The sequence below is a fragment of the Rathayibacter sp. AY1C9 genome (genome assembly GCF_002932315.1).
Lineage (GTDB): Bacteria > Actinomycetota > Actinomycetes > Actinomycetales > Microbacteriaceae > Rathayibacter.
The window spans coordinates 1-57,671 of record NZ_PSVZ01000003.1 but is presented as its reverse complement, the minus strand read 5'-3'; the positions used below and the strand labels follow the sequence as shown (position 1 = coordinate 57,671).

Below are 57,671 nucleotides of genomic sequence, written 5' to 3'. Positions count from 1 at the left end.
TCGCGCTGATGCTCTCGCCGTCGCGGATGACGACCCGGTGGACGCCGCGCACCTCGCGGGACTTGGCCTGGACTCCCAGGCGTCCGGCGGCTCCGACGATCGCCATGGCCGCCTCGTTGCCGGGGCAGATGATCTCGAGCGCCGCGGAGCGGCCCGGGTCGGTCAGCGAGCCCTGGGCGAGGAAGGCGCCGCGCCACAGGGCGGCGAGCTCCTCGCGGGAGCCGGTCGTGAGGCGGTTGGGCAGGCCGCGGACGGGCCGGCCCCGCTGGTCGAGGAGGCCGGTCTGCCGGGCGAGGGTGTCCCCGCCCTCGACGACGCGCACCAGCCAGCTCGTGGTCCTCCGGGATCCGCCGGCCGAGACGATGCTGCCCTCGCTGCGGACGCCGTACAGCTCGGCGAGGTCGCGGCGCACGCGGGTCGCGAGCGGGGCGGAGTCGAGCTCGACCTCGACCGCGAGGCGGTTGGAGATGATGTGCAGTCCTCCGGAGAAGCGGAGGATGGTCGCCAGTTCGGCGGCACGGACGGTGTTCTTGCGCGAGACGATCGCGACCAGTTCGCCCTTGACGTCTGCGGTGAGGGCCACGGAGTCTTCCTTACGTCGGGTGCGCGGCTGAGCGCGCGGGGATCATTCTCGGCCGAGGTCGCGGTGCGCCACGTTGACGGCGACGCCCGGCAGCTCGGCCAGACGGGCCGCGACACGGCCCGCGACCGCGACGGAGCGGTGCTTGCCTCCCGTGCAGCCGATCGCGATGGTCGCGTGGCGCTTGTTCTCGCGCTGGTAGCCGTCGAGCACGGGGCGCAGGGCCCGGGAGTAGGAGTCGATGAACTCCTCGGCGCCCTGCTGGGCCAGCACGTAGTCTCTCACCTCTTCGTCGAGACCCGTGTGCGGACGCAGCTCCGGGATCCAGTACGGGTTCGGCAGGAACCGCGCGTCGGCCACCATGTCGGCGTCCGTCGGCAGCCCGTACTTGAAGCCGAAGCTCATCACCGTGACCTGGAGGCCCGCGCGGCCGGCCTCGGCGAAGCGCTCGGTGATGCTGGTGGCCAGCTGGTGGATGTTGAGGTCCGAGGTGTCGATGACGATGTCGGCCGACTCCCGCAGCTGAGCGAGGCGCGTCCGCTCGGCGGAGATGCCGTCGAGGAGGGTCCCCCGGCCCTGCAGCGGGTGCGGACGGCGCACCTGCTCGAAGCGGCGGACGAGCGCGGCGTCGGTGGCCTCGAGGAACACCACTCGGAGGTCGACCCCGGCGCGCAGCTCGCGGACGATGTCGCCGAGGTCCTCGAAGAAGTCGCGTCCGCGGACGTCGACGACCGCCGCGATCTTCGGCAGCGTGTCCCCTGCACGCTGCGCCAGGTCGACCAGCGGGCGCAGCATCTGCGGCGGCAGGTTGTCGACGACGTACCAGCCGAGGTCCTCCAGCGCGTTCGCGGCCGTGGACCGGCCCGCTCCGGACATCCCCGTGACGATCAGCACGTCCTGCTGCTCGCTCTCCGTGCTCATGCGCTCTCCGTGCTCGTGTCTGCTCGTGTCCTCGGTGCCGGGCACCGGCCGCTCTCCCCCGGAGCGCGGGCCTCCAGCCTAGGGCGTGCCCCCGACGGCGGACCCGTCCGGATGCAGGTGCGCGTGGATCGCGCCCGCCAGCGTCGGGCCGATGCCCTTGACCTCGGCGATCTCGGCCTCGCCCGCCTCGCGGAGCCGGGCGACGGATCCGAAGTGCTTCAGCAGGTCGCGAACTCGCGTGCCTCCGAGCCCGGGCACCTCGGCCAGCTGCGACGAGATGTCGCGCTTGCGACGCGTCCTCTGGTGGGTGATCGCGAAGCGGTGCGCCTCGTCGCGGATGCGCTGGAAGAGGAAGAGCGCATCGCTGTTGCGCGGCAGGATGACGGGGAAGTCGGAGTCCGGCAGCCAGATCTCCTCGAGGCGCTTGGCGATCCCGCAGAGGGTGATGCCGGTCACCCCGGACTCGTCGAGCGCGCGCTGCGCGGCTGCGACCTGCGGCTGGCCGCCGTCGACGATCAGCAGCTGCGGGGGGTACGAGAACTTGCGCCGCTTGGCCTCGCCGGTCTCGGGGTCGACCGCCGCGGGCTCGACCGGCTCGCGGAGGTACGCGAGGCGGCGGGTGAGCACCTGGTGCAGCGACTCGGTGTCGTCCGTCGACTCCGCGATGGAGAACCGCCGGTACTGGTCCTTCCGCGCGAGCCCGTCCTCGAAGACCACCATCGAGGCGACGATGTTGGTGCCGCTGAGGTGGGAGACGTCGTAGCACTCCATCCGGAGCGGCGCCTCGCTCATGCCGAGGGCGTCGCGGATGTCCTCCAGGGCCTGCGTCCGAGCGGTGAAGTCGGCGGAGCGGCGGGTCTTGTAGAGCATCAGCGAGTGCTTCGCGTTCTGCGTCGCCGTCTCGAGGAGGGCGGCCTTGTCTCCGCGCTGGGCCGCTCGGAGGCGCACGTTCGTGCCGCGCAGTCCGCTCAGCCACTCCTCGAGCGCCTCGGTGTCCTCGGGCAGCTCCGGCACGACGACCTCCCGGGGCGGGACGTCGCCGGTCTCGTAGGCGGCCTGGAGTGCCGTGTCGACGAGCTCCGCCGTGCTCATGTCGAGCTCCTTGTCGACGACCCAGCCCCGCTCGCCGCGGATGCGCCCGCCGCGGACCCGGAACTGCTGCACGGAGGCGGCGAGCTCGTCGTGGACGATCGCGTAGAGGTCGACGTCCACGTTGTCCTTGAGCACGACCGCGCTCTTGGCGAGGACCGCGTCGAGGGCGGCGGCCTGATCGCGCAGCTTCCCCGCGCGCTCGTACTCCATCGCCGCCGCGGCCTCGCGCATCTCCTTCTCGAGCTCGCCGATCATCCGGCGGTCGTGGCTGCCCATGAAGGCGACGAAGCGGTCGACCATCTCGCGGTGCTCGGCGAAGGTGACGCGGTGGGAGCAGGGCCCGCCGCAGCGGCCGATCTGCGACGCGAAGCAGGGCTTGCCGCTCTGCATGGCGCGCTTGTAATTGGAGTCGTTGCAGGTCCTGATCGGGAACGCCTTGATCATCAGGTCGATCGTCTCGTGGATCGCCCAGATCTTCGGGTAGGGCCCGAAGTAGCGGGCCTTCCTGATCTTGGCGTTCCGCGTGACCATCACCCGCGGGGCCTCGTCGCCGAGCGTCACCGCCATGTAGGGGTAGGACTTGTCGTCGCGGAACTTGACGTTGAAGGGTGGATCGAACTCGTTGATCCAGGTGAACTCGAGCTGCAGGGCCTCGACGTCGGTGCCGACGACGGTCCACTCGACGCCGGAGGCCGAGGTGACCATCCGCCGGGTGCGCTCGTGCAGGCTCGGCAGCGGGGCGAAGTAGTTGCTCAGCCGCGCGCGGAGGTTCTTGGCCTTGCCCACGTAGAGCACCCGCCCCCGGGCGTCCGTGAAGCGGTACACGCCCGGGAGGGTCGGGATCTCACCCGGCTTCGGCCGGAAGTCGACTGTCTGCGCCATGCCTCTCGCTCGCGTCAGCCGAGGATCTCGGCGAGGAACATGCCGGTGTGGCTGCCCTCGACCTTCGCCACGTGCTCGGGGGTGCCCACCGCGACCACCTGTCCGCCGCCGGCGCCGCCCTCGGGACCCATGTCGATCAGCCAGTCGGCCGACTTGATGACGTCGAGGTTGTGCTCGATGGTTATCACCGTGTTGCCCTTGTCGACCAGGCCGTTGAGGACGAGGAGGAGCTTGCGGACGTCCTCGAAGTGCAGGCCCGTCGTCGGCTCGTCGAGCACGTAGACGCTGCGGCCGTTGGAGCGGCGCTGGAGCTCGGTCGCCAGCTTGACGCGCTGCGCCTCGCCGCCGGAGAGCGTGGTCGCGCTCTGCCCGAGGCGGACGTAGCCGAGGCCCACCTCCACCAGCGTGCGGAGGAAGCGGTGGATCGCCGTGATCGGCTCGAAGAAGTCGGCCGCCTCGGCGATCGGCATGTCGAGCACCTCGGCGATGTTCTTGCCCTTGTACTGCACGGTCAGGGTGTCGCGGTTGTAGCGCGCTCCCCCGCAGACCTCACACGCGACGTAGACGTCGGGCAGGAAGTTCATCTCGATCTTGATGGTGCCGTCGCCCGAGCAGGCCTCGCAGCGGCCGCCCTTGACGTTGAAGCTGAAGCGGCCGGGCAGGTACCCCCGCGCCTTCGCCTCGGTGGTCTCGGCGAAGAGGTTGCGGATGCGGTCGAACACGCCCGTGTAGGTGGCGGGGTTCGAGCGCGGCGTGCGGCCGATCGGATTCTGGTCGACGTGCACGACCTTGTCGAGGTTCTCGAGGCCGGTGACGCGCGTGTGCTTGCCCGGCACCTTGCGGGCGCCGTTGAGCTGGTTGGCGAGCACGCGGTAGAGGATGTCGTTCACGAGGGTGCTCTTGCCGGAGCCGGAGACCCCGGTGACCGCGACGAACGTGCCGAGCGGGAACTCCGCGTCGACCTTGCGGAGGTTGTTGGCGTTCGCCCCGACGACCTTGATCATCCGCTTGCGGTCGATCTTCCGCCGCTTCTTCGGGACCTCGATCGCCTTGCGGCCCGAGACGTAGTCGCCGGTCAGCGAGTGGGTGTTCTCGAGCAGCGACTCGTAGGAGCCGGAGTGCACGACCTTGCCGCCGTTGACCCCGGCGCCCGGGCCGATGTCGACGATCCAGTCGGCGGTGCGGATGGTGTCCTCGTCGTGCTCGACCACGATCAGCGTGTTGCCCAGATCGCGCAGCTTGATGAGGGTGTCGATCAGGCGGCGGTTGTCGCGCTGGTGCAGGCCGATGCTCGGCTCGTCGAGCACGTAGAGCACGCCGGTCAGCCCGGAGCCGATCTGGGTCGCCAGGCGGATGCGCTGCGCCTCGCCGCCCGACAGGGAGGCGGCGGCGCGCGAGAGGTTGAGGTAGTTGAGCCCGACTTCGATGAGGAAGTCGATGCGCGCGCGGATCTCGCGTAGCACCTGCGCGGCGATGTGCGCCTCGCGGTCGGTCAGCTCGAGCCGGCTCATGAAGTCCTGGGCGTCGCCGAGGCTGAGGTCGGCCACGTCCGCGATGCTCGCCCCGTGCACGAGCACGGCGAGCACCTCGGGCTTGAGGCGGGAGCCCTTGCACACGGGGCAGGGCACCTCGCGGAGGAACTCGGACCAGCGGGTGCGCTGGACGTCGGTCTCGGCCTGGACGAACTGGCGCTCGATGTAGGGCACGACGCCCTCGAAGCCCGAGGTGTAGCTCATCTCGCGGCCGTAGCGGTTCTTCCACTTGACCTTGACCTCGAAGTTGTCGCCGTGGAGGACGGCCTGCTGCACCTCGGTGCTGAGGCGCTTCCACGGGGTGGTGAGCGTGAAGCCGAGGTCGCGGGAGAGGCCGTCGAGCAGCTTCTCGTAGTACTGGAACAAGCCCTTGCCCTGGGTGGTCCAGGGGATGATGACGCCCTCGGCGATGCTCAGGTCGGGGTCGCCGAGCAGCAGCTCGTCGTCGACCGACATGCGCGTGCCGAGGCCCGAGCACTCCGGGCAGGCGCCGAAGGGCGCGTTGAAGGAGAAGGTCCGCGGCTCGATCTCGGTCAGCGAGATCGGGTGGTTGTTGGGGCAGGACAGCTTCTCGGAGTAGGTGGTCCAGGCGCCGTCGCCCTCGCCGTCGACGTAGTTGATCTGCACGATGCCGTCGGTGAGCCGCAGGGCCGTCTCGAGCGAGTCGGTGAGGCGCCCGAGGATGTCGGGGCCGGCCACGAGCCGGTCGACCACGACGGAGATGTCGTGCTTGTACTGCTTCTTGAGCACCGGCGGCTCGCTCAGCTGGACGAGCTTCCCGTCCACCATGGCGCGGGAGTAGCCGCCCGCGGTCAGCTCCTTCAAGAGGTCGACGAACTCGCCCTTCTTCTGGGAGACGACGGGGCTGAGGATCTGGTAGCGGGTACCGGTCTCGAGCTCCATCAGCTGGTCGGCGATCTGCTGCACGGTCTGCGCGGAGATCCGCTCGCTGCAGATGGGGCAGTGCGGGACGCCGATGCGCGCCCACAACAGACGCATGTAGTCGAAGATCTCGGTGATCGTGCCGACGGTGGAGCGCGGGTTGCGGTTCGTCGACTTCTGGTCGATCGAGACCGCGGGGCTGAGGCCCTCGATGAAGTCGACGTCCGGCCGGTCCACCTGCCCGAGGAACTGGCGGGCGTACGCGGAGAGGGACTCGACGTAGCGCCGCTGGCCCTCCGCGAAGATCGTGTCGAAGGCCAGGGAGGACTTGCCCGAGCCCGAGAGACCGGTGAACACCACCATCGAGTCGCGCGGGATCTCGAGGTCGACGTTCTGCAGGTTGTGCACCCGCGCGCCGCTCACCACCAGCTTCGAGGACGACTCGTCGAGCGAGGAGACGAAGCGGTGGAAGGAGGGAGAGGGGGTGGAGGAGGGGTCCGTAACGGCGTTCAGGATCGACACTCCGAAAGTGTATGCGGAGCCACCGACATCGCCCGTGGCGTTCGCTGGGCGCTGATCCGCGGGCCCCTCCCCTTGCGGATCAGCGCCCCCGATCAGGACAGGTGCCCGGCCTTCTCCATCTGGCGGAGCTCGCGCTTGAGCTCCTGGACCTCGTCCCGCAGCCGGGCCGCGAGCTCGAACTTGAGCTCGCCCGCCGCCTGGAGCATCTGCCCGTTGAGGTCGGAGATGATCGCCTCGAGGTCGTTGCCGCCGTTCGCGGCGAGACCCTGACGGCGCAGGTTCGGCGTCGGGCTCTTCTTCTTGGCGTCGCGCCCGGCGAGCAGCTTGGCGGTGTCGGCCCCCTCGCGGGCGAGGGCGTCGGTGATGTCGGCGATCTTCTTCCGCAGCGGCGTCGGGTCGATGCCGTGGTCGAGGTTGTAGGCGACCTGCTTCTCGCGTCGGCGGTCGGTCTCGTCGATCGCGAGCCGCATCGAGTCCGTCACCTTGTCGGCGTACATGTGGACCTCGCCCGAGACGTTGCGCGCCGCACGGCCGATCGTCTGGATGAGCGACGTGGACGAGCGGAGGAAGCCCTCCTTGTCGGCGTCGAGGATCGCCACGAGCGAGACCTCGGGCAGGTCGAGCCCCTCGCGCAGCAGGTTGATGCCGACCAGGACGTCGTACACGCCCGCCCGCAGCTCCGAGAGGAGCTCGACGCGCCGCAGGGTGTCGACGTCGGAGTGCAGGTAGCGGACCCGGACGCCGGCCTCCGTGAGGAAGTCGGTGAGCTCCTCGGCCATGCGCTTCGTCAGCGTCGTGACGAGCACGCGCTCGTCGCGCTCGGTGCGGCGCTTGATCTCCTCGAGCAGGTCGTCGATCTGGCCCTTCGTCGGCTTGACGACGATCTCGGGGTCGATCAGGCCGGTCGGGCGGATGATCTGCTCGACGATGCCGTCGGCGATACCCATCTCGTAGCGGCCCGGGGTCGCCGAGAGGTAGACGGTCTGGCCGACGCGCGACTTGAACTCCTCCCACTTCAGGGGCCGGTTGTCCATCGCCGAGGGCAGGCGGAAGCCGTGCTCGACCAGCGTGCGCTTGCGGGACGCGTCGCCCTCGTACATCGCACCGATCTGCGGCACCGTCACGTGCGACTCGTCGATCACGACGAGGAAGTCGTCCGGGAAGTAGTCGAGCAGGCAGTGCGGGGCCTCGCCCGACTCGCGGCCGTCGATGTGGCGGGAGTAGTTCTCGATGCCGGAGCAGAATCCGATCTGCTGCATCATCTCGAGATCGAAGGTCGTGCGCATCCGCAGGCGCTGCGCCTCGAGGAGCTTGTTCTGCTTCTCGAGGTCGGCCAGGCGCACCTCGAGCTCCTGCTGGATGGTGTCGATCGCACGGTGCATGACGTCTTGGCTGGCGACGTAGTGCGAGCCGGGGAAGACCGACACGGAGTCGAGCTTCCGGACGATGTCGCCGGTGAGCGGGTGGAGCGTGTAGAGCGCCTCGATCTCGTCGCCGAACATCTCGATCCGGATCGCGAGCTCCTCGTACATCGGGATGATCTCGATCGTGTCGCCCCGCACCCGGAAGGTGCCGCGGGCGAAGTCGACGTCGTTGCGCGCGTACTGCATCGACACGAACTTGCGGATGAGGCGGTCCCGGTCGACCCGCTGGCCGACCTGGAGCGCCACCATCGCCTCGAGGTACTGCTCGGGCTGGCCGAGGCCGTAGATGCACGAGACGGTCGACACCACGATCACGTCGCGGCGGCTCAGGAGCGAGTTCGTGGTGGAGTGGCGCAGCCGCTCGACCTCGGCGTTGACCGAGCTGTCCTTCTCGATGAAGGTGTCGGTCTGCGGGACGTATGCCTCGGGCTGGTAGTAGTCGTAGTACGAGACGAAGTACTCGACGGCGTTGTTGGGGAACAGCTCGCGGAACTCGTTGGCGAGCTGCGCGGCGAGGGTCTTGTTGTGCGCGAGCACGAGCGTGGGGCGCTGCACGGCCTCGACGAGCCAGGCCGTGGTCGCGGACTTGCCGGTCCCGGTGGCGCCCAGCAGGACGACATCGGTCTCGCCGGCGTTGATGCGGGCGCTCAGATCGGCGATCGCGCCGGGCTGGTCACCGCTCGGCTTGTACTCGCTGATGACCTCGAACGGGTGCACGGCACGGGTTGGCTCCATGGTTCGAAGCGTAGCCGCGACCACCGACACCGGACGGCGCGTGCGCTGGCGGCGAACGGGGGTGCGCTCCCCGACCGGGCCGCTCGGGCACGAGGGCGGGTGTCCGGGAGGGACCGTCAGCGGGCGAGCCGCTCCCACAGCGCGTCGGTCCGAGCGAGCGTCTCCTCCAGCGTGCCGGAGGAGTCGATCACGACGTCGGCGAGGGCGAGGCGCTCCTCGTCGCTCGCCTGCGACGAGACCCGCGCACGAGCCTCCTCCTCGGTCAGTCCCCGGAGGGCGACGAGACGCTCGATGCGGAGGGGCTGCGGCGCGTGCACGACGACCACCTCGTCGAACTCCCCCGCTCCACGGCCCTCGGCCAGGAGGGGGACGTCGTAGACGACCACCGCGTCCGGGTCCGCCTCGGCGGCCTCCGCGAACAGCCGCTGCGAGCGGAGCGTCACCGCCGGATGGGTGATCGCATTGAGGTCGGCGCGGGCCGCCGCGTCCGAGAAGACGATCGCGCCGAGCGCCGGGCGGTCCAGCGCGCCGTCCGCGCGGATCACGGACGGGCCGAAGCGCTCGGCGATCGCCGCCAGCGCCGGCTCCCCCGGCTCGACGACCTCGCGCGCGAGGACGTCGGCGTCGACCACCACCGCTCCGTGCTCGGCGAGACGGCGGGCGACAGTGGACTTGCCCGAGGCGATGCCTCCGGTGAGGGCGACGAGATGCACCCGGCCACCCTACCCAGCGCCGTCGCCCGGAACGCCGAACGGCCGGCCCCCGAGGGGACCGGCCGTTCGATGCGATGTGCTCGCGATCAGTTGTTCGAGGACAGCTTCTCGCGGAGCGCGGCGAGCGACTCGTCGTCGGCGAGGGTGCCGCCGGTGGTCGACTCGCTGGTGAAGCCGGCGCCGACCGAGACGCCCTCGGAGACGGTGGCCGCCTCCTCCTGCGACTTGGCCACCTGGGCCTTGTGGGCCTCCCAGCGCGCCTGAGCAGCGGCGTACTCCTGCTCCCAGGCCTCGCGCTGCGATTCGAAGCCCTCGCGCCACTCGTTGGTCTCGGGGTCGAAGCCCTCGGGGTACTTGTAGTTCCCCTGGTCGTCGTACTCCGTGGCCATGCCGTAGAGCGCCGGGTCGAACTCGGTGCCCTCGGGGTCGACGTTCTCGTTCGCCTGCTTGAGCGAGAGGGAGATGCGGCGACGGTCGAGGTCGATGTCGATGACCTTGACGAACACCTCTTCGCCGACCGACACGACCTGCTCGGCGAGCTCGACGTGCTTGCCCGACAGCTCGGAGATGTGGACGAGGCCCTCGATGCCGTCCGCGACGCGGACGAAGGCACCGAACGGGACCAGCTTCGTGACCTTGCCCGGCGCGACCTGTCCGATCGCGTGGGTGCGGGCGAAGACCTGCCACGGGTCCTCCTGGGTCGCCTTGAGCGAGAGCGACACGCGCTCGCGGTCGAGGTCGACCTCGAGGATCTCGACGGTGACCTCCTGGCCCACCTCGACGACCTCGGAGGCGTGCTCGATGTGCTTCCAGGAGAGCTCGGAGACGTGGACGAGACCGTCGACGCCGCCGAGGTCGACGAACGCACCGAAGTTGACGATCGACGACACGACGCCCTTGCGGACCTGACCCTTGTGCAGGTTGTTCAGGAACGTGGTGCGGCTCTCGGACTGGGTCTGCTCGAGGAGCGCGCGACGCGACAGGACCACGTTGTTGCGGTTCTTGTCGAGCTCGAGGATCTTCGCCTCGATCTCCTGGCCGAGGTACGGCGTGAGATCGCGGACGCGGCGCAGCTCGATGAGCGAGGCCGGGAGGAAGCCGCGGAGGCCGATGTCGACGATGAGACCACCCTTGACGACCTCGATGACCGAGCCGGTGACGACGCCGTCCGACTCCTTGATCTTCTCGACGTCGCCCCACGCGCGCTCGTACTGCGCACGCTTCTTGGACAGGATCAGGCGACCCTCCTTGTCCTCCTTCTGGAGGACGAGGGCCTCGACGCTGTCGCCCACGTTGACGACCTCGGAGGGGTCGACGTCGTGCTTGATGGAGAGCTCGCGCGAGGGGATGACGCCCTCGGTCTTGTAGCCGACGTCGAGGAGGACCTCGTCGCGGTCGATCTTCACGACGGTGCCTTCGATGAGGTCTCCGTCGTTGAAGAACTTCAGAGTCTTTTCGACCGCGGCAAGAAAGTCTTCAGCAGACCCGATGTCGTTGATCGCGACCTGCTTGGTTGCCTTGTCGGTCGTTGCGGTTGTCATTAAGGGATGCTCCAGGATGGATGGGTCTCGGGCGGCGGCCGCCTGCGGGCCTCGCGGCTCGGCGGAGTGGTGACCACTGCGGTGGTGAGGGATGTGCCTCCGGCCCGGGAGCCGCGCTCGGCCGGCCGGAGGACCGGCCTTCCTCGCGCGCCGCGGGCACGGCGGCGCCACAGATGTGACACCCCAGCTTAGACGCCCCGGGAGGCGCACGGCAATCTCGCCGCGCCCGTCCAGGCGCGGGTTCCGGAGTCAGCCGGCGAGGGAGGAGCGGAGGGTGTCGAGACCGACGCCGCCGAGGTCGAGCGCCCTCCGGTGGAAGGCCGCGAGCGAGAACGCGGCGCCCTCGCGCGCCTCCGCCTCGTCGCGCAGCTGCTCCCAGATCCGCTGCCCGATCTTGTAGGACGGAGCCTGCCCCGGCCAGCCGAGGTACCGGTTCACCTCGAAGCGCACGAACGCGTCGTCCATGTTCACGTTGGCCCGCATGAAGTCGAGGGCCGACTCGGCGGTCCAGACGGTGCCGGAGCCCGGCATCGGCTTCTGGAGGTGCACGCCGATGTCCAGCACGACGCGCGCCGCGCGCATCCGCTGGCCGTCGAGCATGCCCAGGCGGTCGGCCGGGTCGTCGAGGTAGCCGAAGCGCTCCATCAGCCGCTCCGCGTAGAGCGCCCAGCCCTCGGCATGGCCGGAGGTCCCGGCGAGCTGACGGCGCCAGGTGTTGAGGCGGGCGCGGTTGTGGACGGCCTGGCCGATCTGCAGGTGATGGCCCGGGACGCCCTCGTGGTAGACCGTGGTCAGCTCCCGCCAGGTGGCGAACTCGGTGACTCCGGCCGGGACCGACCACCACATCCGCCCCGGGCGCGAGAAGTCGTCGCTCGGACCGGTGTAGTAGATGCCGCCCTCCTGGGTCGGCGCGATCCTGCACTCGAGGCGGCGCACCTCCTCCGGGATGTCGAAGGCGGTGCCGGCGAGCTCGCGGACGGAGCGGTCGCTGGTCTCCTGCATCCAGGCCTGCAGAGCGTCGACGCCGTGCAGAGTGCGGGCCGGGTCCGCCTCGAGGTGGGCGATCGCCTCGGCGACGGAGGCGCCGGGCAGGATCTCGCGCGCGATCGCCTCCTGCTCGGACGTCATGCGGGCCAGCTCCTCGATCCCCCACTCGTAGGTCTCGTCGAGGTCGACGACAGCGCCGAGGAAGCGGCGGGAGTGCAGCGCGTACAGCTCCCGGCCGACGGCGTCCTGCTCGGTCGCGGCGGGGGCGAGCTCGCCCCGGAGGAACTGCGCGAGCGACCCGTAGGCGGCCGAGGCACGGCGGGCGCCGTCCTCCAGTCGCTGAGCGAGCGACGCGGGCAGGGATCCGGCGGCGGGAGCGGCCTCCGCGGCCAGCTCGGCGAAGAACCCGCGGGGAGCGGCGATCTTCCGCGCCTGCTCGGCGACGAGCTCGACCTGGCGGCGGGCGGGGACCACGCCGGTGCGGATCCCCTCGCGCAGGGTCTCCGCGTAGCCCTCTAGGGCGGCCGGCACGGCCAGCAGCCGCTCGGCGACCGCCTCCCAGTCGGCGACCTCGTCCGTCGGCATCAGGTCGAAGACGTCGCGCAGCTCCTGCGCCGGGGACGCGATCACGTTGAGGTCCCGCAGCGGCAGACCGGCGTCGTGCCCCTCCAGGGAGAGCCGGAGCTCGGCGCCGAGGTCGGCGACCGTGACGCAGTCGACGTCGTCCACGGGGTCGGCGGCCTCGAGCTCGGCGAGGGCCGAGGCGGTCGCCGCCCGGGCCTGCTCGAGACCGGCCGGCGAGTAGTCGCCCAGACGGCCGTTCGCGCCGCTGCGTCCGATCGCGGTGCCGAGGGTGGGGTCGAGGTCGACGAGCGTGTCGACCCAGCGCTCGGCGACGGCGTCGACGGCGGTGGGCTCGCGGGGGGTGTCGGTGCTCATGCCTCCGAGCCTAGCCAGGCCCTGCGGCCGGCTCAGTGCGCGGCGACGTCCCAGTCGGACCCGTGGCCCACCTGCACCTCGAGCGGGACGCTCAGGTCGGCGGCACCCGCCATCCGGCCGCGGACGATCGCCTCGAGCGGCTCCTCCTCGCCGGGGGCGACGTCGAAGATCAGCTCGTCGTGCACCTGGAGGAGCATCCGAGAGCCGAGCCCCTGCTCGTCGAGGTCGGCCTGCACGCCGATCATCGCGCGCTTCATGATGTCGGCGGCCGAGCCCTGGATCGGCGAGTTGAGTGCCGCCCTCTCAGCGTTGTCGCGGAGGACGCGGTTCGCGCTCTGCAGGTCGGGGAACGGACGCCGGCGTCCGAAGATCGTCTCGGTGTAGCCGGTCTCGCGGGCCTGCTCGACGACGCTGCGGAGGTAGTCGCGCACCGCGCCGAAGCGGACGAAGTAGTCGGTCATCAGCTGCTTGGCCTCGGCGCTCGAGATGCGCAGCTGCTTCGACAGGCCGAAGGCGCTCAGGCCGTAGGCGAGGCCGTAGGACATCGCCTTGACCTTGTTGCGCATGGCCGAGGTGACGTCGCCCGGATCGACGCCGAAGATCCGCGATCCGACGAAGCGGTGCAGGTCCTCGCCGGAGTGGAAGGCCTCGATCAGCCCGGCGTCCCCGGAGAGGTGCGCCATGATCCGCATCTCGATCTGCGAGTAGTCGGCGGTGAGGAGGGTGCTCGCCTCCGCTCCGTGGACGAAGGCGGTGCGGATGCGGCGGCCCACCTCGCTGCGGACGGGGATGTTCTGCAGGTTCGGGTCGTTGGAGGAGATCCGGCCGGTGGCCGTGCCGGTCTGGTCGTAGCTGGTGTGGATCCGGCCGTCGGCGGTGACCGACTTCTCGAGCGTCTCGATGATCTGCTTGAGCTTGGTCGCGTCGCGGTGCTCGAGGAGCAGCCCGAGGAACGGGTGCGGGTGGGACTCCTGCAGGTCGGCGAGGGCGGAGGCGTCGGTGGTGTAGCCCGTCTTCGTGGCCCGGGTGCGCGGCATGTCGAGCTCCTCGAAGAGGACCTGCTGCAGCTGCTTGGGCGAGCCGAGGTTCATCTCGTGGCCGATCTCGGCGAACGCGCGGCTCGCGAGGTCGGCGGCCGAGACGGTCAGCTCGGCGCGGAGGCGCGCCAGCACGTCGGCGTCGATCGCGACGCCGGTGAGCTCCATCGTCGCGAGGACCTGGACGATCGGCAGCTCGATGTCGACGAGCACCGAGAGCATCCCCTCGCCCAGCCGCTCGCGCAGCGGAGCGACGAGCCGGTACGCGTACCAGGCCTCGGTGGCGGGCCCCATCGGCTCGACGGTGGGGACCAGCTGGTTCGGGTCGCCCTGCGCCATGGTCTCGTCGAGGTGCTGCGCGACCTGCGCCGCGAGCGTGGCCGGATGCCCGGTGGGCTGCACCAGCCAGGAGGCGACGCGGGTGTCGAACGCGAGCCCCGCGACGGGGAGTCCGGCCCTCCGCAGCGCCTTGATCTGGGGCTTCGCGTCGGCGAAGTACTTGGGGGCGGGCCCGGCCAGCCACTGCTCGAGCGCGGTGTAGTCGGGCCGCTCGGCGGCCCACGGGACGAACGCCGTCTCCTTCTCGACCGCGAGGCCCACACCCTCGAGCCCGCCGGCTCCGAGCAGGACGTGCACGGCGACCGGCGCGGTGCCCTTCGCCGACACGCGGTCGAGCCAGTGCGCGAGCTCCTCGTCGACCAGGGTGCGGACGGCGGGTGCGGAGGTCGTGACCACGTCGCCCGCCAGGGCCGCGGCAGCGCCGTCGACGCCCTCCTCCGCGGCGATCGTGAGGACCCGCTCCTGCAGGGTCTTGAACTCGAGGCGGCTGAAGATCTCGCGGACCGCGTCGGGATCGATCGGACGGCGCGTCAGATCGTGCGGCCCGAGGGGGAGCTCGACGTCCGTCACCAGCCGGTTGAGGCGGCGGTTGCGGAGCGCGTTCTCCTTCTGCTCGCGCAGCTTCTCGCCGACCACGCCCTTGATCTCGTCGGCGTGGGCGATGATGTCGGCGACCGTGCCGTACTGGTTGACCCACTTCGCGGCCGTCTTGGGGCCGACCTTGTCGACGCCGGGCAGGTTGTCGCTGGTCTCGCCGACGAGGGCGGCGATCTCGGGGTAATGGTGCGGCTCGACGCCGTACTTCTCGAACACCTTGTCGCGGTCGTAGCGGGTGAGCTGCGAGACGCCCTGGGTGGAGGGGTAGAGCAGGGTGACGTCCGGGGTCACCAGCTGGATGGTGTCGCGATCGCCCGAGACGACCAGCACGCGGAAGCCGGCCTCGGCCCCCTGGCGCGCGAGCGTCGCGAGGATGTCGTCGGCCTCGAAGTCCTCCTTCGAGACGGTCCGGATGTTCATGGCGTGCAGCGCCTCCTCGAGGAGGGGGACCTGGCCCTTGAACTCGGGCGGCGTCTCGCCGCGGGTGCCCTTGTACTCCGGGTACTCGCGGGTGCGGAACGAGTAGCGGGAGATGTCGAACGCGACGCCGAGGTGGGTCGGCTTCTCGTTCTTCAGCAGCAGGATCAGCATCGAGAGGAAGCCGTGGATGGCGTTCGTGTGCTGGCCCTCGCGGGTCTGGAAGCTGTCGACCGGGAGCGCGTAGAACGCCCGGAACGCCAGGGAATGGCCGTCGACGAGCAGGAGGGTAGGCTGTTCCGGATCTGACACAGGGCCAGACTACACAGCGCCTCCGACACCGGATCGGCCCGCTCGCGCCCGCCGGTCAGGGCCGCTCCGAGGCTCCAGCGCGAGGAGCGACGTGACCGAGCCGACCCCCACCACGACCGCCTGGATCCGCCCGCCCGCGCTCGACCTGGTCGCCGGGATCGGCCGCGGCATGGGCGAGCTCGCCGAGCGGATGGGGATCCTCTGGCACGAGCTCACCCCGCAGCACTCGGTGGCCTCGATGCCCGTCGAGGGCAACCGGCAGCCGGTCGGCATCCTGCACGGCGGCGCGCACGTCGTGCTCGCCGAGTCGATGGGCTCGATCGCGGCGAACGTGCACGCCGGCGCGGGCCGCCTGGCGATGGGCATCGAGCTGAACGCGAGCCACAGCCGGTCGGTCCACTCGGGCTTCGTGATCGCCACCTGCGACGCGATCCACCTGGGCTCCACCCTCACCACCCACGAGATCGTCGTGCGCGACCAGGAGGGGCGCCGCCTCTCCACCGTGCGGATCACCAACATCATCCGCGACGCCCGCTGACGGGAGCGGACGGGTCCCCCTCGCGGGAGCGGAGGGCGACGACCGCGCCCAGGACCGCGACCGCCGTCGGGACCGCCCGCGCCTGCGAGCGACGGGGGATCGACCGGTCGGCCGCGCCGCTCGGGGACCCGGCACCGCGGCGAGCGGCACTGTCAAGCGACGGCGCGCGACTGTGCCCGGTGGTGCCCGAAGGGCGACACTGAGCGGATGAGCCTTCGCCATCTCCTCAAGAGCCTCCCGTCCATGCCCTCCGAGCTGCCCTCGTTCGATGCGGAGGCGGCTCCGGCCGATCCTCTCGAGCTGTTCGCGCAGTGGCTCGAGGAGGCGAAGGACGTTGGCCAGCTCCTCCCCCACGGCGCCACGCTCTCCACCGCCTCCGACGACGGCACGGTCTCGGCGCGCGTGCTCGTGCTGCGCGAGATCGACGAGGCGGGCTGGGCGTTCTCCACCCATGCCACCAGCCCCAAGGGACGCGCCATGGAGGAGAACCCGCACGCCGCGCTGACCTTCTTCTGGCCGGTCCAGGGCCGTCAGGTCCGGGTCGAGGGCCGGGTCGAGCGCGCCTCCGCGCAGGAGTCGGCCGACGACTTCCGCCGCCGCTCCGAGGCCGCTCGCACCGCCCTGCTCGTCGGACGCCAGAGCGAGCCGATGCGCAGCGCGCAGGACTTCGGCCTCGTCACGCTCCAGACCAGCGTCGCCGTGGGCTGCTCGCCCGCGACGCTCGACCGGGAGTGGGCCGTCTACCGCGTCGTGCCCGAGCGCATCGAGTTCTGGCAGGGCTCGACCGCGCCGGAGCAGGATCACACCCGTCTCGAGTACCGCCCGGGAACGAAGGAGGCGGGCGGCTCCCCGTGGGAGCGCACCCGCCTCTGGCCCTGAGGCCGTGGGCCCTCGGGCCCGGCCTCGCGCTAGGCCTTCTTCGTGCTCAGCTGCTCGATGATCGCCTGCGCGACGTCGTGCATGGTGAGCCGGCGGTCCATGGAGGCCTTCTGGATCCAGCGGAACGCCTCGGGCTCGGTGAGCCCCATCTTCTCGTTGAGCAGGCCCTTGGCGCGGTCGACGAGCTTGCGGGTCTCGAAGCGCTCGACCATGTCGGCGACCTCGGCCTCGAGGGTGAGGATCTGGGCGTACCGCGAGAGGGCGATCTCGATCGCGGGCAGCAGGTCGTTGGGCGTGAAGGGCTTCACGACGTAGGCGAGCGCTCCGGCCTCGCTGGCGCGCTCGACGAGCTCCTTCTGGCTGAAGGCGGTGAGCAGGACGACGGGCGCGATGTGCGCCTTCGAGAGGCGCTCGGCCGCCGAGATGCCGTCGAGCTGGGGCATCTTGACGTCCATGATGACGAGATCGGGGCGCAGCTCGGTGGCGAGGGCCACAGCGGTCTCTCCGTCGCCGGCCTCGCCGACGACCTCGAAGCCGTTGTCGCGGAGGATCTCCACGATGTCGAGGCGGATGAGGGATTCGTCTTCGGCGACGACGACCCGACGGGGTGCGGTCGACGAGGGTTCCTGGTCAGTCACGCCGATGAGCCTACGGTATTCTCGACGGGCTGGTGATGAGCCGGTGTGGCGGAATGGCAGACGCGGGGCACTCAAAATGCTCTGTCCGAGAGGGCTTGTGGGTTCGAGTCCCACCACCGGTACCCGCCTGGTCGCGCGGTGCGCGCCTCCGCTCGCTAGCGTCGTCGGATGAGCACCGACCCCTGGCCCCTGTTCTCGCTGGAGCTGCGCACGCCGCGGCTCGAGCTGCATCCGGTCCGCGACGCCGACCTCGGCCCTCTCGCCGAGGCAGCCCTCGCGGGCGTGCACGAGAGCGGCCGCTCGCCGTTCCCCTCCCCCTGGGCCGAGGCGCCGGCGGAGCGCCTGCCCGGCGAGCTCGCCCGCTTCCACTGGTCGCAGCGCGCGCAGACGACGCGGGAGTCGTGGCGCGTCGCGTTCGCCGTGGTCGAGGACGGCCGGGTCGTCGGCTGCCAGGACGTGGTCGCCGAGTCCTTCGCCGCCACCCGCACCCTGACCTCGGGCTCGTGGCTCACCCGCTCGGCGCAGGGCCGCGGCCTCGGGCAGGAGATGCGCGCCGCCGTCCTCCTCCTCGCCTTCGACCACCTCGGAGCCGAGGTCGCCGAGAGCGCCGCTCTCGCCTGGAACACCCGCTCGATCCGGGTCTCGGAGGCCCTCGGCTACCGGCCGAACGGGACGCACCGGATCGTCGGTCCGGACGGTATGTCGGTCGAGGAGCTGCGGTTCCGCGTCACACCGGAGACCCTGGTGCGGCCGGAATGGACGCTGGAGGCCTCGGGGATCGACGCCGCACGAGCGGTCCTCGTCCAGGACCCGCTCGGTCCGCCCTCCCCCGTCTGATTCACCAGAACATCGTGCCCGGCGAGCCCTTGAACGGACCGACCACGCGCGAGGTGATCCAGCCGCCGTAGAAGTCGCCCGGCTGCGGCTGGACCGCCTCGCCGTCGACCGTGCAGGAGTCCATCCGGGCGGGGTAGAGGGCGACCGTGTCGACGAGGGCCTCGAAGCCGTCCATCGGCTCGGGGTACGTCCAGCCCGCCGCCTCCGCGACCGCTCCTCCTCCCCCGCGCACGGTGAGGTAGGAGGCCGCGCCCTTGAACTCGCAGATGCTGCGGCCGGGCGCGGGCTCGAGCGCCCCGGGCGCGAACGAGGACACGGGGAGGTAGTAGACGGGAGGGTGGCTCGTCTCGAGGACGCGGAGAGCGTCGCGGGTCTCGGCGACGACGACGCCGCCCAGCCGCACGACCACGTGCTCGGCGGTGGTCTCGACCCTCGGGGGTCGCGGGTAGTCCCAGACGGATTCCTGGCCCTCGGCGGGCGGCACGCGCTTCATCCCGCTCACGCTACGCGGCGGGGAGCGGTGCTCCGGCGCCTCCCAGAGGATGCCCGGGCGGACGCCGCGGCTCCGCAGATCCCCGCCGCCGGGACGCGCGAGGGCCCCGGTCGCGTAACGTCGTCCCTGCGGCGGAACCCCGAGCCCGCGCGCAGAAGGAATCCAGAGTGCCCACCGAATGCATCCACGGCCTCGACATCGCGCTCTGCGACGTCTGCACCCCGAAGAAGCTCCCCGAGCAGGTCGGCCGTGCCACCCGCGCCCCCGCGCGCGTGCCCGGGACCTCCCGTGCGGCCACCGCCCGTGCCGCCGCCCGCGGCACGGCGCGCGAGAAGCCCCTGCCGAAGGTCGACATCGCCGCGCAGCGGATCTACCACGTCACCCACCTCGACAACCTCGAGGCGATCGTCGCCGCCGGCGCGATCCTGGCGGACCAGCAGCTCCAGGAGCGCCCCGCGATCGACGTCAGCGCCGAGACCACCCGCGAGCACCGCCGTGCCGTGCAGGTGAAGGACGGCGTCAGCGTCGCCGGCTTCGTGCCCTTCTTCCTCTCCCCCGACGCCGCCCTCTGGGCCGACCTGCGCGGCGAGCGGGTCGCTCCGCACTGGTCGCCGAGCGCCCACGAGACCACCGCTTCGCAGTACGTCGTCCTGGTGGGCTCGCTCGCCTCCGCCCCGGTCCTGAGCGACGGCGACGCCTCCCACGTCCTCACGCGCTTCACCGAGGGCGACGCGCTCGTGCGCACCTTCGCGCGCCTCCTGGTCGACGAGCCGGCCCTGCGCAGCGCCGAGGCGCTCGTGCCCGAGCGCTTCCCGCTCGAGGGCGTCGCGACGGTCGGCGTGGCGTCGGTCGCCGCCCGCAACCGCGTCAAGGCTCTCTTCGAGGGCATCGACGCCTCTCCCCGCGTCGCCGTCTACCCGCCGTGGTTCCACCCGGTGGCCGAGGAGGAGTGACCCGGCGCTAGTCGGCCTCGAGGAGGTCGAGGCGGTCGGCCAGGTACCGGCGCAGCGGCATCAGTCCCTGCTCGCTCAGACCGGGCGCCCAGCGCACGAGCACCTCGGAGCCGCGCAGTGCCAGCGGCTCCTGGCCCGACTCGAGCGCTGCGGCGTCGAGTGCGAGGCGCCGCCAGCCGTAGTTGACGATCTCGCCCTCCTGGAACGGACCGTCGAAGGCGGCGCGCCGGATCTCGCGGCGCGCCTCCTGCGACTCGGACTGGTTGTTGGCGTGCAGCGGAGCGACGGCACGCGTGACCGAGCCCGTCGCGAGGAGCTCGCCCTCGCGTCCGAGGAGCACCACGCCGAGGCGCCACGCGCGGGTCACCGGCGCCATCACCGGCTTGCGGCGGAAGCCGAGGATCGCGCGCGGCGTCCGCAGCTCGGCGACGGCCTGGTCGGCGATGCCGCGGGCGTCGAGCTCGGCGGAGACCTGGCGCAGGAGCGCGGCCAGATCGGCGGCGGCCTGCTCGGCCCCGGGTGCTGCGGGCATCGCTCCTCCTCGGCTCGTCCCGCCAGCCTACGGGCGCGGTGTGCACCGGCCACGCCGCTCCGCACCGCTAGCATCGCCTGACGACACCGAGGAGGACGAGCGATGCGCGTCATCATGATGGGCCCGCCCGGCGTGGGCAAGGGCACCCAGGCGGCCGTGCTGTCGCGCGAGCTGGGGGTGCCGGCGATCTCCACCGGCGATCTGTTCCGCGCGCACGTCGCCGACGGCACCGACCTCGGACGGCGTCTGCGGGCGCTCGTGGAGGCCGGCGAGTACGTGCCGGACGAGCTGACGAACGCCCTGGTCGCCGAGCGCATCGCCGAGGAGGACGCCCGGGACGGGTTCATCCTCGACGGCTACCCGCGCACGCTCGCCCAGGTGGACGCGCTGGCGGAGCTCCTCGAGGAGCGGGGCACGCCGCTCTCGTGCGTCGTGCTGCTGACGGCCGACGCGGACGTGGTCCTCGAACGACTGCACGTGCGGGCGCAGGAGCAGGACCGCGCCGACGACGACCCCGAGGTGGTGCGGAACCGGATCGAGGTCTACGAGCGCGAGACGGCTCCTCTGGCGGAGGTCTACGACGAGCGCGAGCTCCTGGTGCGGATCGACGGCTCCGCCTCGCAGGACGAGGTCGCCGCGAGGATCATCGCGGCGTGCCGGCCCGAGTGAGCCGACCCGCCGCGACGCGGGGTCAGATCGCCGAGGCGAGGACCTCGTCGAGCTTGGCCGAGGCCTCCTCGTCGGTGCCCTTCAGGGCGAGCGAGAGCTCCGACACGAGGATCTGACGCGCCTTGAGGAGCATCCGCTTCTCGCCGGCCGAGACGCCGCCGGCCTGCTCGCGGCGCCACAGGTCGCGGACGACCTCGCTGACGCGGTACACGCTGCCGCTGGCCATCTTCTCCTGGTTGGCCTTGAAGCGGCGGGACCAGTTGCTGGCCTCCTCCGCGACGTCGCTGCGCAGGACGTCGTAGACCGCCTGGACTCCGGCGTCGTCGATGATCTCGCGGACGCCGACGAGCTCGGCGTTCTCGACGGGGAGGGTGATGGTGAGCTCGCTGGTGTGCACGTTCATCGTCATGAACGTCTTCTCGACGCCCTTGACCGAGCGCTTCTCGAGCCCGGTGATCGTCACCGCTCCGTGGTGCGGGTAGACCAGGGTCTCGCCGACCTCGAATGTCATCATGTCGTGCCTTTCGTCGTGGGGCGTGGTGGGAGTGAGGAGTCCAGGGGGCGCAGCGGCGCCGCGGCGAGCCAGGCCGGGAGCAGCGCGACGAGGTGCTCGACCAGCTCCTCGTCGGTGCCGTCGAGGGAGCCGGCGAGCCAGGCGCCGACCACGGAGAGGACGCCGCCGGCCGCGAAGACCGCGGTGAGCTCGGGGTCGACCGCGGCGGGGACGTCGACCCGGGCGAGCACCTCGCGGTGCAGGGCGAGCGCCGTGTCGAGCACGGCGTCGTCGGAGGCGACCCGGGCGGAGGCCCGCGCGCGGAGCCGGGCATGGAAGGCGTGGCGGTCGACCAGCCGCTCGACGAGCCGCGAGTAGCCGCGCTGCAGGGCGTCGGCTCCGGAGCGGTCGGCGGGATCGCCCTCGGCGACGTCGGCGACCACGAGGTCCTGGCGGAGCAGCGCGGAGGCGACTCCCGCCGCGTCGTCGAAGTGGGCGTAGAACGAGCTGCGGCTGATCCCGGCCTCGCGCACGATGTCGCTCACCGCGATGCCCTCGGCCCTCTCGCCGTCGCTCTGCATGACGAGCCGCTCGACCGCGTCGAACACGCGGCGGCGGGTGCGCCGGGCTCGCGGATCGGCGGAGCCGAGCGCCGAGGGGGACTCCGCCGCGGGCACGGAGGCGAGGCGGGCGGGAGTCATCGACTTCAGTCTACCACTTCCCGGACAGGTGTACGGGAAGAGCGTCAGGCGCCGGTGCGAACCTGGTCGAGGCCGGCGATGCGGTCGATCGCGGCCTGCTCGCTCGGCGAGACCCGGCCGAGATACCGGCCCAGGAACACGAACAGCAGGCGGTTCGCCGTGATCGCGGGCCACCACGGGCGCCGGAGGCCCAGGAGCCTCCGCACCTCGGGGCTGAGCGAGGCGACCGCGCCGGCGAACAGCAGCGGGTAGACCACGCCCGCCTCGCCCGGCAGCCGGATGTCGCGGAGGAACCCGACCGCCTCGTGCACGCGTGCGTCGGGCTTGAGCTCGCCCGCGAATCCGGCGAGCTGCGCGCGGAGCTCCGCGACGCTCTCGGGCGGATCCTGCACTCCGAGCAGCCGGCCGGAGGCGGCCCACTCGCGCACGTAGGCGTCGGGGCCGCCGGGGATCCGTCCGCCCCAGATCTCGTGGGCGCCGAGGAACGCGTCGGTGAAGGCGTCGTGCACCCAGAGCAGCAGGCGGGGGTCCTGCGCCGAGTAGGAGCGCTCACGCCCGCCGGCGTCCTCGTAGGAGCCGACGATCCGCTCGTGCACGCCAGTCACCCAGCGCGCCGCTCCGCTCGCCGCGGCGGTGTCGCCGAAGCTGGTGGTCAGGACCCAGCGGACCGTGTTGTCGAGGCGGCCCATCGGGTCCTCGCGGTAGCGGGAGTGGTCGTGCACACCGGCCATCGCTCCGGCATGGAGGGTCTGCATGAGCAGAGCCCGCACTCCGGCGATCATCGTGGGCAGGCCGCCGTTGACCGCCCAGACCGCGCTGCCCGGTCCGAAGAGCCCGGCGTCGTCGCCCTTCTCGAGGGCGACGATCCAGTCGGCGCGGGGGCGGGGGCGGCGGCGTCTCATCCGCTCAGTGTGCGCTCGGATCCTGGGCCGCGGCTGGCCGTTCTGTCACCCTTCGTGGGGCCGTGGTCACTCGGCCAGCAGTTCGCGGACGTCGTCGGCCGACAGCGCCCGGGCGAAGAGCTCGCCCTCGTCGAGCACCGCCGTGCTGAGGCGGCCCTTGCGCTCCTGGAGGCGCACGATCTTCTCCTCGATCGTGTCCGTCGCCACCAGGCGGTACACGTTCACCCGCCGCTCCTGGCCGATGCGGTGCGCGCGGTCGACGGCCTGCGCCTCGGCCGCCGGGTTCCACCACGGGTCGAGGATGAAGACGTGGTCGGCCTCGGTGAGGGTGAGCCCGGTGCCGCCCGCCTTCAGGCTGATCAGGAAGACGGGCGCGGCTCCCGAGCGGAACTCCTCGATCACTCCCGCGCGGTCCCGCGTGGAGCCGTCGAGCTGCACGAACGGGATGCCGCGCCGACGCAGCCGCTCCCCCGCCCGCTCCAGGTACGAGGTGAAGGTGCTGAAGACGAGGGCCCGACGGCCTTCCGCGATCACGTCGTCGAGCTGCTCGACGAGCACGTCGAGCTTCGCGGACGGGACGTGCCGGTAGGCCGGGTCGACCAGGGACGCGTCGAGCGCGAGCAGGCGCAGGAGGGTGAGCGATCGGAACACCGTGAAGCGCTGCCGGTCGAGGTCGTCGACCAGGCCCAGGAGCTTCCGCCGCTCGCGCTGGAGGTAGCCGTCGTAGAGCACCCTGTGGGCGGGCGTCAGCGCGACCTCGATCGTCTGCTCCTGCTTCTCGGGGAGCTCCGGCGCCACCGCCTCCTTGGTGCGGCGGAGCAGGAACGGACGCAGTCGCCGGCGCAGTCTCTCGAGGCGGCGGCGCGCGCCCTCGGTGTGGCTGACGGTCCGTCCCTCGGACAGATCGGGCGAACCGATGCCGACGGGCGCCTCCGCGTGCAGGATCGGCCGGGTGTACTCCTCGCGGAAGCGGCGCTGCGGCGGCAGGAGCCCGGGCGCCACCAGGGCGAGGACCGCCCAGAGCTCGTCGAGCGAGTTCTCCAGCGGTGTGCCGGTGAGCGCGAGCGTGACGGGCGCGCCGACCCCGCGGGCGGCCCGGTGCGTCTGTGAGGCGGGGTTCTTGACGAACTGGGCCTCGTCGAGGATCAGCGCCGACCACGTCCTCGACGCCCAGCGCTCGCCGCCGAGGCGCAGGACCGCGTAGCTGGTGAGGACCACGTCCGCGTCGCCCGGGATCGCGTCGAGCGCGCCCTCCCGCGAGCTCGCGACGACGTGGACGCGCAGGGCGGGCGCGAAGCGCTCGGCCTCCGAGCGCCAGCCCGGCACGACCGAGGTGGGGGCGACCACGAGGAACGGCGCGCGGCGGATCCCGGCGCGGCCCGCCTCCTCGACCGCGTCGAGCATCATGGCCAGCGCCTGCAGGGTCTTGCCGAGGCCCATGTCGTCGGCCAGGATCCCGCCGAGCCCGTGACGGAGGCGGTGGACGAGCCAGGCGTAGCCCGCCCGCTGGTACGGGCGCAGCCGGGCGGTCAGTCCCTCCGGCGGCTCCACGTCCTCCGGCGACCCGGCGGCCAGCGCGGAGTCGAGCACGGCGCGCCACGCGTCGGAGGGGACGCTCTCGTCGGCGAGCTCCTCCAGCTCGTTCCACAGCCCGGTCTGGTGCCGGCCGAGCCGCGGTCCCGTCTCCCACTCCACGAGCTCGTCCGCCCGGGTCAGCAGCTCCCGGAGCCGGTCGAGGCCGGGGTGCGCGAGCGAGAGGTAGGAGTGGTCGACCAGGCGGATGCGGTCGCCGCCCGCGGCCAGAGCGCGGAAGAGGGGCAGGAACGGCACGGTCGCGTCGCCGATGGTCAGGACGACGCCGAGGTCGAACCAGTCGGCGCTCTCGGTGTCGACCGCGGTGATGGTGAGCGTGAGCGGTCCGGTCAGCAGGCGGTAGTCCGGGGCCGCGCCCTCGCGCTCGATCCGGACCCCGCCGATCCCCTCCAGCTGCGGGAGCTGCTCCACCACGAACACCGCCGCCTCGGCCCCGCGCAGGACCGCGCTCGTCCCCGGCTCCGGCACGAGAGCGGACCCGGCCTCGCCGAGCACCGAGCGCACCCGGCGGAGCACCGCGCGCTCGAGAGCCGCGTCGGCCGTGCCGTCGAGCTCGCCCGCGCGATCGGGCGAGCGGCGCCAGTGCCAGCCCAGCCTGACGGCGCGCCGCGGCTCGAACGAGACCGTGCAGACCAGGCGCGGGGGCTCCGGATCGTCCAGGACGAGGTCGACGCCCTCCTCGCGCACCGCGACGCGGCCGCGGAGGGCGGGGAGGTGCTCGCCGACGAACTCGGGCACGTCCTCCGCCGGGACCTCCGTCTCCTCGGGGTGGTCGAGGAGCCGCAGCTCCTCGTCGTCGAAGGGCAGGGACGCGGGCGCGAGCAGGAGCGAGGACGGATCGCCGCCCTCGACCGCGTAGACGCCGTGCCGGGCGACCGGACGCGCCGACTCGGGCGCGTGCTCCGCGCCGTCGATCCGCAGGACGGGCCGCAGCCGGAGCGCTCCCTCCTCCGCCGAGACCGTCACCGCCACATGCGCGGGACCGGCGAGACGGACCGCGCCCTTCTCCGGGGCGAGCAGCGGGATCCCGGCGGCCTGCGCCTGCTCGAGCAGCCGCCAGAGCAGTGGGCTCTCGTAGTCGTCGAGGTGGATCCAGTCGGGGTCCTGCCCGAGGTGGACGGTGCGCGTGGCGCGGTGCAGAGCCGCGAACTCGGCGAACCAGCGCTGGTGAGCGGGGTCGAGCGAGAGCCGGTGGGTCTGGAAGTTCAGCGACTTCCAGGTGAGGGTGGTGCGGTTCCAGGCGCCCCCGCGCCCACGGACGGCGGGGCGGGTGGCCAGACGGTGGTCGCGGCGCTCGTCGGGGTCGTAGGTCTTCGCCGTGACGCGCTCGCTCGCCGGCGCCCGCCACGGATCGTCGGCCCGGCGCACCAGCCGGCGCAGCTCGAACTGCAGCCCGATCGGAGTGAGGACGGTCGGCGACTCGGCCTCGGCGGATCCGCTGAGCTCGCCGACGCGGGCGCGCCAGGAGGAGGGGGTCGACTCGGGAGGCACCGCCCCATGCTGCCACGCGCCGCCGACACCCCCGCCCGCACCGCGTGACGGGCAGAATCGGAGGATGACCAGCAGCGACTCCCCCGCGCCCACCGTCCTCACCCTCGGCAGCGAGAGCCTGCGCCTCGCCCTGACGACCGCCGGGGCCGAGATGACGTCCCTCCGCGACGACGAGGGCCGCGAGTACCTGTGGCAGGCCGGCCCGGAGTGGCGCCGGCACGCTCCCGTCCTGTTCCCGATCATCGGGCGCCTCCCCGGCGACACGCTGCACCACGACGGCGCGGACCACCGGATGGGGCAGCACGGCTTCGCGCGGGACCGGGTCTTCGAGCTCGCGGGCGTCTCGGCGGACGAGGCGGTGTTCCGGCTCCGGAGCGACGACGCCACGCGCGCGGTGTTCCCCTTCGACTGGACGCTCCTCATCGCCTACGCCGTGACCGGCGCCTCGCTCCGGATCACCCAGACCGTCGAGAACAGGGGTCCCTCTCCGCTGGGCTTCTCGCTCGGCAACCACCCGGCCTTCGCGCTGCCGCTGCCCGAGGGCCGCGGCGAGCACCGCATCCGCTTCGCGCAGCCCGAGCCGGAGGGGTACCGCCGCGCTCCGGAGAACCTGCTGCTCGAGGCGCGCCACCCGGCGCCGCTCGAGGACGGGGTCCTGACAGTGGACGACGCGCACTTCGAGGAGGGCGTGATGATCTTCGACGAGCCGCGCCGGCGGACCCTCCGGCTCGAGGCCGACGGCGCCGCCCGCGCGATCGTCGTCGACACCGGGGACTTCGACGTGGTCGGCGTGTGGAAGCCCGTCGGGGCCCCGTTCGTCTGCCTCGAGCCCTGGCGGAGCGTCCCGACCCCCGAGGGCTGGGACGGCGACATCGTCGACAAGCCGCGCCAGATCGTCCTCGAGCCGGGCGGCCGGCGGTCGCTGTCCTACAGCATCGCGCTGAGCTGAACGTCCTCGCGCTGGATCTGCGCGTCGAGCAGCTCGAAGCGGCGGATGATCAGCCCCTCGCGGGTGGCCCAGGGGCAGATCACCAGCGTCTCGATGCCGAGGGCGTCCATGGCCGCCTCCGCGACGAGAGCGCCCGCGAGCAGCTGCGGAGCCCGCAGAGCGGAGACGCCGGGCAGCGCTGAGCGGTCGGCCGCGCTGATCGCGGCGAGGCGAGCGGACCACAGCCGGAGGTCGACCAGGTGCAGCTCCCGGCGCACCAGCGGACCGGCGGCGCTCGGAGCGGCGCCGGTGATCCGCGCCAGAGACCGGAAGGTCTTCGACGTGCCTGCGACCAGGTCGGGGCGCCCCAGGGCGAGGAAGCCGCGGACGGGCTCCGCGAGCACCTCGCGGGCGTGACGCCGGGCAGCCTTCACGCTCGTGGCCGAGGCGGGATCGCCGACCAGCAGGTCCCGCGTCACCCGCCCCGCTCCGAGCGGGACCGACACGGCGAGCTCGGGCACCTCGTCCACGCCCATCGAGAGCTCGAACGAGCCGCCGCCGATGTCGAGGTCCAGGATCGAGCCCGCGCCCCAGCCGAACCAGCGGCGCACGGCGAGGAAGGTGGCCGACGCCTCCGCCTCGCCGCCGAGCTCCTGGAGGTGCACGCCCGTCTCGGCGCGGACCCGGTCGAGGACCGCCGCGCCGTTGCCGGCCTCGCGGATCGCCGAGGTCGCGAACGCCAGCAGGTCCTCCGCGCGGTGCTCGCGGGCGACCTCGGCGGCCTCGGTCACGAACGCGATCAGCTCGCGCTGGCCACGCTCGGTGATCTCCCCCGCCTCGTCGAGGTGCGCCACGAGAGCGAGGCTCCGCTTGTGCGAGCGGTAGGGCACCGGGCGGGCGCCGGGGTGCGCGTCGACGAGGAGCAGGTGGACCGTGTTGGAGCCGATGTCGAGCACGCCGAGTCGCATGGGTCCACGGTATCCGCCCGCGGAGGCGCGTCCCGCCACGCGGACCGCCGGGGAACGCCGGAGGGCCCGGCCGCTCGCGCGACCGGGCCCTCCGGGGGTGCTGGACTCAGTGGTCCCAGTTCTCGGCCCTGTCGGCCGAGCTGGACGAGCCGACGATGTGCACCCGCATGTCGTTCGTCGTGCCGGCGCGCCCGGGGGGCGATCCGGAGACGACGACCACGGTCTCGCCCGCCTGGGCGAGGCCCTCGCGGAGCAGCACCGCGTCCACCTGCGCGAACATCGCGTCGGTGTGGTTGACGCGCGGCGTGACGAAGGACTGGACGCCCCAGTTCAGCGCCATGCGGCGCCGGACGGCGGGCTCGGGGGTGAAGCCGATGATCGGGATGCCGTGGCGCAGGCGCGTCATGCGGCGGACCGAGTCGCCCGACTCGGTGAACACGCAGAGGAACTTCGCCTCGACGAACTCGGCGACCTCGGCGGCGGCCAGCGTGACGGATCCGCCCTGGGTGCGGGGCTTGCTCCCCAGCGGGGGGATGCGCTCCAGGCCGTGCTCCTCGGTGGACTCGACGATGCGGGCCATGGTCTGCACGGTGACGACGGGCCAGGCTCCGACGCTGGTCTCGCCCGAGAGCATGACCGCGTCCGCGCCGTCGAGGATGGCGTTCGCGACGTCCGAGGCCTCGGCCCGCGTGGGGCGGGGGCTCTCGATCATCGACTCGAGCATCTGGGTCGCGACGATGACCGGCTTCGCCCAGCGGCGGGCGAGCTCGACGGCGTGCTTCTGCACGATCGGCACCGCCTCGAGGGGCAGCTCGACGCCGAGGTCGCCGCGGGCGACCATGATGCCGTCGAAGACGTCGATGATCTCCTGCAGGTTGTCGACCGCCTGCGGCTTCTCGATCTTGGCGATGACGGGAGCCTTGCGGCCCTCCTCCGCCATGATCTCGTGCACGCGCTCGATGTCGCTGGCGTTGCGCACGAAGGAGAGGGCGATGATGTCGGCGCCGAGGCGGATCGCCCAGCGGAGGTCGTCCTCGTCCTTCTGGGAGAGGGCGGGGACGTTGACCGCGACACCGGGCAGGTTGATGCCCTTGTTGTTCGAGACGTTGCCGGGGACGACGACCTCGGTGACGACCCGGGGGCCCTCGACGGCGGTGACGCGGACAGCGACCTTGCCGTCGTCGATGAGGAGCATGTCGCCCGGGTTCACGTCGTCCGGGAGGCCCTTGAACGTGGTGCCCGAGAGCTCGCGCGTGCCGAGGACGTCCTCGGTGGTGATGGTGAAGACGTCGCCCTCGGCGAGGGCGTACGGGCCGCCCTCGAACTTGCCGAGGCGGATCTTCGGACCCTGCAGGTCGACGAGGATCGCGACCGCGCGCCCGGCGTCGTCCGCGGCCTTCCGCACGATGCGGTAGATGCCTTCGTGGACGTCGTAGCTTCCGTGACTGAGGTTCATGCGGGCCACGTCCACGCCGGCGTCGATGATCGCACGAATGGTCTCGTACGACGACGTTGCCGGGCCGAGGGTGGCGACGATTTTCGCTCGTCTCATTGAGGGGGTGCTCCGTTGTTCTGCGCCCGGAGGCGCGTCGTTAGCGGGGAGGGTGAGCTGATTGCTGGCGGGCCGAGACTATCGCGTCCCGGGGACTAGAGCGTGAAGCCCCGGTCGTTGGGGCCGACCGGCGCCGGCAGCTGGGTCGTGCCCTCGAGGTAGCGGTCGACCTCGGCCGCGACGGAGCGGCCCTCCGCGATCGCCCAGACGATCAGGGACTGGCCGCGCCCGGCGTCGCCGGCCACGAAGACGCCGGGGACGGTGGTCTCGAAGGCGTCGCCGCGCGCGACGTTGCCGCGCTCGGTGAAGGGGACGTCGAGCTGGCGGCCGAGGTGGTCCGCCTCCGGGCCGGTGAAGCCGAGGGCGAGCAGGACCAGGTCGGCCGGGATCTCGCGCTCGGTGCCCGCCTTGGGGACGCGGCGTCCGTCGAGGTACTCGGTCTCGGCCACGCGCACCGCGCGGACCTCGCCGCCCTCGTTCGCGAGGAACTCCACGGTCGACGCGAGGAACATCCGCTCCCCGCCCTCCTCGTGGGCGCTCGAGACCTCGAACACGGTCGGGTCCATCGGCCAGGGCTGGCTGTCCGGGCGCTGCGACGGCGGCTGCTGCCCGATCGCCAGGTTCGTGACCGACGCGGCCTTCTGGCGGTGGGCGGTGCCGATGCAGTCCGCTCCGGTGTCTCCTCCGCCCAGGACGACGACGTGCTTGCCCTCGGCCGAGATCTGCTCGAAGACGCGGTCGCCCGCGATCGCGCGGTTCGACTGCACGAGGTACTCCATGGCGAAGTGCACGCCGTCGAGGTCGCGACCCGGGATCGGCAGGTCGCGCGGTACGAGAGCACCGGTGGCGACTACGACCGCGTCGTAGCGCGCCCGCAGGTCGTCCCAGGTGATGTCGGAGCCGATGTCGACGCCCGCGCGGAACCGGGTGCCCTCGGCCTTCATCTGGTTCAGGCGGAGCTCGAGGTGCTTCTTCTCCATCTTGAAGTCCGGGATCCCGTAGCGCAGGAGACCGCCGATGCGGTCGTCGCGCTCGTAGACCGCGACGGTGTGCCCGGCGCGGGTGAGCTGCTGAGCTGCGGCGAGCCCCGCCGGGCCGGAGCCGACGACCGCGACGGTCTTGCCGGTCAGGCGCTCCGGCGGGTGCGGCTGCACCCAGTCGTTGCCGAAGGCCTGATCGATGATCGAGACCTCGATCTGCTTGATCGTGACAGCGGGCTGATTGATGCCGAGCACGCAGGACGACTCGCACGGCGCCGGGCAGAGCCGGCCCGTGAACTCCGGGAAGTTGTTCGTCGCGTGCAGGCGCTCGATCGCCTGGCGGCCCTCGCCACGCCACATCAGGTCGTTCCACTCGGGGATCAGGTTCCCCAGCGGGCAGCCCTTGTGGCAGAACGGGATGCCGCAGTCCATGCAGCGGCCCGCCTGCCGGCGCAGCACGGCGGAGTCGCCCTGCTCGTAGACCTCTTTCCAGTCCATCAGGCGGACGGACACGGGACGCCGCTTGGGCAGCTCCCGGTCCTGCACCTTCAGGAACCCCTTGGGATCAGCCACCGGTCACCTCCAGAATCCGTCCCCAGACGACGTCGCCGTCGGGGTCGAGCCCCTCCTCCACAGCGGATGCGCGCGTCGCGAGCACCGCGGCGAAGTCGCGGGGCAGTACCTTGACGAAACGCGAGACCGTTCCGTCGAAATCGTCGAGCATCCCCTGGGCTAGGGTCGACTCGGTCTCCGCGACGTGCCGCTCGAGCAGGTCGCGCAGGATCTCCACGTCGGCGCTGCCGAGCTCGGAGAGGGTCAGCTCGCCGGAGGCGATCGCGTCGCGGTTCACGAGCTCGCGGCGCAGGCCGTGGATGTAGGCCGTGCCGCCCGACATGCCGGCGCCGAGGTTCCGCCCGGTCTCGCCGAGGATCACCGCCAGGCCGCCGGTCATGTACTCGAGCGCGTGGTCGCCCACTCCCTCGACCACCGCGGTGGCGCCGGAGTTGCGGACCAGGAAGCGCTCGCCGACCATCCCGCGGATGAACATCGTGCCCTGGGTCGCCCCGTAGCCGATCACATTGCCCGCGATCACGTTCGTCGAGGCGTCGAAGGTGCTGCGGCGGTCCGGCCGCACCACGATCTGGCCGCCCGAGAGGCCCTTGCCGACGTAGTCGTTGGAGTCGCCCTCGAGCCGCAGCGTGATGCCGGCGGGGAGGAACGCTCCGAGCGACTGCCCGGCCGAGCCGCGGAGCGATACGACGATGGAGTCGGCCGGCAGGCCGTTCTCGCCGAAGCGGACGGTGACCTCGTGGCCGAGCATGGTGCCGACGGCGCGCTCGGTGTTCTTGATCTCGCGCTCGATCCGCACGGTGCCGCGGTGGTCGAGCACGTTCGCCGCGAGGCGGATCAGCTCGTTGTCGAAGTGGTGCTCGAGCTCGTGCTCCTGCGCGCGGCCGTGGCGGCGCGGCTCCTCCGCCGTGAAGACCGGTCCGACGAGGATCGGCGTCAGGTCGAGCCCGCTCGCCTTCCAGTGCTCGATCGCCTGGTCGACGTCGAGCAGCTCGCGGTGTCCGACGATCTCGTCGACGCTCCGGAAGCCGAGCTGCGCGAGGTACTCGCGCACCTCCTGGGCGATGAACTCGAAAAAGTTGACGACGAACTCCGGCTTTCCGGAGAACCGCTGGCGCAGCTCCGGGTTCTGCGTCGCGACGCCCACCGGGCAGGTGTCGAGGTGGCAGACGCGCATCATGATGCAGCCCTCGACGATCAGCGGGGCCGTCGCGAAGCCGAACTCCTCGGCCCCGAGCAGCGCGCCGATGACGACGTCGCGACCGGTCTTCATCTGGCCGTCGACCTGCACGACCACGCGATCGCGCATGCCGTTGAGCATCAGCGTCTGCTGGGTCTCGGCCAGGCCGAGCTCCCAGGGCGTGCCCGCGTGCTTGAGCGAGTTCACCGGGCTCGCGCCGGTGCCGCCGTCGTGACCCGAGACGAGGATCACGTCGGCGAGGGCCTTCGCGGTGCCGGCGGCGACCGCTCCGATGCCCGACTGGCTGACCAGCTTCGCGTGGATGCGCGCCGACGGGTTCGCCCGCTTGAGGTCGAAGATCAGCTGCTTCAGGTCCTCGATCGAGTAGATGTCGTGGTGCGGCGGCGGCGAGATCAGGCCGACGCCGGCGGTCGCGTGCCGGGTGCGCGCGATCCACGGGTACACCTTCGTGGGCGGGAGCTGACCGCCCTCGCCGGGCTTGGCACCCTGGGCGAGCTTGATCTGGATGTCGTCGGCGTGGGTGAGGTACATGCTCGTGACGCCGAAGCGGCCCGAGGCGACCTGCTTGATCGCGGAGCGGCGCTCCGGGTCGAGCAGCCGCTCGGTGTCCTCGCCGCCCTCGCCGGTGTTCGACTTGGCGCCGAGGCGGTTCATCGCGATGGCGAGCGTCTCGTGCGCCTCCGGCGAGATGGAGCCGTAGCTCATCGCGCCCGTCGAGAAGCGCTTGACGATCGCCTCGACCGGCTCGACCTCGTCGATCGGGATCGGCGTGCGCCCCGCGGTGTCGAGCTTGAACATGCCGCGGAGGGTCATCAGCGAGCTCGCCTGGTCGTCGACCATCTTCGTGTACTCGCGGAAGACGTCGTAGCGGCGGTTGCGCGTCGAGTGCTGCAGGCGGAACACCGTGTCCGGGTTGAACAGGTGCGGGGCGCCGTCGCGGCGCCACTGGTACTCGCCGCCGACCGCCAGGCGCTCATGCGCGACGATCGCGCCGTCCTCGGGGTACGCGGCGCGGTGACGCGCGGCGTTCTCCTCGGCGACGACGTCGATGCCGATGCCGCCGAGCTTCGAGACGGTGCCGGTGAAGTACTGGTCGACGAACGCCTGGCTGAGGCCGACGGCCTCGAAGGTCTGCGCCCCGGCGTAGCTCGACACGGTGGAGATGCCCATCTTGGACATGATCTTCAGCACGCCCTTGCCGAGCGCCTTGATCACGTTCTTCACGGCCTTCTCCGGCGAGACGTCCGACAGCATGCCGCTGCGGACGAGGTCCTCGCAGGTCTCCATCGCCAGGTACGGGTTGACCGCGGAGGCGCCGTAGCCGATGAGCGTCGCCACGTGGTGCACCTCGCGGACGTCGCCCGCCTCGACCACGAGCCCCACTCGCATCCGGTTCTCGGTGCGGATGAGGTGGTGGTGCACGGCGGCGAGCATCAGCAGCGAGGGGATCGGCGCGAAGTCCTTGGTGGAGTCGCGGTCCGAGAGCACCAGGAACTGCGCTCCCGCGGCGATGGCCTCGTCGGCCTCATCGCACATCTCGTCGATGCGGTCCTGCATCGCGCGGGGTCCCGCGTCGACGCGGTAGAGGCCGCGGATCGTCGTGGTGATGTGGCTCAGCGGGCGCGGCGCGATGTGCTGGATCTTCGCGAGCTCGTCGTTGTCGATGACCGGGAAGTCGAGGACGACCTGGCGCGCGTGCTCGGCACCGGCGGTCAGCAGGTTGCGCTCGGGGCCGAGGCCCAGGCGGAGCGAGGTCACGACCTCCTCGCGGATCGAGTCCAGCGGCGGGTTCGTCACCTGCGCGAAGGCCTGCGTGAAGTAGTCGAAGAGCAGGCGGGGGCGCTTGGACAGGACGGCCACGGGGGTGTCCGAGCCCATCGCTCCGAGCGGCTCCGCACCGGCGCGCGCCATCGGCAGCAGGAGGAGGCGGACCTCCTCCTCGGTGTAGCCGAAGGTGCGCTGGCGGCGGTTGACCGAGGCGGGCGTGTGCACGATGTGCTCGCGCTCGGGGAGGTCCTTGAGGTTGATGCGGCCCTTCTCGAGCCACTCCTCGAACGGACCGGAGGCGGCGAGCTGCCCCTTGATCTCCTCGTCCTCGACGATGCGGCCCTGCTCGGTGTCGACCAGGAACATGCGGCCGGGCTGCAGGCGTCCCTTGCGGACCACCTTCGCGGGGTCGATGTCGAGCACGCCGATCTCGCTGGCGAGCACCACGAGCCCGTCGTCGGTGACGACGTAGCGGCCGGGGCGGAGCCCGTTGCGGTCGAGAGTGGCGCCGACGAGCTCGCCGTCGGTGAAGACGATCGCGGCCGGGCCGTCCCACGGCTCCATGAGCATCGAGTGGTACTCGTAGAACGCGCGGCGCTTCGGGTCGAGCGCGCCGTCCTGGTTCTCCCAGGCCTCCGGCACCATCATCATGACCGCGTGCGGGAGCGACCGGCCGGCCAGGTTGAGCAGCTCGACGGTCTCGTCGAACGAGGCGGAGTCGCTGCGGCCGGGCGAGACGATCGGGAACAGCGGGGCCAGGTCGCCCAGCTCGCGGCTCTTCAGCTGCGACTGGCGTGCGCGCATCCAGTTGCGGTTGCCCTGCACCGTGTTGATCTCGCCGTTGTGCGCGATCATCCGGAACGGCTGAGCGAGCGGCCACGACGGGAAGGTGTTGGTGGAGTACCGGGAGTGCACCAGCGCGAGCTTCGACGCGAAGCGCTCGTCGGACAGGTCCGGGTAGAACGGCTCCAGCTGGAGCGTCGTCACCATGCCCTTGTAGACGAGCGTCCGGCTCGAGAGCGACATGAAGTAGACCTCGAGCTCCCGCTCGACGCGCTTGCGCAGGCGGAAGGTCAGGCGGTCGAGGCGCACGGAGGAGAGGGGCGTGCCGCTCTCGTCGGTCAGCTCGCTCCGGATGAACAGCTGCTCGATCGCCGGCATGGCGGCCCGGGCGAGCGTGCCGATCTCGTCGGGCTGCACGGGCACGGAGCGCCAGCCGACCACGGCGAGGTTCTCCTCGCGGGCGATGTCGGCGATCGTCGACTTGACACGCTCGCGCTCGAACACGTCCACCGGGAGGAAGGCGTTGCCCACCGCGTACTGGCCCAGCGGCGGGAGCTCGAAGGGAGCGACCGCGCGGAGGAACTCGTCCGGGATCTGCGTGATGATCCCCGCGCCGTCGCCCGTTCCCGCGTCGGAGCCGACGGCGCCACGGTGCTCGAGGTTGCGCAGCGCGTTCAGCGCGGCGTCGATGATGTCGTGGCCGGCGGTGCCGCGCATGGTGGCGACCATCGCGAGACCGCACGCGTCCTTCTCGGCGGCCGGGTCGTACATCCCCTGCGCCGGCGGCATGCCCAGGAAGGGCACGGCGCGGGCCGGGGTCGAGGGCTGGGCGGAGGCCATGGGAACCGTCCTCACGGGGGTGATGGCTGATCGGGACGTCGCTGGCCCGCGGTGGTGGAGGAGGAGCGGCTCCCCGATCGGGAGGGCCGCAGGGTTCTGCCGTGGCGCGAGCGTCGCGCGCCGTCGGCGGTGCCTGCACGACGACCCGCCCGCGGCAGCGCTCGTGGCTGCGCCGCGATGGGGCGGTCGTGGAGGTGTCAGGTGTCGGGCACCCGGGAGGCGGTCGCGGAGGCTCCGCGACCTCCGTCAGGTGCGGGAGACCGTCGGCTTCTCGGCGTCGGTGCCGGAAGCAGGGGTGGTGGTGTCGTCGGAGTCGGACTCGACGTCCTCGAATTCTACCGCAGCCGGGGCGGGCGTCCACTCGCGACCCGGCCGGTAGGCCGAGGGCTCGGCGCCCGGGTGCTCGCGCTTCTGGATGACCACGAGGACCAGGCCGATGACCACGGCGATGAGCGCGGCCCAGACGTTGGTGCGGATGCCCCAGAAGAACTCGCTCGGGTCGATCCGGATGGACTCGAACCAGACGCGGCCGATCCCGTACCAGATCAGGTAGGCGGCGAAGACGGTGCCCCACTGCAGCTTGAGACGGCGCTCGAGCAGGAGGATGACCGCGATGCCGACGACGTTCCAGAGGATCTCGTAGAGGAAGGTCGGGTGGAAGAGCGTGCCCGCCGGGAGGCCGACGGGGAAGGCCGGGTTGGTGGTCTCGATCTCGAGGCCCCAGGGCAGGGTCGTGGGCAGGCCGAAGAGCTCGTGGTTGAACCAGTTGCCCAGGCGCCCGAGCGCCTGCGCGGCGAGCATGCCGGGGGCGAGGGCGTCGGCGAAGGTCCAGAAGCGCACTCCTGTCCAGCGGCAGCCGATGAACGCGCCGACCGCGCCTCCGATGAGCCCGCCGAAGATGGCGTTGCCGCCGTTCCAGATGCGGACGACCTCCCACGGGTCGGCGCCGTCGTAGAAGTAGTCGCCGGGGTGGGTGAGCACGTGGTAGGCGCGGGCGCCGACGATGCCGAGCGGCACGGCCCAGATGATGATGTCGAGCACGACCCACGGCTCCGCGCCGCGGCGCTTGAGGCGCTGGTTCGTCATGATCGTCGCCACGATGATCCCCGCGAGGATGCAGAGCGCGTAGGTGTGGATCGCGAGCGTGAAGGTGCCGATCGTGAGGTCGTACTGACTCCACGCGTCGGGGGGGCTCGGAATGCTCAGCGGTACGGACACCGGTACTCGACCTTTCGAAGGAGGGGGTCCCCCGGGCACGGCTCGGCCGCGCCCCGGTGGGCATCCCGATTGTAGCGGGAGGGTGTCAGCGCGCGGAGCGCAGGCGGGTGCCCTCGGCGAGGCCGCGGGAGGTCTCGGCGACCGCGTCGACCCCGCCGGACGCCAGCGCCCGCACCAGGGCGGATCCGACGATGGCGCCGTCCGCGTAGGCGAGGATCTCGGCGACCTGCTCGCCGGTCGAGATGCCCAGGCCGACGCACGCGCTCTCGGAGCCGGCGGCGCGGAGGCGGTCGACCAGGGTGCGGGCCGCGGAGTCGACGTCGGTGCGCGCGCCGGTGATGCCCATCGTGGAGACCGCGTAGACGAATCCACGGCTCGAGTCGACGGCCTGACGCAGGCGCGTGTCCGTCGAGGACGGCGCCGCGAGGAACACGCGGTCGAGTCCGAGCCGCTCGGAGACGGCGAGCCACTCGGCGCCCTCGTCCGGGATCAGGTCGGGCGTGATGAGGCCGGACCCGCCGGCCTCGGCCAGATCGGTGGCGAAGCGCTCGACCCCGTACTGCAGGACGGGGTTGTAGTAGGTCATCACCAGGACCGGCACGTCGACGCGCGCCCGGATCTCGCGGACGGCCTCGAAGCCGTGGCGGAGGCGGAAGCCCCCCGCGATGGCGGCCTGGGTCGCCTCCTGGATGACGGGTCCGTCCATCACCGGATCGGAGTAGGGCAGGCCCAGCTCGATCGCGTCGACGCCGTTCTCGGCCATGGCCACGGCGGCGTCGATGCTGGTCGGCAGGTCGGGGAAGCCGACGGGGAGGTAGCCGATCAGGGCGCCCGTCGCCTCCTCGTTCCGGCGCCGGACGGTCTCGGCGACGCTCGGTCCGCGGCCGCTCACGACTGCACCGCGCCCTGGTCCATGAGGCCGAAGTAGTGCGCAGCGGTCGTCATGTCCTTGTCGCCGCGGCCCGAGAGGTTGACCAGGATGGTGGCCTCGGGGCCGAGCTCGCGCCCGAGCTCCAGCGTGCCGGCCAGCGCGTGCGCGGACTCGATCGCGGGGATGATCCCCTCGGTACGGCTGAGCAGCATGAGCGCGTCCATCGCGGCCGAGTCGGTGACCGCGCGGTAGTCGGCGCGGCCGATGCTCGAGAGCCACGCGTGCTCCGGGCCGATGCCCGGGTAGTCGAGGCCGGCCGAGATCGAGTGCGACTCGACGGTCTGGCCGTCCTCGTCCTGGAGGAGGAAGCTGCGGGCGCCGTGCAGGACGCCGGGGCGGCCCTTGCTGATGGTCGCCGCGTGGCGGGGGGTCTCGATCCCGTCGCCGCCGGCCTCGAAGCCGACGAGGCGGACCTCGGGGTCGTCGAGGAAGGCGTGGAAGATCCCCATCGCGTTGGAGCCGCCGCCGACGCAGGCGGTGACCGCGGTGGGCAGCGAGCCGGTGAGCTCGAGGACCTGCTCGCGCGCCTCCTCGCCGATGATCTTCTGGAAGTCCCGGACGAGGGCCGGGAACGGGTGCGGGCCCGCGACGGTGCCGAAGATGTAGTTCGTGGTGCCCACGTTCGTCACCCAGTCGCGCATCGCGTCGTTGATCGCGTCCTTGAGGGTGCGCGAGCCGGTCGTCACGGGGATCACCTCGGCGCCGAGCAGGCGCATGCGGGCGACGTTGAGGGCCTGGCGCTCGGTGTCGACCTCGCCCATGTAGACCACGCAGTCGAGGCCGAACAGGGCGGCGGCCGTGGCGGTCGCGACGCCGTGCTGGCCCGCTCCCGTCTCGGCGATGACGCGGGTCTTGCCGATCCGCTTGGTGAGCAGCGCCTGGCCCAGCACGTTGTTGATCTTGTGCGAGCCGGTGTGGTTGAGGTCCTCGCGCTTGAGGATGATCCGCGCACCGCCGGCGTGCTCGGCGAACCGCGGCACCTCGGTGATGATCGACGGACGACCGGTGTAGCTGCGGTGCAGCTCCATCAGTTCTGCCGCGAACGCGGGATCGACCTTCGTGCGCTCGTACTCGGCGCTCAGCTCGTCGAGGGCCTCGACGAGGGACTCGGGGACGTAGCGTCCGCCGAACTCGCCGAAGTAGGGGCCGAGTTCATCCCGGAGTGCCATGGGGGTACCGCCTATCGGTGTGGTCAGTGCGCCAGGAAGCCGGCGAGGGTGGAGACGGGGTCGCCGCCGGTGACGAGAGCCTCGCCCACGAGGACGACGTCGGCTCCGGAGCCGCGGTAGTGCGCGACGTCGTCGGCGGTGAGGACGGCCGACTCGGCCACCTTCACCGCATCGTCGGGGAAGCGCTCGGAGAGGCGGCCGAAGAGGTCGCGGTCGAGCTGGAAGGTGGAGAGGTCGCGGGCGTTCACGCCGATGAGCCGCGCGCCGAGGTCGGCGGCCCGCTCGAGCTCGTCGGCCGAGTGCGTCTCGACGAGCGGGGTCATCCCCAGCTCGAGCACGAGGGCGTGCAGCTCGGCGAGCAGGGGCTGCTCGAGCGCGGCGACGATGAGGAGGACCAGGTCGGCTCCGGCCGCGCGGGCCTCGAGGACCTGGTACGGCTCGGCGACGAAGTCCTTGCGCAGGACGGGGATCGACACGCGCTCGCGGACCGCCTCGAGGTCCGCGAGGGACCCCTTGAAGCGGCGCTCCTCGGTGAGGACGCTGATCGCGCTCGCTCCCCCGAGCTCGTACTGCCCGGCCAGCTCGGCGGGGACGGGGATGTCGGCGAGGGCTCCGCGCGACGGGCTGGCGCGCTTCACCTCGGCGATGATCCTGACGCGCTCGGCGGGGGCCAGAGCGGCCAGGGCGTCGAGGGCGGGCGCCTGGGCGAGCGCGCGGCGCTCGACGGCTTCGAGCGGGGCGCTCTCGCGGCGCCGGGCCGCGTCGGCCAGGGCGCCGGCGGTGAGGTCGGCGAGCACCTAGGCGCGCGCCTTCGGGTTCGCCTTCGCGCCGTTGACGCCGTAGCCCGCCTTGGCCATGCCCATGCCCACGAGCAGACCCACCACGACCAGGCCGGCCGAGAGCCAGACCACCAGGGGCACGTCGAACCAGAACGCGGTCGTGCCGATCGTGAATCCGACCAGCATGATGACGACGGCCGTCCACGCTGCGGGCGAGTGGCCGTGGTTGTCGTCGTCGTGCTCGGTGCTCATGGGTCTCCTCCTGGGGGTGCATCGGGACCAGAGCAGTCTAGCGTGAGGCGCCTGAGCGCCCGGCCCCGGACTCGCCTGCGCAGCCGCCTGCAGGAGGCGGGGATGCCGGACCGCCGGACACGACCGCGGCCGGTGTCAGCGGCCCGAGGTGGGGTCGTCGCCGCGCGAGAGCTCGTCCCACGAGACGACCGGGTCGATGTCGCCGTCGTCCGTCTGCACGGTCGACGCGCCGTGGCCGTAGCCGTCGGCGGGCTCGAAGCGGGAGGCGCGCTTCCGCGCCGCTCCCGGCCAGCGGCCCGAGGTCACGAGGACGCCGATCCCGAGCAGCGCGGTGAGCACGCCGCAGACCAGGGCGACGACGGGCCAGGCCGTCGCGGAGGACGAGGCCACGAGCGCCGCGACGGACTGCTCCCCCGCGATGGCGGTCGCCTCGGTGACGAGCGAAGCGCCGGCGCGCACGGGGTCGCCCAGTGCCGTCGCGGCCGCGAGCACCACCGAGGCGCCGAGGACGGCCTGGAGCACACCGAGCACGATCCGGAAGACGGGGCCGGCGATGGCGAGGGCCGCGGCGAGGGCGAGGCCCGCGAGCGCCAGGGCGGAGAGCGCGGGCGCGGCGACGGTCCCGGCCACGTCGATCCGCTGGCCCTCCCCCTCGATCGCGGCCAGGGTCAGCGTGGACCAGGTCTGGGTGGAGGAGGTCAGCTCGAGCGCGGCGAGCAGCACGACCCCGAGGATCGCCGTGTACTTCAGCCGCCGTCCGCTCATGCTCACTCCGCCGGACCGAGGCCGGTGAACGGCACGAGGGGGTCGACGTCGAAGCAGGCGTGCTCGCCCGTGTGGCAGGCTGCGCCGATCTGCTCGACCTGGACCAGCAGGGTGTCGGCGTCGCAGTCGAGGGCGGCACCCCGCACGTACTGCGCGTGCCCGGACGTGTCGCCCTTGCGCCAGTACTCCTGGCGCGAGCGCGACCAGAAGGTGACGCGGCCCTCGGTGAGGGTCCGCCGGAGCGCCTCGCGGTCCATCCAGCCCATCATGAGCACCTCGCGGGTGTCGTGCTGCTGGATGATCGCGGGCAGGAGCCCGGTCGGATCGAAGGCGGCGCGGTCCAGGACGGCGTCGAGCTCGGCGGGGGTCATCGGATCTCGATCCCGGAGGCGGCGAGCGCGCGCTTGACGTCGCCGATCGTCAGCTCGCGGTTGTGGAAGACGGAGGCGGCGAGCACGGCGTCGGCTCCCGCGTCGACGGCCGGAGCGAAGTGCTCGACGGCGCCGGCGCCTCCGGAGGCGATGACCGGCACGGAGCTCAGCTCGCGCATCGCGGCGATCAGCTCGAGGTCGAAGCCCTGCTTGGTGCCGTCGGCGTCGATGGAGTTGACCAGCAGCTCCCCGGCGCCGCGCTCGACGGCCTCGGCCGCCCAGGCCAGGGCGTCGAGCTCGGTCTCGCGGCGTCCGCCGTGAGTGGTGACGACGAAGCCGGACGCCGTGGCGTCGCTCCGCTTGACGTCGAGCGAGAGCACGAGCACCTGCGCGCCGAAGACGTCGGCGATCTCGCCGAGGAGCTCGGGCCGGGCGATCGCGGCGGAGTTGACGCCCACCTTGTCGGCGCCGTGCGCGAGCAGTCGCGAGACGTCCTCGGCGCTGCGCACGCCTCCGCCGACCGTGAGCGGGATGAAGACCTGCTCGGCGGTCGCCCGCACCACGTCGTAGGTGGTCGAGCGGTCGTCGACCGTGGCGGTGACGTCGAGGAAGGTCAGCTCGTCGGCGCCCTGCTCGAAGTAGAGGCGGGCGAGCTCGACGGGGTCGCCCGCATCGCGCAGGTTCTGGAAGTTGACGCCCTTCACGACGCGGCCGGCGGCGACGTCGAGGCAGGGGATGACGCGGACGGCGAGACTCATCGGCTCCCCCTCTACAGGCGCGCGGCGTGGATGGAGGTGACCAGGATCGCGCGGGCGCCCAGGTCGTACAGGCGGTCCATCACCTGGTTCATGTCCGAGCGCGGCACCATCACGCGGACGGCCACCCACTCGGCGTCGTGCAGCGGCGAGACCGTCGGCGACTCGAAGCCCGGGGCGATCGCCGTGGCGCTCTCCAGGAGCGCGACGGGGCAGTCGTAGTCGAGCAGCACGTACTCGCGGGCGACCAGCACGCCCTGCAGGCGGCGCAGCAGCACCGGGATGCCCTCGGGCTCCCCCGCGGCGGAGACCAGGACGGCGGTCGAGTCCAGGATGACCGGGCCGAAGATCTCGAGGCCGGCCTTGCGGAGCGTGGTGCCGGTCTCGACGACATCGGCGATGACGTCGGCGACGCCGAGCTGGATCGCGGACTCGACCGCGCCGTCGAGGCGGATCAGCGTCACCTCGACGCCGTGCTCCCGGAGGAAGCGGCCCACGAGGCCCGGGTAGCTGGTCGCCACGCGGAGGCCGTCGATCTGCGCGAGCTCGTCGTAGCGGCCTGCGGGCCCGGCGAAGCGGAAGGTGGAGTTGGCGAAGCCGAGGCTCGCGATCTCGCGCGCCTCGGAGCCGGAGTCGATCAGGAGGTCGCGGCCGGTGACCCCGACGTCGAGAGCGCCGGAGCCGACGTAGGTGGCGATGTCGCGCGGGCGCAGGTAGAAGAACTCCACCCCGTTGCGCTCGTCGACGACGTGCAGCTCCTTCGGGTCGCGGCGGCCGGTGTAGCCGGCCTCCGCGAGCATCTGACCGGCGGTCTCCGAGAGGGAGCCCTTGTTGGGGACGGCGACGCGCAGGAGCGCCGGGGCGGGGGTGGTGGTCACGGGACGTCCTTCATGACTCGACGGCTGTTCAGGGGGCGGCACGGCTCCTCGGGGAGCGTGCGGGCGCGACGGCGCGGAGGGGAGGCGCACCCCGGCGAGCGGGGCGGGGCTCACAGATGCCGGTAGACGTCGGCCGTCGTCAGTCCCTTGGCGAGCATGAGCACCTGCAGGTGGTAGAGCAGCTGCGAGATCTCCTCGGCGGTGCGCTCGTCGCCCTCGTACTCGGCGGCCATCCACACCTCGGCTGCCTCCTCGACGATCTTCTTGCCGATGAAGTGCACGCCGGCGTCGAGCTCGCGGACGGTGCCCGAACCCTCGGGACGGGCGGCGGCCTTCTCGCCCAGCTCAGCGAAGAGGTCGTCGAAAGTTTTCACCGGGGAAGTCTATACGGCGGCCGGGCGCGGGCCGCCTCAGTGCCGGTGCAGGTGAGCGGTCGCCGTCTCGCGCAGCGACGCGATCGCGGCCTCCGGGTCGTCCGCGCCGAAGACCGCGGAGCCCGCGACGAAGGTGTCGGCTCCCGCCTCCGCTGCGATCTCGATCGTGCCGGGAGCGATCCCGCCGTCGACCTGGAGCCAGACGTCGAGCCCGGTGCGGTCCACCACGTTCCGGAGGGTGCGCAGCTTGGGCATCGTCTCCTCCATGAAGGACTGACCCCCGAAGCCGGGCTCGACCGTCATCACGAGGACCTGGTCGAACTCGAGCAGGAGGTCGAGGTAGTCGTCCACCATCGTGCCCGGCTTGAGCGCGATCCCCGCCCGCGAGCCGATCTCGCGCAGGCGCCGCGCCAGGGCCACGGCGTCGCGCGCGGCCTCGGCGTGGAAGGTCACGGAGAAGGCGCCGGTCTCGGCGTAGTCGGGGGCCCACCGGTCGGGGTCCTCGATCATCAGGTGCAGGTCGAGCGGCCGGGGCGAGACGTCCTGGAGGCGCTGGACCATGGTCAGCCCGAAGGTGAGGTTCGGCACGAAGTGGTTGTCCATCACGTCGACGTGCACGAGGTCGGCTCCGGCGATGCGCTGCAGCTCGGCCTCGAAGTTCACGAAGTCGGCGGAGAGGATGCTGGGGTTGATCCGTGCGGGCATGCCTCCAGCCTAGATCGGAGCGTCCTCCGCGTCCGCCCGGCCGAGCGCGTTCCCGCTCCGGAGGGTTCAGGCGTCTCCGGACGCCGCCTCGAGGGGCCGGCGGCGGAGGAGCTGCACGAACATGGCGTCGGTGCCGTGCCGGTGCGGCCAGAGCTGCACGTGGAGGGTGCCCTCCGGCAGCGGGAGCGGGTCCGCCGTCAGCGCGCGCAACACGGCCGGCGTGTCGACGAGCTCGAGCTCGTGCCGCTCCTGCGCGAGGGCGAGCACGCGCCGGGTCTCGCCGAGGTGCGGCGAGCAGGTCACGTAGGCCAGCAGGCCGTCGGGAGCGAGAGCCCTCACCGCGGAGTCGAGCAGCTCGCCCTGGAGGGCGGCCAGCGGCTCCACGTCGGCCGCGGACTTGCGCCAGCGCGCCTCGGGCCGACGCCGCAGCGCACCGAGACCGGTGCACGGCGCGTCGAGGAGGATGCGGTCGAACGATCCCGGCTGCTCGTCGCCCAGGTCGCGCCCGTCGCCGGTGCGCACCTCGACCGACGGATCGACGGCGGCCAGCGCCTGCCGCACCAGGCCCGCGCGGCCCGGAACCACCTCGTTGGCGAGCAGCGCCGCCCCTCCTGCGCGCGCCTCCGCCGCGAGCAGCGCCGCCTTGCCGCCGGGTCCCGCGCACAGGTCGAGCCAGCGCTCGCCCGGGCGGACCGGCCGTGCTCGGGAGAGCGCCAGAGCGGCGAGCTGGGAGCCCTCGTCCTGCACGCGCACGCGGCCCTCGTGCACCGCGGGGAACGCCTCCGGGTCGCCGCCGGTGCTGGTCATGCCGACCGGCGAGAACCGGTCGGATTCGGCGTCGGCGATCTCGCTGGGAGACGCCAGGCCCGGCAGAGCCACCAGGTTCACCCGCGGAGCCGCGTTGTCGGCGGCGAGCAGCGCGTCGAGCTCGTCGGCCGCCCCCTCCGCCGCCAGCGCCCGTCGCAGGGCGCGCACGATCCACACGGGGTGGGAGCTCAGCGCGGCGATCCGGTCGTCCCCGGAGACCGCGGCCGCGGAGACCCGCTCGCGCCACTCGCCGGCGCTCGAGCGCGAGACCGCGCGCAGCACGGCGTTGGCGAAGGCCACCGCTTCCCGCGAGGAGCCGGCCGCGACGAGCGCGACGCTCTCGTTCACCGCGGCGTGCGGGGCCACGCGGGTCGCGAGCAGCTGGTGCACGCCCAGGCGCAGCGCGTCGAGCACGGGCGCATCGATGCTCTCGACGGACCGGCCGGCCGCGAGGGCGATCACGCGGTCGTAGTAGCCGGACATCCGCAGAGTGCCGTAGCAGAGCTCGGTGGCCAGTCCCGCGTCGGCGGGCGAGAGGCCGGCGGCGCTGATCCGCGCGGGCAGGACCAGGTTGGCGTAGGCGTCCGACCCGCTCACCGCGAGCAGGACGTCGTAGGCGACCCGGCGGGCGGGAGCGGCCTCGCGACGGGCGCTCATGCGAGCACCGTGCTCTCGCGCAGGCCGCGGGCCCAGGCGGCGCCGGCCATCGGGGTCCTGCCGGCGGGCTGGACGGTGACCAGCTCGACCGCTCCGTCCGCGGTGCCGACGAGGGCGCGCCCCGAGTCGAGGCGGACGACGCCGGGAGCGAGGTCCCCCTCGGCCGCGCGGACCGCGAGCACCTTGAGGCGCGCGTTCCCCACCGCGGTCGAGGCTCCGGGCTCGGGAGTCGTTCCGCGCACGAGCGCGAGGACCCGCGCGGTCGGGAGGCTCCAGTCGATCCGGCCGTCGGCGGCGTCGAGCTTGGGAGCGGGGGTCGCCTCTCCGGCCTGCGGAGTCGCGACGGCCGTGCCCTCCTCCAGCGCGCCGACCACGCCGAGGGTGAGGCCGGCGCCGCTCGCGGCCAGCTCCGTCAGCAGCTCGCCCGCGGTGTGCTCCCCCGCGTCGACGGCGAGCTCGGCGTACACGTCACCGGCGTCGAGCTCGGCGACCAGCTGGAAGACGCTCGCGCCGATACGCGTGTCGCCCGCCATCAGCGCCCGCTGGACGGGAGCCGCCCCGCGCCAGCGCGGCAGCAGGGAGAAGTGCAGGTTGATCCAGCCCAGGCGCGGCACCGCCAGCAGGCGCTGCCGGACGAGGCCGCCGTAGGCCACGATCACGCCGAGGTCGGGGGCGAGCTCCGCGATCCGGTCGGTCACGTCCTCGTCGAGGCGGTTCGCCCGGATCACCGGGATCCCCAGCTCCTCGGCCACGACGGCGACCGGCGAGGGGGTGAGCACGCGCTTGCGTCCCACCGGGGCGTCCTCCCGGGTGACCACGGCCACGACCTCGTGCGCGGAGGCGGCGAGGTCGCGGAGGGTCGGAACGGCGGCGGCGGGCGTGCCGGCGAAGACGAGGCGCACGGGGGTCTCCTGGGGAGTCAGAGGATGTCGGGGTCGTCGAGACGGACCCGGAGCCGGGGGGCCGGCCGGAAGCGGCCGGGCGTGGTCGGCGGGCGACGACGGCGCGTGGCGTTGCGGATCACGGCGGAGCGGAGGCGCGCGGCCACATCCGCACCGCGAGCGTAGTCGAACCGGACGATCGCCCGGACGGAGCCGTCCTCGAGCCCGACAGGACCGAGGACCTCGTGCCGGTCGTCCTCGTCGAGCGCGTCGAGCGCCTCCTCCACCGCGTGCGCGTCGCCGCTCACCGTGGCCAGGCGCACCGCGGGCGGGAAGCGCAGAGCGCGCCGCTCCTGGAGCTCGGCCCGGAGGTACTCGGCCTGCCGCCAGGTCGCCAGGGCGGTCGCGAGCCGGCCGCCGACCCCGACCAGGAGGACCGGCGCGCCCGGGCGGGCCAGCGCCGCGGCGTTCGACCAGGTGCGGAGCGCGTCGTCGGCGACCCGCAGGCTCTCGCGGGCCAGCATCCGCTCGCCGTCCAGCAGCAGGACGGCGTGGTAGCCGCCGTCGGCCCGCGGCTCCGCCCCGCGCGTGGCCACGACGAGCGCGGGCTCGTCGGGGAGGGTGAGCACGGGGCGCTGCCCGTCGGCGACGATCACCTTGGCACCCGGGAAGGCGCGTCCGAGCTCCTCCGCGGTGCGGCCCGCGCCGAGGGAGACGAGGCGCAGAGCCGTCGCCTCGCAGACGGAGCAGGTCCAGTCGGCCGCGATCAGGCCGCACCAGCCGCAGCTCGGCCGCCCGCCCTCGGAGTGCACGCCGAGCGGACCCTGGCAGCGGTTGCAGCGTGCGACGGTCCGGCAGCGGGCGCAGGCGACCACCGGCGCGTAGCCGGGTCGCGCGACCTGGACGAGCACGGGACCGGAGTCGAGGGCCTTCCGCGCCTCCCGCCAGGCGGAGGAGGGGATGCGCGCTGCCGCGTCGTGCTCGTCGGCCGCCCACTGCTGGGCGGTCGGCACGACGTGCGGGCGGCGGCTCGGCCGCGGCTCCACCTCGGTCGCGAAGCCGATCTCGACGAGCCGCTCGACCTCGACCGTGCGCGTGTTGCCGAGCAGGACGAGGCCGGCGCCGCTCTGCTCCTGCCGCACCAGGGCGACGTCGCGGGCGTGCGCGTAGGGCGCGAGCGGCTCGGCGAAGAGCGGATCGCCGTCGTCCCAGAGCGCGATCAGGCCGAGGGCGGAGGAGGGCGCGTAGAGGACGGAGCGGTTGCCGACGACGACCCGCGGCCCGGGATCGAGGCAGCGGACGAAGGCGGAGTAGCGCTCGGCGCCCTTCTGCCGCGCATCGAGGCGCACCACCGCCTCCGCGGGGACGAGGGCGGCGAGAGCGAGCTCCAGCTGCTCCTGGTCGCGGTAGTCGGGGACCGCCAGGATCGCGTCGCGGCCCGCGGCGAGCGTGTCCCGGGCGAGCTCGGCGAGCGTGACGGCCCAGCCGCCGACCCACGCGCCCGACTCGAGCCTCACGGGAGCCGGCACGGCGCCGACCGCCAGCCGGGCCCCTTCGGCGAGTCCCGCGAAGGAGGCGTCGGGGTAGCCCGTCACGCCGCCCGCCTCGACCGCCTGCGCCGCAGGAGCGGGACCCGCGGCGAGTCGCGCCTTCTCGACGCGGACGTGGCGGCGCGGCACGGCCAGGCGCAGCACGTCGCTCGCGCCTCCGGAGGCGCGGTCGGCCACCCGGCGGGCGAGGGCCCAGACCTCCGGGGTCAGCACGACGAGCGGCGAGACCAGCTCCTCGATGCCGCTGAGCGCTCCGGCGTGCTCGGTCCCCTCCCCCGTCTCGACGACGAACGCGTCGGCGATCCGGCCTCCGGTCCGCAACGGCACCCGCACGCGCACGCCGGGGACCACCTCGCCGCGCAGCGCCTCCGGCACCGCGTAGTCCAGGAGCCGGTCGAGCTGCGGGAGGGGCGAGTCCAGGAGCACGCGCGCGACGGCTCCGCTCGTCGCCATCGCCGCCGCGCCCGCTACGAGAGGCCCGCGGCGGAGCGCAGGTCGTCGACCCGGTCGAGGCGCTCCCAGGTGAAGTCGGGGAGCTCCCGGCCGAAGTGGCCGTAGGCCGCGGTCTGCGCGTAGATCGGGCGGAGCAGGTCGAGTGCGTGGATGATCGCGGCCGGGCGCAGGTCGAAGACCGAGCGGATCGCCTCGGTGATCGTCTCGTCGGAGACGGTGCCGGTGCCGAAGGTCTCGACGTAGAGGCCGACCGGGGCCGCCTTGCCGATGGCGTAGGCGACCTGCACCTCCAGCCGCGAGGCGAGCCCCGCGGCGACCGCGTTCTTGGCGACCCACCGCATGGCGTAGGCGGCCGAGCGGTCCACCTTCGACGGGTCCTTGCCCGAGAACGCGCCGCCGCCGTGGCGGGACGCTCCGCCGTAGGTGTCGACGATGATCTTGCGGCCGGTGAGCCCGGCGTCGCCCTGAGGGCCGCCGATCTCGAAGCGGCCCGTCGGGTTGATCAGCAGGCGCACGGCGGAGGAGTCGAGGTCGACCGTCTCGAGGACGGGGCGGATGACGTGCGCCGCGATGTCCGCGTGGATCGTCTCGGTGCTGACGTGCTCTGCGTGCTGGGTGGACAGGACGACGGTGTCGATGGTGGACGGCGTCGTGCCGTCGTAGCCGATGGTGACCTGGGTCTTGCCGTCGGGTCGGAGGTAGTCGAGCTCGCCCGACTTGCGGACGGCGGCCAGGCGCTCGGCGAGGCGGTGCGAGAGCCAGCTCGGCAGCGGCATGTACTCGGGGGTCTCGTCGGTCGCGAAGCCGAACATCAGGCCCTGGTCGCCCGCGCCCTGGCGGTCGAAGGCGTCCTCGCCCGCCTCGGAGGAGCGGACCTCGAGCGCCGTGTCGACGCCCGCCGCGATCTCGGGCGACTGCTGGCCGATCGAGACCGAGACGCCGCAGGAGCGGCCGTCGAAGCCCTTCTCCGAGGAGTCGTAGCCGATCTCGACGATCGTGTCGCGCACGATCTTGGGGATCTCGACGTAGCCGCTCGTGGAGACCTCGCCCGCGACGTGCACGAGCCCCGTCGTGACCAGCGTCTCGACGGCGACCCGGCTGTGCGGGTCCTCGCGGAGCAGGGCGTCGAGGATGCGGTCCGAGATCTGGTCGCAGATCTTGTCCGGGTGGCCCTCGGTGACGGACTCGGAGGTGAACAGGCGGAGGGGACCGGAGGTCATGCTTCTCTTCTCGTCCCGGCTCGTGCGGACCGGGGTCGTTCGTACCGGGAGTGGCCTGGCGGGCGCGATGCCGGGCGGCAGGCGATCGGCGCCTGGGCGGGCGGACCGGCGGGGCTAGCGCACGACCGCGTCGAGGACGCGATCGGCCACCTCCGCCTTGCTGCCCGAGGCCTCGCCAACTATATCGCCGGCCCGATCGAGGACCACGACGGCGTTGCTGTCGCTCTGGAAACCCTCGGCCCAGCCCACCCTGTTGAGGACGAGCAGGTCGCAGCCCTTCCGGGCGATCTTGGCGCGGCCGAGGGCGAGCATCGCGTCCCGGTCCGGCTCGGTCTCCGCGGCGAAGCCGACGACGATCTGCCCCTCCCGCCGGGAGGCGGAGATCTCGGCGAGGACGTCCGGGTTCTTGACGAGCTCGAGGACGAGACGGTCGCCCTGCTGCTCCTTCTTGATCTTCGCGTCGGCGACCGCGGCGGGCCGGTAGTCGGCGACGGCCGCGGCCATGATCACGACGTCCGCGCCGGGGGCCGCGGCGAGGGCGGCCTCGCGCAGCTCGAGCGCGGTGCCCACCGGGAGGACCGTGACGCCCTCCGGCGCCGGCACGTCGAGGTTCGCGGCGAGGAGGGTGACCTCCGCGCCCCGGGCCGCAGCGGCCAGCGCGAGCGCGACGCCCTGCCTGCCGCTGGAGCGGTTGCCGACGAAGCGCACCGGGTCGAGGGGCTCGCGGGTGCCGCCGGCGGTCACGAGGACGCGCACGCCCGCGAGGTCGCGGCGGGCGGAGGCGGAGCGGGCGTGGACGGCGAGGGCCTCCGCCACGATCGTCTCGGGCTCCTCCATGCGGCCGGGGCCCGAGTCGGCGCCGGTGAGGCGGCCGACCGCGGGTCCGACGACGTGCACGCCGCGGGAGCGGAGCACCGCCGTGTTCGCGACGGTGGCGGCGTTCGCCCACATCTCGGTGTGCATCGCGGGGGCGACCACGAGCGGGGCGGTGCTCGCGAGCACCGTGTTGCCGAGCAGGTCGTCGGCAAGGCCGGCGGCGAGTTTGGCGAGCGTGTGCGCCGTCGCGGGCGCGATCACGATGAGGTCGGCGGCCTGGCCGATGGCCACGTGCCGGACCTCGGCGACGCCCTCGTAGAGCTCGGTGTGCACCGGGTTCCGCGAGATGGCCTCGAGGGTGGGCTTCCCGACGAAGCGCAGCGCGGCCTCGGTCGCGACGACGTGCACGTCGTGCCCCGCGAGGACCAGCGCGCGGACGACTCCGACGGCCTTGTACGCGGCGATGCCGCCGGTGATGCCGACGACGACGTTGAGCCGTCGGCCGGCCTCGAGAGAGGAGCCCACCCGGAGGGGACTACTCGGCGAGGGGCTTGGCGACGAGCTTGTCCTCGTTGATCTCGTGCAGTGCGACCGAGAGGGGCTTGTCGTCGATGGTGGAGTCGACCAGCGGGCCGACGTTGTCGAACAGGCTGCCCTCGTGGAGGTCGGCGTAGTAGTCGTTGATCTGGCGGGCGCGCTTGGAGGCGAAGATCACCAGCGCGTACTTGGAGTCGACCTTCGAGAGGAGCTCGTCGATGGGCGGGTCGATGATGCCGAGGTTGTTGGCCATGGATGTCTCCTTGCAGGCGCATCAGCGCCGATCTGCGGCTCCGGAGCAACACGGCGCGCGGGCTCCGAGGGGCGTGTGCCCGGTGGGACCCGGGGCGTCGGCCCGGAGGTGGTCGGTGGCCCGGTGTCAGCGGCCCGGGTCAGCGGGCGCGCCGTCGGCACGAGGCGACATCAATTCTACGACCTCGCGGGCCGCTTCGGGCACGGTGCTGTTGACGACGGCGAAATCGAACTCGTCCTGCGCGGCCAGCTCCACCTTCGCGGTGGCCAGACGGCGCTCCTGCTCCTCCGCGCTCTCGGTGCCGCGGCCGACCAGCCGGCGGACCAGCTCGTCCCAGCTCGGCGGCAGGAGGAAGACCAGCCGCGCGTCCGGCATCCGCTCGCGCACCTGGCGGGCACCCTGGATGTCGATCTCGAGCATCACCTGCCGGCCCTGCTCCAGCGCGGCGTCGATGGGGCCGCGGGGCGTGCCGTAGCGGTGAGCGTTGTGGACGACGGCGTACTCGAGGAACTCCCCCGCCGCGACCATCCGGTCGAACTCGGCGTCGTCGACGAAGTAGTAGCTGACGCCGTCCACCTCGCCCGGACGCGGTGCCCGGGTGGTGGCCGAGACCGAGAGCAGGACGTCCGGGTAATTCTCGCGGATGTAGGTCGACACGGTGCCCTTGCCGACCGCGGTCGGACCGGCGAGGACGAGCAGGCGGTTGCGGCCGGGGCGGCGCTGCCGCGACTCCCGCTCCTCGAGGAACGACGCCAGGCCCTCGACCTGGCGCCGGCCGAGCCCGCCGAGGCGCTTCGACTCGGCGATCCGCAGCTGGTCCATCACCCGGGGCGTCTTCACCACGCCGAGTGCGGGCACGGCGCGGAGCAGCTCGCTGACGCGCATCCGCCCCTCGACTCCGAGCGGCTCGGCCTGGGCCGCCGCGAGCACGGCGGTCGCGGGGCGGCGTCCGGCGGCGACGGCCTTCTTGACGGCGGCGCGGGCACGGCGCGCCGCGATCGCGGCCTCGGAGGCGGCGCGCCGGTCGACCTCGGGCGGCGAGGGACGGCGCACGGCCTCCGGGCGCGAGGAGGCGCCGGGATCGGGGCTGACGGTTTCAGCGGACAAGGGTCTCCTGGATGTCGGTCGCGCGGCGGGTGATCTCGGCCGCGATCCCCGAGGGGCCGGCGCCGAGCACGCTGCGCGACTCGCTGACGATGGTGGCGGCGCTCAGCGCGCCGAACAGCCGCTGCGCGTCCGCGACAGCTGCGCCCTGGTGGCCGAAGCCGGGCGCGAGCACCGGAAGTGCGGGGTGCAGCGGCTCGTCGATGCCGATGCCGAAGTCGCCCAGGGCGACAGTGGCGCCGAGCACCACGCCGACCGAGCCGATCGACGCGCGAGCGTGAGCGTCGTTCCAGGATGCCACGTCCGCCACGACCGCGCGTGCCACGGTGGATCCCGCCCGGCCGCCGTCCTGCACGAGGGCGCGCTGCACGGGGCGGGCCTCGGGGTTGGAGGTGGCTGCGAGGACGAACACGCCCTTGCCCGCCTCCTCGGCGAGGGTCAGCATCCCCTCGAGGGAGCCGAGCCCCTGGTAGGCCGCCGCGGTCATGGCGTCCGCCTCGAGCGGCGAGCCGGGCCGGAGCCACGCCTCGGCGTAGGCGGCGACGCTCGTGCCGATGTCGCCGCGCTTGACGTCGGCGATCACCAGCAGTCCGGCCTCGCGGGCGTCGGCGAGCACGCGCTCGAGCGCGGCGTAGCCCGCCGAGCCGTGCCGCTCGAAGAACGCGATCTGCGGCTTCACCACGCCCGCACGGCCGGCCGCCGCCTCGACGACCGTTCGGCCGAAGCTCTCGAGCCCGGCCGCGTCGTCGGCGAGGCCCCACGCGTCGAGCAGGTACGCGTGCGGGTCGATCCCGACGCAGAGCCGGCCGTGCGCGGCGAACGCCGCCTCGAGGCGCGAGCCGAAGGAGGCGGTGCCCGCCGCGCCGCCGCTCACGCGGTGCGCTCCGCGCGGCGCAGGGCGTAGTCCTGCAGGCTCGTCACCTCGAAGGGCTCGTTCGCCGCGTCGAGCGAGGCGACCGCCGCCGCGAGCTGGGCGATCGTGGTGAACAGCGGCTTGTCCGCGGCGACCGCGGCGGCGCGGATCTCGTAGCCGTCGGCGCGGGTCGCTCCTCCGCTGGGCGTGTTGATCACCACGTCGACCTCGTCGCGGGCGATCAGCTCGACGATGGAGGGCGCGTCGCCCTCGGCGGTCTCGCTGTACTTGCGGACCACGCGGGCCTGGATCCCGTTGCGGTTCAGCACCTCGGCCGTGCCCTCGGTCGCGAGGATGTCGAAGCCGAGCTGACGCAGGCGCAGCGCGGGCAGGACGATCGAGCGCTTGTCGCGGTCGGCGACCGAGATGAAGACGGTCCCGCTCGCCGGCATGCCGCCGTACGCGGCGTCCTGGCTCTTCGCGAAGGCGCGCGGGAAGTCGCGGTCGATCCCCATGACCTCGCCAGTGGAGCGCATCTCGGGCCCGAGCAGCGAGTCGACGATCTGGCCCTCCTTGGTGCGGAAGCGCTTGAACGGCAGGACCGCCTCCTTCACCGCGATGGGAGAGTCCATCGGGACGTCGGAGCCGTCGCGCTCGGGCAGCAGGCCCTCGGCCTTCAGCGCGGCGATGGTCTCGCCCACCATCAGGCGCGACGCGGCCTTCGCGAGCGGGATGCCCAGCGCCTTCGACACGAACGGCACGGTGCGCGAGGCCCGGGGGTTCGCCTCGAGCACGTAGAGCACGCCCTGGCCGATCGCGAACTGGACGTTCAGCAGTCCTCGGACGCCGACGCCCTGCGCGATCGCGAGGGTCGCCTCCCGCACCTGGTCGATCTGGCGGCGGCCGAGCGTCACCGGCGGGAGCGTGCACGCCGAGTCGCCGGAGTGGATGCCGGCCTCCTCGATGTGCTCCATCACTCCTCCGATGTAGAGCTGCTCGCCGTCGAAGAGCGCGTCGACGTCGATCTCGATCGCGTCGTCGAGGAAGCGGTCCACCAGCAGCGGGTGCGCCTCGTCGATGATCCCCTCGCCGGCCATCCGCTCGAAGTAGTCCTCGAGCTGGGGCGTGCCGTAGACGATCTCCATGCCGCGCCCGCCGAGGACGAACGACGGACGGACGAGGACCGGGTAGCCGATCTCCACCGCGACCTCGCGGGCGCCGTCGAGGTCGGTCGCGGTGCCGTTGCGCGGAGCGAGAAGTCCCGCCTCGTCGAGGATCCGCGAGAACGCGCCGCGCTCCTCCGCGAGGTCGATGTTCGCGGGGGTGGTGCCGAGGATGGGCACGCCGGCCGCCTCGAGGCCCGCGGCGAGCCCGAGCGCCGTCTGGCCGCCCAGCTGCACGACGACGCCGACGAGCTCGCCGGACTGCGACTCCGCGTGGATGACCTCGAGCACGTCCTCGAGAGTCAGCGGCTCGAAGTAGAGGCGGTCCGAGGTGTCGTAGTCGGTCGAGACCGTCTCGGGGTTGCAGTTGATCATGATCGTCTCGAAGCCCGCGTCCGAGAGCGCGAACGAGGCGTGCACGCAGGAGTAGTCGAACTCGACCCCCTGGCCGATGCGGTTGGGGCCGGAGCCCAGGATGACGACCTTGCGGCGGTCGGCGGCGACGACCTCCGTCTCCTCGTCGTACGAGGAGTAGTGGTACGGCGTGAGCGCCGGGAACTCGCCCGCGCAGGTGTCGACGGTCTTGTAGACCGGGCGCACGTCCAGCGCGTAGCGGGTGCGGCGGACCTCCGCCTCGTCGAGCCCGCGGAGCTCGGCGATCTGCGCGTCCGAGAAGCCGTGGTCCTTCGCCAGGCGGAGGAGTCCGGCGTCGAGGCCGTCGTGCTCGCGCACCAGGTCGGCGATCTCGTTGATCAGCACGATCTGGTCGAGGAACCAGGGGTCGATCTTCGTGGACTCGAACGCCTGCTCGACCGTGGCTCCCAGGCGCAGCGCCTGCTGCACGGTGACGATGCGGCCGTCGGTCGGGGTCCTCGCGATCTCGAGGAGCTCCTCGACCGAGCGCTCCTGCGCGCCCCAGTGGAACGACGAGCCGCGCTTCTCGAGCGAGCGGAGCGCCTTCTGCAGCGCCTGCGCGTAGTTGCGGCCGATCGCCATCGCCTCGCCCACCGACTTCATGGTCGTGGTCAGCGTCTTGTCGGCGGCCGGGAACTTCTCGAACGCGAACCGCGGGACCTTCACGACCACGTAGTCCAGCGTCGGCTCGAAGCTCGCCGGCGTCACCTTGGTGATGTCGTTCGGGATCTCGTCCAGGCGGTAGCCGATGGCGAGCTTCGCGGCGATCTTGGCGATCGGGAAGCCGGTCGCCTTGGAGGCGAGGGCGGAGGAGCGGGAGACGCGCGGGTTCATCTCGATCACGATGATCCGGCCGTCCGCCGGGTCGATCGCGAACTGGATGTTGCAGCCGCCGGTGTCCACGCCCACGTCGCGGATGATCCGGATGCCGATGTCGCGCAGCTTCTGGTACTCGCGGTCGGTGAGGGTCAGCGCCGGTGCGACGGTGATCGAGTCGCCCGTGTGCACGCCGACGGGGTCGACGTTCTCGATCGAGCAGACGACGACCGTGTTGTCGGCCGTGTCGCGCATGAGCTCGAGCTCGTACTCCTTCCAGCCGAGGATCGACTCCTCCAGGAGCACCTCGGTGGTGGGGCTCTGGTGCAGGCCGTCGCCGACCATCCGCACCAGCTCCTCGCGGGTGTAGGCGAAGCCGGAGCCCAGGCCGCCCATGGTGAACGACGGGCGGATGACGAGGGGATAGCCCAGGTCCTCGGCGTACTCGATCGCCTCGTCGACGGTGTGCGCGATGTAGGACTTCGCGACGTCGGCGCCCGCGTCCAGCACCAGCTGCTTGAAGATCTGCCGGTCCTCGCCGCGGTTGATCGCCTCGAAGCTCGCGCCGATGAGCTCGACGCCGTACTTCTCGAGGATCCCGAGGTCGTGCAGCTGGATGGCCGCGTTCAGTGCCGTCTGCCCGCCGAGGGTCGGCAGGATCGCGTCCGGCTTCTCCTTGGCGATGATCGCCTCGATCGCCTTGGGCGTGATCGGCTCCACGTAGGTGGCGTCGGCGAAGTCGGGATCGGTCATGATCGTCGCCGGGTTGGAGTTGACGAGGATCACGCGCACCCCCTCGGCGCGCAGCACGCGGCAGGCCTGGGTGCCGGAGTAGTCGAACTCGACGGCCTGTCCGATGACGATCGGGCCGGAGCCGATGACCAGGACGCTCTGGATGTCTTCCCTGCGCGGCATTACTTCTGCTCTCCGATGCTGCTGGTCGTGGGGATGTCGGTGGGCTCCGAGGCCCCGCGTCCGGCCGTGCGCTGCACGACCATCTCGCGGAAGCGGTCGAAGAGGTGGTTGGAGTCGTGCGGGCCGGCCGCCGCCTCCGGGTGGTACTGCACCGAGAAGGCGGGGATGTCGAGGCAGCGCAGGCCCTCCACGACCGAGTCGTTGAGGGAGTAGTGGCTGACCTCGACGCGGCCGAAGCCCTCGGGCGAGTCCAGCTCGCCCTCGATCGGCGCGTCCACGGCGAACCCGTGGTTCTGCGAGGTGATCTCCACGCGGCCGGTGAGCTTGTCGAGCACGGGCTGGTTGATCCCGCGGTGGCCGAACGGGAGCTTGTAGGTGCCGAAGCCGAGAGCGCGCCCCAGCAGCTGGTTGCCGAAGCAGATGCCGAAGAACGGCAGGTCGGCGCGCAGGGTGGTGCGCAGCAGCTCGACGTGGCGGTCCGAGGCCTCGGGGTCGCCGGGGCCGTTGGAGAAGAAGAGCGCGGACGGGTCGAGCGCGAGCACCTGCTCGGCGGTCACCGACTCGGGCAGCACGTGGACGTCGAAGCCGCGCTCCGCGAGGTAGTTGACCGTCGAGGTCTTCACCCCCAGGTCGATGACCGCGACCGAGCCGACGCGCTCGCCGCGGGCGGGCACCGTGTACTGCTCGTCGGTCGAGACCGAGGAGGAGAGGTTGAGCCCCTGCATCTGCCGGCCGCCGAGGACCAGCGCGAGCTGCACCTCCTCGGGGAGGGCGAGGTCCTCGCCGGAGAACACGCCGGCGCGCATCGAGCCGGCCGAGCGGATGTGGCGGGTGATCGCCCGGGTGTCGACGCCGGAGATCCCGACGATGCCGTCGGTCTCCAGGTCGTCGCCGAGGGAGCGCTGCGCGCGGAAGTTGGAGACGACGCGGGAGGGGTCGCGGACGACGTAGCCGGCGACCCAGATGCGGCGCGACTCCATGTCCTCGTCGTTGGTCCCGGTGTTGCCGATGTGGGGCGCGGTCTGCACGACGATCTGGCCGGCGTAGCTCGGGTCGGTCAGCGTCTCCTGGTAGCCGGTCATGCCGGTGGCGAAGACGATCTCGCCCAGGGTGCGGCCTCGGGCGCCGTAGGCCTGTCCCCGGAATCGTCGTCCGTCCTCGAGGACGAGGACGGCGGTGGGTTCGGTGCTGAGGCGTGTCGTTGGCACGGACTAGGAGCCCTTCTGGGTCGTGTCGGGGCCGCCGTCGGCGGCTCCGGGGTGGGAGGGGGAGGAA

At 72.4% G+C, this 57,671-nt stretch carries 47 protein-coding genes and 1 tRNA gene (1 of these 48 running past the window's edge); 7 read left to right on the top strand and 41 right to left on the bottom strand.

The genetic code is table 11. The features are described from left to right. The 9 genes from whiA to polA form a co-directional block, all read right to left on the bottom strand. Window positions 1-583, bottom strand: the 5' portion of a protein-coding gene (whiA, locus tag C5D09_RS03680) for a DNA-binding protein WhiA (RefSeq protein ID WP_104221905.1). Its footprint begins 398 nt before the window's first position; 583 of the gene's 981 nt are visible here — the first part of the coding sequence; it begins with the start codon at window positions 581-583; its stop codon lies beyond the left edge, outside the window. A 42-nt stretch (window positions 584-625) separates the two neighbouring features. Then, on the bottom strand, window positions 626-1,501 hold the full coding sequence (rapZ, locus tag C5D09_RS03675) for an RNase adapter RapZ (protein WP_097166020.1): 876 nt from the start codon (window positions 1,499-1,501) through the stop codon (window positions 626-628). A 78-nt stretch (window positions 1,502-1,579) separates the two neighbouring features. Then, window positions 1,580-3,475, bottom strand: a complete 1,896-nt coding sequence (uvrC, locus tag C5D09_RS03670; RefSeq protein ID WP_104268633.1) for an excinuclease ABC subunit UvrC — start codon at window positions 3,473-3,475, stop codon at window positions 1,580-1,582. Between the two features lie 14 nt (window positions 3,476-3,489). Continuing rightward, window positions 3,490-6,315 carry an excinuclease ABC subunit UvrA gene (gene uvrA / locus C5D09_RS03665; RefSeq protein ID WP_258066913.1) on the bottom strand — a complete coding sequence of 942 codons (2,826 nt, stop codon included), beginning with the start codon at window positions 6,313-6,315 and terminating at the stop codon, window positions 3,490-3,492. A 188-nt stretch (window positions 6,316-6,503) separates the two neighbouring features. After that, window positions 6,504-8,570, bottom strand: coding sequence for an excinuclease ABC subunit UvrB (uvrB, locus tag C5D09_RS03660; RefSeq protein ID WP_104221901.1), 2,067 nt, complete (start codon window positions 8,568-8,570; stop codon window positions 6,504-6,506). A gap of 116 nt (window positions 8,571-8,686) precedes the next feature. Next, window positions 8,687-9,283 carry a dephospho-CoA kinase gene (gene coaE, locus C5D09_RS03655; protein ID WP_104263176.1) on the bottom strand — a complete coding sequence of 199 codons (597 nt, stop codon included), beginning with the start codon at window positions 9,281-9,283 and terminating at the stop codon, window positions 8,687-8,689. An 86-nt stretch (window positions 9,284-9,369) separates the two neighbouring features. After that, window positions 9,370-10,824 (bottom strand): 30S ribosomal protein S1, encoded by a 1,455-nt coding sequence (rpsA, locus tag C5D09_RS03650; RefSeq protein WP_104221897.1) that lies wholly within the window; start codon window positions 10,822-10,824, stop codon window positions 9,370-9,372. Between the two features lie 249 nt (window positions 10,825-11,073). Next, window positions 11,074-12,750, bottom strand: a complete 1,677-nt coding sequence (locus C5D09_RS03645; protein ID WP_104268632.1) for a DUF885 domain-containing protein — start codon at window positions 12,748-12,750, stop codon at window positions 11,074-11,076. Between the two features lie 32 nt (window positions 12,751-12,782). Beyond that, a complete protein-coding gene (gene polA / locus C5D09_RS03640) occupies window positions 12,783-15,452 on the bottom strand; it encodes a DNA polymerase I (RefSeq protein WP_104268631.1) in 2,670 nt (889 codons plus the stop codon). Window positions 15,453-15,543: 91 nt separating this feature from the next. Between polA and C5D09_RS03635 the strand changes: the two genes are divergently transcribed. Beyond that, the gene (locus tag C5D09_RS03635) at window positions 15,544-15,990 is read left to right on the top strand and encodes a PaaI family thioesterase (RefSeq protein WP_374953047.1); all 447 of its coding nucleotides are present in this window, start codon (window positions 15,544-15,546) and stop codon (window positions 15,988-15,990) included. 207 nt (window positions 15,991-16,197) lie between these two features. Further along, on the top strand, window positions 16,198-16,869 hold the full coding sequence (locus C5D09_RS03630; protein WP_104268630.1) for a pyridoxal 5'-phosphate synthase: 672 nt from the start codon (window positions 16,198-16,200) through the stop codon (window positions 16,867-16,869). A 29-nt stretch (window positions 16,870-16,898) separates the two neighbouring features. Here C5D09_RS03630 and C5D09_RS03625 read toward each other — a convergent pair whose 3' ends face one another. After that, a complete protein-coding gene (locus C5D09_RS03625; protein ID WP_104221889.1) occupies window positions 16,899-17,507 on the bottom strand; it encodes an ANTAR domain-containing response regulator in 609 nt (202 codons plus the stop codon). 39 nt (window positions 17,508-17,546) lie between these two features. Here C5D09_RS03625 and C5D09_RS03620 point away from each other — a divergent pair. Then, window positions 17,547-17,629 (top strand) — tRNA-Leu (locus C5D09_RS03620). A gap of 46 nt (window positions 17,630-17,675) precedes the next feature. Further along, window positions 17,676-18,344 (top strand): GNAT family N-acetyltransferase, encoded by a 669-nt coding sequence (locus C5D09_RS03615; RefSeq protein ID WP_104260731.1) that lies wholly within the window; start codon window positions 17,676-17,678, stop codon window positions 18,342-18,344. A gap of 1 nt (window position 18,345) precedes the next feature. Here the strand turns inward: C5D09_RS03615 and C5D09_RS03610 are convergent, their stop codons facing one another. Next, window positions 18,346-18,837: a DUF427 domain-containing protein gene (locus tag C5D09_RS03610; RefSeq protein WP_104268629.1), complete on the bottom strand. Its 492-nt coding sequence runs from the start codon at window positions 18,835-18,837 to the stop codon at window positions 18,346-18,348. A 167-nt stretch (window positions 18,838-19,004) separates the two neighbouring features. On the opposite strand from C5D09_RS03610, the gene C5D09_RS03605 reads away from it, so the two are divergent. After that, window positions 19,005-19,790 carry a DarT ssDNA thymidine ADP-ribosyltransferase family protein gene (locus C5D09_RS03605; RefSeq protein ID WP_104221883.1) on the top strand — a complete coding sequence of 262 codons (786 nt, stop codon included), beginning with the start codon at window positions 19,005-19,007 and terminating at the stop codon, window positions 19,788-19,790. A 7-nt stretch (window positions 19,791-19,797) separates the two neighbouring features. Here the strand turns inward: C5D09_RS03605 and C5D09_RS03600 are convergent, their stop codons facing one another. Next, the gene (locus C5D09_RS03600) at window positions 19,798-20,322 is read right to left on the bottom strand and encodes a hypothetical protein (RefSeq protein ID WP_104263170.1); all 525 of its coding nucleotides are present in this window, start codon (window positions 20,320-20,322) and stop codon (window positions 19,798-19,800) included. A 102-nt stretch (window positions 20,323-20,424) separates the two neighbouring features. Here C5D09_RS03600 and C5D09_RS03595 point away from each other — a divergent pair, with 102 nt between their 5' ends. Next, window positions 20,425-20,991, top strand: coding sequence for an adenylate kinase (locus C5D09_RS03595; protein ID WP_104221879.1), 567 nt, complete (start codon window positions 20,425-20,427; stop codon window positions 20,989-20,991). Window positions 20,992-21,013: 22 nt separating this feature from the next. Here the strand turns inward: C5D09_RS03595 and C5D09_RS03590 are convergent, their stop codons facing one another. The 4 genes from C5D09_RS03590 to C5D09_RS03575 form a co-directional block, all read right to left on the bottom strand. Beyond that, entirely contained in the window at window positions 21,014-21,502 is a 489-nt protein-coding gene (locus tag C5D09_RS03590; RefSeq protein WP_068257183.1) for a CarD family transcriptional regulator, read from the bottom strand. After that, complete coding sequence (locus tag C5D09_RS03585) at window positions 21,502-22,185, bottom strand: TetR/AcrR family transcriptional regulator (RefSeq protein ID WP_104221877.1); 684 nt, start codon at window positions 22,183-22,185, stop codon at window positions 21,502-21,504. Before C5D09_RS03585 ends, C5D09_RS03590 begins: the two co-directional genes overlap by 1 nt. 44 nt (window positions 22,186-22,229) lie before the next feature. Continuing rightward, window positions 22,230-23,087, bottom strand: a complete 858-nt coding sequence (locus tag C5D09_RS03580) for an oxygenase MpaB family protein (protein ID WP_104221875.1) — start codon at window positions 23,085-23,087, stop codon at window positions 22,230-22,232. Window positions 23,088-23,153: 66 nt separating this feature from the next. Next, complete coding sequence (locus tag C5D09_RS03575) at window positions 23,154-26,171, bottom strand: DEAD/DEAH box helicase (RefSeq protein ID WP_104268681.1); 3,018 nt, start codon at window positions 26,169-26,171, stop codon at window positions 23,154-23,156. A 64-nt stretch (window positions 26,172-26,235) separates the two neighbouring features. On the opposite strand from C5D09_RS03575, the gene C5D09_RS03570 reads away from it, so the two are divergent. Next, entirely contained in the window at window positions 26,236-27,120 is an 885-nt protein-coding gene (locus C5D09_RS03570; protein WP_104221873.1) for an aldose 1-epimerase family protein, read from the top strand. Here the strand turns inward: C5D09_RS03570 and C5D09_RS03565 are convergent. The 25 genes from C5D09_RS03565 to carA all read right to left on the bottom strand — a co-directional run bounded on the left by C5D09_RS03565 (window position 27,099) and on the right by carA (window position 57,604). Continuing rightward, window positions 27,099-28,067, bottom strand: a complete 969-nt coding sequence (locus C5D09_RS03565) for an exopolyphosphatase (protein ID WP_104232654.1) — start codon at window positions 28,065-28,067, stop codon at window positions 27,099-27,101. The two genes, C5D09_RS03570 and C5D09_RS03565, sit on opposite strands and share 22 nt — an antisense overlap. A 106-nt stretch (window positions 28,068-28,173) precedes the next feature. Continuing rightward, window positions 28,174-29,619: a pyruvate kinase gene (gene pyk / locus C5D09_RS03560; RefSeq protein ID WP_104221869.1), complete on the bottom strand. Its 1,446-nt coding sequence runs from the start codon at window positions 29,617-29,619 to the stop codon at window positions 28,174-28,176. A 95-nt stretch (window positions 29,620-29,714) separates the two neighbouring features. Further along, the gene (locus C5D09_RS03555) at window positions 29,715-31,172 is read right to left on the bottom strand and encodes a glutamate synthase subunit beta (RefSeq protein WP_104246790.1); all 1,458 of its coding nucleotides are present in this window, start codon (window positions 31,170-31,172) and stop codon (window positions 29,715-29,717) included. Further along, window positions 31,165-35,760, bottom strand: coding sequence for a glutamate synthase large subunit (gltB, locus tag C5D09_RS03550; protein ID WP_104268627.1), 4,596 nt, complete (start codon window positions 35,758-35,760; stop codon window positions 31,165-31,167). Before gltB ends, C5D09_RS03555 begins: the two co-directional genes overlap by 8 nt. Window positions 35,761-36,006: 246 nt before the next feature. Next, window positions 36,007-36,978, bottom strand: coding sequence for a prolipoprotein diacylglyceryl transferase (gene lgt, locus C5D09_RS03545; protein ID WP_258059820.1), 972 nt, complete (start codon window positions 36,976-36,978; stop codon window positions 36,007-36,009). 85 nt (window positions 36,979-37,063) lie between these two features. Further along, a complete protein-coding gene (gene trpA / locus C5D09_RS03540; RefSeq protein WP_104268626.1) occupies window positions 37,064-37,870 on the bottom strand; it encodes a tryptophan synthase subunit alpha in 807 nt (268 codons plus the stop codon). Continuing rightward, entirely contained in the window at window positions 37,867-39,078 is a 1,212-nt protein-coding gene (gene trpB / locus C5D09_RS03535) for a tryptophan synthase subunit beta (RefSeq protein WP_104225310.1), read from the bottom strand. Before trpB ends, trpA begins: the two co-directional genes overlap by 4 nt. Before the next feature lie 23 nt (window positions 39,079-39,101). Next, on the bottom strand, window positions 39,102-39,875 hold the full coding sequence (gene trpC, locus C5D09_RS03530) for an indole-3-glycerol phosphate synthase TrpC (protein ID WP_104221862.1): 774 nt from the start codon (window positions 39,873-39,875) through the stop codon (window positions 39,102-39,104). Further along, window positions 39,876-40,109 carry a DUF6704 family protein gene (locus C5D09_RS03525; RefSeq protein WP_104268625.1) on the bottom strand — a complete coding sequence of 78 codons (234 nt, stop codon included), beginning with the start codon at window positions 40,107-40,109 and terminating at the stop codon, window positions 39,876-39,878. 135 nt (window positions 40,110-40,244) lie between these two features. Continuing rightward, window positions 40,245-40,874: a Trp biosynthesis-associated membrane protein gene (locus C5D09_RS03520; protein WP_104260723.1), complete on the bottom strand. Its 630-nt coding sequence runs from the start codon at window positions 40,872-40,874 to the stop codon at window positions 40,245-40,247. A gap of 2 nt (window positions 40,875-40,876) precedes the next feature. After that, window positions 40,877-41,245: a phosphoribosyl-AMP cyclohydrolase gene (gene hisI / locus C5D09_RS03515; RefSeq protein ID WP_104221855.1), complete on the bottom strand. Its 369-nt coding sequence runs from the start codon at window positions 41,243-41,245 to the stop codon at window positions 40,877-40,879. Continuing rightward, window positions 41,242-42,003 (bottom strand): imidazole glycerol phosphate synthase subunit HisF, encoded by a 762-nt coding sequence (gene hisF, locus C5D09_RS03510; RefSeq protein WP_104221853.1) that lies wholly within the window; start codon window positions 42,001-42,003, stop codon window positions 41,242-41,244. The genes hisI and hisF overlap by 4 nt, the downstream gene beginning before the upstream one ends. 11 nt (window positions 42,004-42,014) lie before the next feature. Continuing rightward, a complete protein-coding gene (hisG, locus tag C5D09_RS03505; RefSeq protein ID WP_104221851.1) occupies window positions 42,015-42,878 on the bottom strand; it encodes an ATP phosphoribosyltransferase in 864 nt (287 codons plus the stop codon). Window positions 42,879-42,988: 110 nt separating this feature from the next. Further along, complete coding sequence (locus C5D09_RS03500) at window positions 42,989-43,252, bottom strand: phosphoribosyl-ATP diphosphatase (RefSeq protein ID WP_055791842.1); 264 nt, start codon at window positions 43,250-43,252, stop codon at window positions 42,989-42,991. Window positions 43,253-43,288: 36 nt separating this feature from the next. Then, window positions 43,289-43,957 carry a ribulose-phosphate 3-epimerase gene (gene rpe, locus C5D09_RS03495; protein WP_104268624.1) on the bottom strand — a complete coding sequence of 223 codons (669 nt, stop codon included), beginning with the start codon at window positions 43,955-43,957 and terminating at the stop codon, window positions 43,289-43,291. Between the two features lie 66 nt (window positions 43,958-44,023). Beyond that, on the bottom strand, window positions 44,024-45,421 hold the full coding sequence (locus tag C5D09_RS03490; protein WP_104268623.1) for an RsmB/NOP family class I SAM-dependent RNA methyltransferase: 1,398 nt from the start codon (window positions 45,419-45,421) through the stop codon (window positions 44,024-44,026). Beyond that, window positions 45,418-46,323, bottom strand: coding sequence for a methionyl-tRNA formyltransferase (locus C5D09_RS03485; RefSeq protein ID WP_104268622.1), 906 nt, complete (start codon window positions 46,321-46,323; stop codon window positions 45,418-45,420). The genes C5D09_RS03490 and C5D09_RS03485 overlap by 4 nt, the downstream gene beginning before the upstream one ends. A 17-nt stretch (window positions 46,324-46,340) precedes the next feature. Continuing rightward, the gene (locus tag C5D09_RS03480; RefSeq protein ID WP_104260720.1) at window positions 46,341-48,305 is read right to left on the bottom strand and encodes a hypothetical protein; all 1,965 of its coding nucleotides are present in this window, start codon (window positions 48,303-48,305) and stop codon (window positions 46,341-46,343) included. A gap of 14 nt (window positions 48,306-48,319) precedes the next feature. Further along, window positions 48,320-49,525: a methionine adenosyltransferase gene (gene metK / locus C5D09_RS03475; protein ID WP_104221839.1), complete on the bottom strand. Its 1,206-nt coding sequence runs from the start codon at window positions 49,523-49,525 to the stop codon at window positions 48,320-48,322. A gap of 114 nt (window positions 49,526-49,639) precedes the next feature. Beyond that, window positions 49,640-50,866 carry a bifunctional phosphopantothenoylcysteine decarboxylase/phosphopantothenate--cysteine ligase CoaBC gene (gene coaBC, locus C5D09_RS03470; RefSeq protein WP_104268621.1) on the bottom strand — a complete coding sequence of 409 codons (1,227 nt, stop codon included), beginning with the start codon at window positions 50,864-50,866 and terminating at the stop codon, window positions 49,640-49,642. Between the two features lie 10 nt (window positions 50,867-50,876). Next, a complete protein-coding gene (rpoZ, locus tag C5D09_RS03465; RefSeq protein ID WP_104221835.1) occupies window positions 50,877-51,131 on the bottom strand; it encodes a DNA-directed RNA polymerase subunit omega in 255 nt (84 codons plus the stop codon). A gap of 126 nt (window positions 51,132-51,257) precedes the next feature. Continuing rightward, entirely contained in the window at window positions 51,258-52,184 is a 927-nt protein-coding gene (gene gmk / locus C5D09_RS03460) for a guanylate kinase (RefSeq protein WP_104354723.1), read from the bottom strand. Window positions 52,185-52,227: 43 nt separating this feature from the next. Beyond that, entirely contained in the window at window positions 52,228-53,109 is an 882-nt protein-coding gene (pyrF, locus tag C5D09_RS03455) for an orotidine-5'-phosphate decarboxylase (RefSeq protein WP_104268620.1), read from the bottom strand. Further along, the gene (gene carB / locus C5D09_RS03450; RefSeq protein WP_104221829.1) at window positions 53,106-56,396 is read right to left on the bottom strand and encodes a carbamoyl-phosphate synthase large subunit; all 3,291 of its coding nucleotides are present in this window, start codon (window positions 56,394-56,396) and stop codon (window positions 53,106-53,108) included. Before carB ends, pyrF begins: the two co-directional genes overlap by 4 nt. Further along, complete coding sequence (carA, locus tag C5D09_RS03445; protein ID WP_104268619.1) at window positions 56,396-57,604, bottom strand: glutamine-hydrolyzing carbamoyl-phosphate synthase small subunit; 1,209 nt, start codon at window positions 57,602-57,604, stop codon at window positions 56,396-56,398. The genes carB and carA overlap by 1 nt, the downstream gene beginning before the upstream one ends. Window positions 57,605-57,671: the final 67 nt, after the last annotated feature.

Excerpts from the sequence above, each read along its gene's own strand:
- C5D09_RS03520 (WP_104260723.1), bottom strand. The coding sequence starts at position 40,874 with ATGAGCGGACGGCGGCTGAAGTACACGGCGATCCTCGGGGTCGTGCTG.
- C5D09_RS03630 (WP_104268630.1), top strand. The coding sequence starts at position 16,198 with ATGAGCCTTCGCCATCTCCTCAAGAGCCTCCCGTCCATGCCCTCCGAG.
- C5D09_RS03570 (WP_104221873.1), top strand. The coding sequence starts at position 26,236 with ATGACCAGCAGCGACTCCCCCGCGCCCACCGTCCTCACCCTCGGCAGC.
- C5D09_RS03525 (WP_104268625.1), bottom strand. The coding sequence starts at position 40,109 with ATGAGCACCGAGCACGACGACGACAACCACGGCCACTCGCCCGCAGCG.
- rpsA (WP_104221897.1), bottom strand. The coding sequence starts at position 10,824 with ATGACAACCGCAACGACCGACAAGGCAACCAAGCAGGTCGCGATCAAC.
- C5D09_RS03585 (WP_104221877.1), bottom strand. The coding sequence starts at position 22,185 with ATGACTCCCGCCCGCCTCGCCTCCGTGCCCGCGGCGGAGTCCCCCTCG.
- uvrB (WP_104221901.1), bottom strand. The coding sequence starts at position 8,570 with ATGGAGCCAACCCGTGCCGTGCACCCGTTCGAGGTCATCAGCGAGTAC.
- C5D09_RS03595 (WP_104221879.1), top strand. The coding sequence starts at position 20,425 with ATGCGCGTCATCATGATGGGCCCGCCCGGCGTGGGCAAGGGCACCCAG.
- C5D09_RS03610 (WP_104268629.1), bottom strand. The coding sequence starts at position 18,837 with ATGAAGCGCGTGCCGCCCGCCGAGGGCCAGGAATCCGTCTGGGACTAC.
- uvrC (WP_104268633.1), bottom strand. The coding sequence starts at position 3,475 with ATGGCGCAGACAGTCGACTTCCGGCCGAAGCCGGGTGAGATCCCGACC.
- C5D09_RS03600 (WP_104263170.1), bottom strand. The coding sequence starts at position 20,322 with ATGCCCGCAGCACCCGGGGCCGAGCAGGCCGCCGCCGATCTGGCCGCG.
- C5D09_RS03480 (WP_104260720.1), bottom strand. The coding sequence starts at position 48,305 with ATGGCGACGAGCGGAGCCGTCGCGCGCGTGCTCCTGGACTCGCCCCTC.
- hisI (WP_104221855.1), bottom strand. The coding sequence starts at position 41,245 with ATGACCCCCGCCGAGCTCGACGCCGTCCTGGACCGCGCCGCCTTCGAT.
- C5D09_RS03615 (WP_104260731.1), top strand. The coding sequence starts at position 17,676 with ATGAGCACCGACCCCTGGCCCCTGTTCTCGCTGGAGCTGCGCACGCCG.
- C5D09_RS03490 (WP_104268623.1), bottom strand. The coding sequence starts at position 45,421 with ATGAGCGCCCGTCGCGAGGCCGCTCCCGCCCGCCGGGTCGCCTACGAC.
- rpoZ (WP_104221835.1), bottom strand. The coding sequence starts at position 51,131 with ATGGCCAACAACCTCGGCATCATCGACCCGCCCATCGACGAGCTCCTC.
- gltB (WP_104268627.1), bottom strand. The coding sequence starts at position 35,760 with ATGGCCTCCGCCCAGCCCTCGACCCCGGCCCGCGCCGTGCCCTTCCTG.
- hisF (WP_104221853.1), bottom strand. The coding sequence starts at position 42,003 with ATGAGTCTCGCCGTCCGCGTCATCCCCTGCCTCGACGTCGCCGCCGGC.
- C5D09_RS03565 (WP_104232654.1), bottom strand. The coding sequence starts at position 28,067 with ATGCGACTCGGCGTGCTCGACATCGGCTCCAACACGGTCCACCTGCTC.
- C5D09_RS03580 (WP_104221875.1), bottom strand. The coding sequence starts at position 23,087 with ATGAGACGCCGCCGCCCCCGCCCCCGCGCCGACTGGATCGTCGCCCTC.
- C5D09_RS03590 (WP_068257183.1), bottom strand. The coding sequence starts at position 21,502 with ATGACATTCGAGGTCGGCGAGACCCTGGTCTACCCGCACCACGGAGCG.
- rpe (WP_104268624.1), bottom strand. The coding sequence starts at position 43,957 with ATGCCCGCACGGATCAACCCCAGCATCCTCTCCGCCGACTTCGTGAAC.
- carB (WP_104221829.1), bottom strand. The coding sequence starts at position 56,396 with ATGCCGCGCAGGGAAGACATCCAGAGCGTCCTGGTCATCGGCTCCGGC.
- trpB (WP_104225310.1), bottom strand. The coding sequence starts at position 39,078 with ATGGCACTCCGGGATGAACTCGGCCCCTACTTCGGCGAGTTCGGCGGA.
- pyk (WP_104221869.1), bottom strand. The coding sequence starts at position 29,619 with ATGAGACGAGCGAAAATCGTCGCCACCCTCGGCCCGGCAACGTCGTCG.
- metK (WP_104221839.1), bottom strand. The coding sequence starts at position 49,525 with ATGACCTCCGGTCCCCTCCGCCTGTTCACCTCCGAGTCCGTCACCGAG.
- C5D09_RS03645 (WP_104268632.1), bottom strand. The coding sequence starts at position 12,750 with ATGAGCACCGACACCCCCCGCGAGCCCACCGCCGTCGACGCCGTCGCC.
- rapZ (WP_097166020.1), bottom strand. The coding sequence starts at position 1,501 with ATGAGCACGGAGAGCGAGCAGCAGGACGTGCTGATCGTCACGGGGATG.